Origin of the sequence: uncultured Roseivirga sp. (assembly GCF_963973945.1) — a bacterium.
Lineage (GTDB): Bacteria > Bacteroidota > Bacteroidia > Cytophagales > Cyclobacteriaceae > Roseivirga.
The window spans coordinates 229,225-286,895 of sequence record NZ_CAXBBV010000005.1 but is presented as its reverse complement, the minus strand read 5'-3'; the positions used below and the strand labels follow the sequence as shown (position 1 = coordinate 286,895).

62 protein-coding genes and 1 tRNA gene (2 of these 63 only partly in view) are annotated in these 57,671 nt (G+C 38.5%); 50 read left to right on the top strand and 13 right to left on the bottom strand.

Going from position 1 to position 57,671, the window contains the following annotated elements:
• The 6 genes from tnpA to AAC026_RS11200 all read left to right on the top strand — a co-directional run.
• Positions 1–427, top strand: partial view of an IS200/IS605 family transposase gene (tnpA, locus tag AAC026_RS11225; RefSeq protein WP_339697963.1) — the 3' portion only. The gene continues 47 nt to the left of window position 1, outside the view; 427 of the gene's 474 nt are visible here — the last part of the coding sequence; the start codon falls outside the window, past its left edge; it ends in the stop codon at positions 425–427.
• 206 nt (positions 428–633) lie between these two features.
• Entirely contained in the window at positions 634–1,419 is a 786-nt protein-coding gene (locus tag AAC026_RS11220) for a tRNA pseudouridine synthase A (RefSeq protein WP_339697960.1), read from the top strand.
• Between the two features lie 117 nt (positions 1,420–1,536).
• Positions 1,537–2,070, top strand: coding sequence for a hypothetical protein (locus AAC026_RS11215; RefSeq protein ID WP_339697957.1), 534 nt, complete (start codon positions 1,537–1,539; stop codon positions 2,068–2,070).
• 97 nt (positions 2,071–2,167) lie between these two features.
• Positions 2,168–4,573 (top strand): TonB-dependent receptor, encoded by a 2,406-nt coding sequence (locus tag AAC026_RS11210; protein WP_339697952.1) that lies wholly within the window; start codon positions 2,168–2,170, stop codon positions 4,571–4,573.
• Positions 4,574–4,653: 80 nt separating this feature from the next.
• Entirely contained in the window at positions 4,654–5,217 is a 564-nt protein-coding gene (locus tag AAC026_RS11205; protein ID WP_339697949.1) for a cyclic nucleotide-binding domain-containing protein, read from the top strand.
• A 77-nt stretch (positions 5,218–5,294) separates the two neighbouring features.
• Positions 5,295–5,627, top strand: coding sequence for a multidrug efflux SMR transporter (locus AAC026_RS11200; RefSeq protein ID WP_339697946.1), 333 nt, complete (start codon positions 5,295–5,297; stop codon positions 5,625–5,627).
• A 131-nt stretch (positions 5,628–5,758) separates the two neighbouring features.
• Here the strand turns inward: AAC026_RS11200 and AAC026_RS11195 are convergent, their stop codons facing one another.
• On the bottom strand, positions 5,759–6,628 hold the full coding sequence (locus AAC026_RS11195; RefSeq protein WP_339697943.1) for an SDR family oxidoreductase: 870 nt from the start codon (positions 6,626–6,628) through the stop codon (positions 5,759–5,761).
• A 130-nt stretch (positions 6,629–6,758) separates the two neighbouring features.
• On the opposite strand from AAC026_RS11195, the gene AAC026_RS11190 reads away from it, so the two are divergent.
• The 3 genes from AAC026_RS11190 to AAC026_RS11180 all read left to right on the top strand — a co-directional run bounded on the left by AAC026_RS11190 (position 6,759) and on the right by AAC026_RS11180 (position 11,256).
• The gene (locus tag AAC026_RS11190; RefSeq protein ID WP_339697940.1) at positions 6,759–7,709 is read left to right on the top strand and encodes an OmpA family protein; all 951 of its coding nucleotides are present in this window, start codon (positions 6,759–6,761) and stop codon (positions 7,707–7,709) included.
• Between the two features lie 30 nt (positions 7,710–7,739).
• Positions 7,740–7,997 (top strand): hypothetical protein, encoded by a 258-nt coding sequence (locus tag AAC026_RS11185; protein WP_339697937.1) that lies wholly within the window; start codon positions 7,740–7,742, stop codon positions 7,995–7,997.
• 124 nt (positions 7,998–8,121) lie between these two features.
• On the top strand, positions 8,122–11,256 hold the full coding sequence (locus AAC026_RS11180) for a DUF3427 domain-containing protein (RefSeq protein WP_339697934.1): 3,135 nt from the start codon (positions 8,122–8,124) through the stop codon (positions 11,254–11,256).
• Between the two features lie 7 nt (positions 11,257–11,263).
• Here the strand turns inward: AAC026_RS11180 and AAC026_RS11175 are convergent, their stop codons facing one another.
• Positions 11,264–12,517 (bottom strand): DUF819 family protein, encoded by a 1,254-nt coding sequence (locus AAC026_RS11175; RefSeq protein ID WP_339697931.1) that lies wholly within the window; start codon positions 12,515–12,517, stop codon positions 11,264–11,266.
• Positions 12,518–12,719: 202 nt separating this feature from the next.
• On the opposite strand from AAC026_RS11175, the gene AAC026_RS11170 reads away from it, so the two are divergent.
• The 6 genes from AAC026_RS11170 (at position 12,720) to AAC026_RS11145 (ending at position 18,305) form a co-directional block, all read left to right on the top strand.
• The gene (locus tag AAC026_RS11170; protein WP_339697929.1) at positions 12,720–14,111 is read left to right on the top strand and encodes a sodium-dependent transporter; all 1,392 of its coding nucleotides are present in this window, start codon (positions 12,720–12,722) and stop codon (positions 14,109–14,111) included.
• Positions 14,112–14,171: 60 nt separating this feature from the next.
• Positions 14,172–15,263 carry a carbohydrate-binding family 9-like protein gene (locus AAC026_RS11165; RefSeq protein ID WP_339697927.1) on the top strand — a complete coding sequence of 364 codons (1,092 nt, stop codon included), beginning with the start codon at positions 14,172–14,174 and terminating at the stop codon, positions 15,261–15,263.
• A complete protein-coding gene (locus tag AAC026_RS11160; protein WP_339697925.1) occupies positions 15,260–16,351 on the top strand; it encodes a putative glycoside hydrolase in 1,092 nt (363 codons plus the stop codon). Before AAC026_RS11165 ends, AAC026_RS11160 begins: the two co-directional genes overlap by 4 nt.
• Positions 16,352–16,565: 214 nt before the next feature.
• Complete coding sequence (locus tag AAC026_RS11155; protein WP_339697923.1) at positions 16,566–16,901, top strand: n-acetylglutamate synthase; 336 nt, start codon at positions 16,566–16,568, stop codon at positions 16,899–16,901.
• 23 nt (positions 16,902–16,924) lie between these two features.
• Positions 16,925–17,917, top strand: a complete 993-nt coding sequence (locus tag AAC026_RS11150; protein ID WP_339697920.1) for a hypothetical protein — start codon at positions 16,925–16,927, stop codon at positions 17,915–17,917.
• Between the two features lie 25 nt (positions 17,918–17,942).
• A complete protein-coding gene (locus tag AAC026_RS11145) occupies positions 17,943–18,305 on the top strand; it encodes a glyoxalase/bleomycin resistance/extradiol dioxygenase family protein (protein WP_339697917.1) in 363 nt (120 codons plus the stop codon).
• On the opposite strand, the gene AAC026_RS11140 is transcribed toward AAC026_RS11145, so the two are convergent.
• Complete coding sequence (locus tag AAC026_RS11140) at positions 18,302–18,967, bottom strand: outer membrane beta-barrel protein (RefSeq protein ID WP_339697914.1); 666 nt, start codon at positions 18,965–18,967, stop codon at positions 18,302–18,304. The genes AAC026_RS11145 and AAC026_RS11140 overlap by 4 nt on opposite strands.
• 53 nt (positions 18,968–19,020) lie before the next feature.
• On the opposite strand from AAC026_RS11140, the gene AAC026_RS11135 reads away from it, so the two are divergent.
• Positions 19,021–19,284 (top strand): acyl-CoA-binding protein, encoded by a 264-nt coding sequence (locus AAC026_RS11135; RefSeq protein WP_339607311.1) that lies wholly within the window; start codon positions 19,021–19,023, stop codon positions 19,282–19,284.
• A 107-nt stretch (positions 19,285–19,391) separates the two neighbouring features.
• A complete protein-coding gene (locus tag AAC026_RS11130) occupies positions 19,392–19,856 on the top strand; it encodes a hypothetical protein (protein ID WP_339607312.1) in 465 nt (154 codons plus the stop codon).
• A 132-nt stretch (positions 19,857–19,988) separates the two neighbouring features.
• Here AAC026_RS11130 and AAC026_RS11125 read toward each other — a convergent pair whose 3' ends face one another.
• Positions 19,989–21,185, bottom strand: coding sequence for a hypothetical protein (locus AAC026_RS11125; RefSeq protein ID WP_339697911.1), 1,197 nt, complete (start codon positions 21,183–21,185; stop codon positions 19,989–19,991).
• A 324-nt stretch (positions 21,186–21,509) separates the two neighbouring features.
• On the opposite strand from AAC026_RS11125, the gene purL reads away from it, so the two are divergent.
• Positions 21,510–25,205 (top strand): phosphoribosylformylglycinamidine synthase, encoded by a 3,696-nt coding sequence (gene purL, locus AAC026_RS11120; protein WP_339697908.1) that lies wholly within the window; start codon positions 21,510–21,512, stop codon positions 25,203–25,205.
• 216 nt (positions 25,206–25,421) lie between these two features.
• Entirely contained in the window at positions 25,422–25,880 is a 459-nt protein-coding gene (locus tag AAC026_RS11115) for a hypothetical protein (protein ID WP_339697905.1), read from the top strand.
• A 943-nt stretch (positions 25,881–26,823) separates the two neighbouring features.
• Here AAC026_RS11115 and AAC026_RS11110 read toward each other — a convergent pair.
• On the bottom strand, positions 26,824–27,195 hold the full coding sequence (locus AAC026_RS11110; RefSeq protein ID WP_339697902.1) for a DoxX family protein: 372 nt from the start codon (positions 27,193–27,195) through the stop codon (positions 26,824–26,826).
• 88 nt (positions 27,196–27,283) lie between these two features.
• Here AAC026_RS11110 and AAC026_RS11105 point away from each other — a divergent pair, with 88 nt between their 5' ends.
• The 30 genes from AAC026_RS11105 (at position 27,284) to AAC026_RS10960 (ending at position 50,780) form a co-directional block, all read left to right on the top strand.
• On the top strand, positions 27,284–27,634 hold the full coding sequence (locus tag AAC026_RS11105) for a winged helix-turn-helix transcriptional regulator (protein ID WP_339697900.1): 351 nt from the start codon (positions 27,284–27,286) through the stop codon (positions 27,632–27,634).
• A gap of 171 nt (positions 27,635–27,805) precedes the next feature.
• Positions 27,806–28,531, top strand: a complete 726-nt coding sequence (locus AAC026_RS11100) for a YafY family protein (protein WP_339697897.1) — start codon at positions 27,806–27,808, stop codon at positions 28,529–28,531.
• 40 nt (positions 28,532–28,571) lie between these two features.
• Positions 28,572–29,030: a GyrI-like domain-containing protein gene (locus AAC026_RS11095; protein ID WP_339697894.1), complete on the top strand. Its 459-nt coding sequence runs from the start codon at positions 28,572–28,574 to the stop codon at positions 29,028–29,030.
• A gap of 7 nt (positions 29,031–29,037) precedes the next feature.
• On the top strand, positions 29,038–29,181 hold the full coding sequence (locus AAC026_RS11090; RefSeq protein WP_339697891.1) for a hypothetical protein: 144 nt from the start codon (positions 29,038–29,040) through the stop codon (positions 29,179–29,181).
• A gap of 408 nt (positions 29,182–29,589) precedes the next feature.
• Positions 29,590–30,171, top strand: a complete 582-nt coding sequence (locus AAC026_RS11085; RefSeq protein WP_339697888.1) for a Crp/Fnr family transcriptional regulator — start codon at positions 29,590–29,592, stop codon at positions 30,169–30,171.
• Between the two features lie 56 nt (positions 30,172–30,227).
• Entirely contained in the window at positions 30,228–30,566 is a 339-nt protein-coding gene (locus AAC026_RS11080; protein ID WP_339697886.1) for a hypothetical protein, read from the top strand.
• A gap of 5 nt (positions 30,567–30,571) precedes the next feature.
• Complete coding sequence (locus AAC026_RS11075; RefSeq protein ID WP_339697883.1) at positions 30,572–31,150, top strand: NAD(P)H-dependent oxidoreductase; 579 nt, start codon at positions 30,572–30,574, stop codon at positions 31,148–31,150.
• Positions 31,151–31,397: 247 nt separating this feature from the next.
• Positions 31,398–31,637, top strand: a complete 240-nt coding sequence (locus tag AAC026_RS11070) for a hypothetical protein (RefSeq protein WP_339608474.1) — start codon at positions 31,398–31,400, stop codon at positions 31,635–31,637.
• Positions 31,622–31,918 (top strand): type II toxin-antitoxin system RelE/ParE family toxin, encoded by a 297-nt coding sequence (locus AAC026_RS11065; RefSeq protein WP_339608475.1) that lies wholly within the window; start codon positions 31,622–31,624, stop codon positions 31,916–31,918. The genes AAC026_RS11070 and AAC026_RS11065 overlap by 16 nt, the downstream gene beginning before the upstream one ends.
• A 207-nt stretch (positions 31,919–32,125) precedes the next feature.
• Positions 32,126–32,341, top strand: coding sequence for a PLD nuclease N-terminal domain-containing protein (locus AAC026_RS11060; protein ID WP_339697881.1), 216 nt, complete (start codon positions 32,126–32,128; stop codon positions 32,339–32,341).
• A gap of 589 nt (positions 32,342–32,930) precedes the next feature.
• Positions 32,931–34,430 (top strand): hypothetical protein, encoded by a 1,500-nt coding sequence (locus AAC026_RS11055; protein ID WP_339608477.1) that lies wholly within the window; start codon positions 32,931–32,933, stop codon positions 34,428–34,430.
• Between the two features lie 352 nt (positions 34,431–34,782).
• The gene (locus AAC026_RS11050; protein ID WP_339697878.1) at positions 34,783–35,655 is read left to right on the top strand and encodes a DUF808 domain-containing protein; all 873 of its coding nucleotides are present in this window, start codon (positions 34,783–34,785) and stop codon (positions 35,653–35,655) included.
• A gap of 200 nt (positions 35,656–35,855) precedes the next feature.
• Positions 35,856–36,692, top strand: coding sequence for a 5'/3'-nucleotidase SurE (gene surE / locus AAC026_RS11045; RefSeq protein WP_339697875.1), 837 nt, complete (start codon positions 35,856–35,858; stop codon positions 36,690–36,692).
• A 9-nt stretch (positions 36,693–36,701) separates the two neighbouring features.
• Positions 36,702–37,160: a tRNA (cytidine(34)-2'-O)-methyltransferase gene (locus AAC026_RS11040; protein WP_339697872.1), complete on the top strand. Its 459-nt coding sequence runs from the start codon at positions 36,702–36,704 to the stop codon at positions 37,158–37,160.
• Positions 37,161–37,311: 151 nt separating this feature from the next.
• Complete coding sequence (locus AAC026_RS11035; protein WP_339697869.1) at positions 37,312–37,746, top strand: DUF1801 domain-containing protein; 435 nt, start codon at positions 37,312–37,314, stop codon at positions 37,744–37,746.
• A 158-nt stretch (positions 37,747–37,904) separates the two neighbouring features.
• Entirely contained in the window at positions 37,905–38,453 is a 549-nt protein-coding gene (sigZ, locus tag AAC026_RS11030) for an RNA polymerase sigma factor SigZ (RefSeq protein WP_339608482.1), read from the top strand.
• A 108-nt stretch (positions 38,454–38,561) separates the two neighbouring features.
• Positions 38,562–40,022 (top strand): serine hydrolase, encoded by a 1,461-nt coding sequence (locus AAC026_RS11025; protein WP_339697866.1) that lies wholly within the window; start codon positions 38,562–38,564, stop codon positions 40,020–40,022.
• A gap of 41 nt (positions 40,023–40,063) precedes the next feature.
• Positions 40,064–40,450 (top strand): hypothetical protein, encoded by a 387-nt coding sequence (locus tag AAC026_RS11020; RefSeq protein ID WP_339697863.1) that lies wholly within the window; start codon positions 40,064–40,066, stop codon positions 40,448–40,450.
• A 117-nt stretch (positions 40,451–40,567) separates the two neighbouring features.
• A complete protein-coding gene (locus tag AAC026_RS11015) occupies positions 40,568–41,287 on the top strand; it encodes a PIG-L family deacetylase (protein WP_339697860.1) in 720 nt (239 codons plus the stop codon).
• Positions 41,288–41,298: 11 nt separating this feature from the next.
• On the top strand, positions 41,299–42,225 hold the full coding sequence (gene arsM, locus AAC026_RS11010) for an arsenite methyltransferase (protein ID WP_339697857.1): 927 nt from the start codon (positions 41,299–41,301) through the stop codon (positions 42,223–42,225).
• 249 nt (positions 42,226–42,474) lie between these two features.
• Positions 42,475–42,948, top strand: coding sequence for a GNAT family N-acetyltransferase (locus tag AAC026_RS11005; RefSeq protein WP_339697854.1), 474 nt, complete (start codon positions 42,475–42,477; stop codon positions 42,946–42,948).
• Between the two features lie 136 nt (positions 42,949–43,084).
• Positions 43,085–44,128, top strand: coding sequence for an AraC family transcriptional regulator (locus tag AAC026_RS11000; RefSeq protein ID WP_339697851.1), 1,044 nt, complete (start codon positions 43,085–43,087; stop codon positions 44,126–44,128).
• A gap of 82 nt (positions 44,129–44,210) precedes the next feature.
• Positions 44,211–44,564: a hypothetical protein gene (locus AAC026_RS10995; protein ID WP_339608489.1), complete on the top strand. Its 354-nt coding sequence runs from the start codon at positions 44,211–44,213 to the stop codon at positions 44,562–44,564.
• A 19-nt stretch (positions 44,565–44,583) separates the two neighbouring features.
• On the top strand, positions 44,584–44,949 hold the full coding sequence (locus tag AAC026_RS10990) for a hypothetical protein (RefSeq protein ID WP_339697848.1): 366 nt from the start codon (positions 44,584–44,586) through the stop codon (positions 44,947–44,949).
• A gap of 43 nt (positions 44,950–44,992) precedes the next feature.
• Complete coding sequence (locus AAC026_RS10985) at positions 44,993–45,463, top strand: YHS domain-containing (seleno)protein (protein WP_339697845.1); 471 nt, start codon at positions 44,993–44,995, stop codon at positions 45,461–45,463.
• 234 nt (positions 45,464–45,697) lie between these two features.
• Positions 45,698–46,540, top strand: coding sequence for a hypothetical protein (locus AAC026_RS10980; RefSeq protein WP_339697842.1), 843 nt, complete (start codon positions 45,698–45,700; stop codon positions 46,538–46,540).
• Positions 46,541–46,659: 119 nt separating this feature from the next.
• The gene (locus AAC026_RS10975; RefSeq protein WP_339697839.1) at positions 46,660–47,418 is read left to right on the top strand and encodes a hypothetical protein; all 759 of its coding nucleotides are present in this window, start codon (positions 46,660–46,662) and stop codon (positions 47,416–47,418) included.
• Positions 47,419–47,795: 377 nt separating this feature from the next.
• Entirely contained in the window at positions 47,796–49,250 is a 1,455-nt protein-coding gene (locus tag AAC026_RS10970; protein ID WP_339697836.1) for a hypothetical protein, read from the top strand.
• 178 nt (positions 49,251–49,428) lie between these two features.
• Positions 49,429–49,962: a hypothetical protein gene (locus AAC026_RS10965; RefSeq protein WP_339697833.1), complete on the top strand. Its 534-nt coding sequence runs from the start codon at positions 49,429–49,431 to the stop codon at positions 49,960–49,962.
• Between the two features lie 269 nt (positions 49,963–50,231).
• Complete coding sequence (locus AAC026_RS10960; protein WP_339697832.1) at positions 50,232–50,780, top strand: hypothetical protein; 549 nt, start codon at positions 50,232–50,234, stop codon at positions 50,778–50,780.
• A 423-nt stretch (positions 50,781–51,203) separates the two neighbouring features.
• Here AAC026_RS10960 and AAC026_RS10955 read toward each other — a convergent pair.
• The 8 genes from AAC026_RS10955 to tsaD all read right to left on the bottom strand — a co-directional run bounded on the left by AAC026_RS10955 (position 51,204) and on the right by tsaD (position 57,089).
• A tRNA-Cys gene (locus AAC026_RS10955) sits at positions 51,204–51,274 on the bottom strand.
• A 133-nt stretch (positions 51,275–51,407) separates the two neighbouring features.
• A complete protein-coding gene (gene rpsA / locus AAC026_RS10950; RefSeq protein WP_339697830.1) occupies positions 51,408–53,444 on the bottom strand; it encodes a 30S ribosomal protein S1 in 2,037 nt (678 codons plus the stop codon).
• Positions 53,445–53,601: 157 nt separating this feature from the next.
• Complete coding sequence (locus AAC026_RS10945; RefSeq protein WP_339608851.1) at positions 53,602–54,099, bottom strand: HNH endonuclease; 498 nt, start codon at positions 54,097–54,099, stop codon at positions 53,602–53,604.
• A 1-nt stretch (position 54,100) separates the two neighbouring features.
• Complete coding sequence (locus AAC026_RS10940; protein WP_339697827.1) at positions 54,101–54,895, bottom strand: C40 family peptidase; 795 nt, start codon at positions 54,893–54,895, stop codon at positions 54,101–54,103.
• Positions 54,895–55,362, bottom strand: coding sequence for an SsrA-binding protein SmpB (gene smpB, locus AAC026_RS10935; protein WP_339608853.1), 468 nt, complete (start codon positions 55,360–55,362; stop codon positions 54,895–54,897). Before smpB ends, AAC026_RS10940 begins: the two co-directional genes overlap by 1 nt.
• The gene (locus tag AAC026_RS10930) at positions 55,363–55,758 is read right to left on the bottom strand and encodes a hypothetical protein (protein ID WP_339697824.1); all 396 of its coding nucleotides are present in this window, start codon (positions 55,756–55,758) and stop codon (positions 55,363–55,365) included. It lies immediately after the preceding gene.
• Entirely contained in the window at positions 55,748–56,068 is a 321-nt protein-coding gene (locus AAC026_RS10925; RefSeq protein ID WP_339697821.1) for a hypothetical protein, read from the bottom strand. The genes AAC026_RS10930 and AAC026_RS10925 overlap by 11 nt, the downstream gene beginning before the upstream one ends.
• Positions 56,069–56,075: 7 nt before the next feature.
• Positions 56,076–57,089, bottom strand: coding sequence for a tRNA (adenosine(37)-N6)-threonylcarbamoyltransferase complex transferase subunit TsaD (gene tsaD, locus AAC026_RS10920; RefSeq protein ID WP_339697818.1), 1,014 nt, complete (start codon positions 57,087–57,089; stop codon positions 56,076–56,078).
• 134 nt (positions 57,090–57,223) lie between these two features.
• Here tsaD and AAC026_RS10915 point away from each other — a divergent pair, with 134 nt between their 5' ends.
• Positions 57,224–57,671 carry the beginning of a translocation/assembly module TamB domain-containing protein gene (locus tag AAC026_RS10915; RefSeq protein WP_339697815.1) on the top strand. The gene runs 3,974 nt beyond the window's last position, so only the first 448 of its 4,422 coding nucleotides appear in the window; it begins with the start codon at positions 57,224–57,226; the stop codon falls past the right edge of the window.

Here is a 57,671-nt window from a genome sequence, read left to right as displayed (position 1 = left end):
TGTTAGTGGTCGCCAAAACCTGATTCTGAGGACTTGGGAGAATGATTTATATAAATACATCACCGGGATTGTTCAGAATAAGGAGCAAAAGATGCTTGCCATTAATGGAATGCCCGACCACATTCATTTTTTGATAGGAATGAGACCAACCTGTTGTTTGTCAGATTTAGTGAGAGAAGTCAAAAAAGCCTCTAACAAATGGATCAACGAACATGGACATGTAAAAGGGAAGTTTGAATGGCAAAGCGGATTTGGTGCATTCTCTTATAGCCACTCTGCCCTTGATAAGGTAATCGTCTATATCATGAACCAAAAAGACCATCATCGAAAAAAGACCTTCAAAGAAGAATACATTGAATTTTTGAATAAATATAAAATCGAATTCAAAGATGAATACCTATTCGATTGGCTGGACGAATTAGAATAGGTTCAACCCTTTCAGGGTTGCTGGCTTGTTCAAACATCTCTTTGCTATAAATGTGGCATCCCGATGGGATGCTCAGCAGGATTTATTCGTAATAACCGACCCCAGCGGGGTCATATCTTTATAGAAAAACCACAATGCAATATCATCTCCCGACCCCAGCAGGGTCGTACCCAATACCATCCACGAAATTATCTTAATTTCGCGACATGAAGGCTCAATACTTTTACCTCATTCGCATTCAATATTTAGGGTTTAGGTTTCATGGCTGGGCCAAGCAACTAGAGGTGAAAACAGTGCACTATATGATAGATCGTACTTTGGCTTTTGTGCTCGGGCATCGTGATTTTAAAACCATGGGCACCAGCCGAACAGACTCTAAAGTTTCAGCCCTAGATCATTCTTTTGAGCTTTTTCTGAATGAACCGATCGCTGATGAAATCGAATTCCTACATCGAACAAACATCAATTTACCTCCTGATATTAAAGCTATTGGCATAGAGAAAATAAGTGCTGATTTTAACATTATTCAGTCTCCAAAAACCAAAGAATACATTTACCTCTTTGCTTTTGGAGAAAAGGCGCATCCATTTAGTGCTCCATTTATTACCACTGTTCCAGAACAGTTAGACATCGACTTGATGAAGGAGGGCGCCAAACTCTTTGAAGGCTTTCATGAGTTCAAGGCCTATTGTAAAAGACCCAAGGAAGATACCATTACCCAGAGAGAAGTGATCTTTTCAGGTATTGAAGAGAACACTGAATTTAAAGCCAACTTCTTTCCTTCCAAAAGCTACATATACAGGGTAAGAGCCAATGGTTTCTTAAGACATCAAATTAGAATGATGGTTGGGCAGTTACTGCTTTTGGGCAAAAAAGAAACAAGTTTAGAAGAAATTAGCCTTTCACTAAAGGGACAACACACAAAAGAAATCTTCCAAGTAGCCCCTGGGTCGGGTCTAATTTTGAATAAGGTAGAGTACAGCAAAGAGTAAAAAATAGCTTTTCCCAGTTATCCATATTTTGAACCAAGCCTATAACAAGCATGCATTTCATACAAAAATTCTAAAATTTGAATTTAGGAAGGTTACATTTATGAATCCGTTAATCCGTTGAAAACCTCTATTGCTACCATATTGCTCGCTTTACTTACCCTCCCGTTCGGAGGTACCTATCTATTCTTGGAAATGGAGAAGGCAAAAGCAAAGCGTCATGCGGCCTTAGTAATAGCGGGTGAAGAAAACCCTGTAGAAATGGTTCATCTGGCTTTTACAGAAGCCCAAATGAAAACAGACTTACGTTGGGAACATGACCGCGAGTTTGAATATAGAGGCCAAATGTATGACATCATTTCTAGTGAGGTAAAAGGAGATACCACTTACTTTTACGCCTATTGGGATAAGTTGGAGTCCATTATCAATCATAAGCTCAACGAACTTATTACGCTTCACCTTGGCGGTGAAGCTGACGAAAAGGATGAAAGTCAACTGGTAGTCTCACTACTCAAAGCACTTTACATTCATCCAAATCAAGATTCTGCAAAGATTTTAGAAAAAATAGATCCTGTCAAATTCCTTGAGATTAAAGCAATTTATAACTCCACTCTGCAAGGAATAGACGGCCCTCCCCCACGCGTGAATGCATAAACTCTGCTTTATATATAAAGCACAATGGAAATCCTTTCCATGTATTATGAGTCTTTCGGGCTCAAAAAAAGTTTATACATCATTTTCTATTTTACCTATGAAGAAATATTTATTCATATGGTGCTTTGTGCTATGTGCCCTCCAGGGAATGGCACAAACCGTTACCATAGTTGATAAAAACACCAAAGAACCGCTGGAGTTGGCTACACTGAGTAGCGCATCGCCAAGAGCCTTTGCGGTTACAAATATTAAAGGGCAAGCCGACATTAGTGCTTTTGAAAGTGGTGAGATTATCGAAATCCGAATGTTGGGTTATGAAAAAGCAATGGTGAGTTATGCTATTCTTTCTCAAACAAACTATATGGTTGAACTAGTTGCTTCCAAGCTGTCTATGGACGATGTGGTGGTTTCAGCCAACCGTTGGCACCAAGACCGTCAAGACGTTCCTAATAAAATCACGACAATAACCCCATCAGACATTCAACTTCAAAACTCTCAAACTGCTGCCGATTTATTGGGCAGTACTGGAGATGTTTTCATTCAGAAAAGTCAGTTGGGTGGTGGTAGCCCTATGATTAGAGGTTTTTCTACCAATAGACTTTTAATTACGGTTGATGGCGTAAGAATGAACACTGCGATTTTCAGAAGCGGAAACTTACAAAACGTAATTTCTCTCGATGCTTTTGCAACAGAAAGCGCTGAGATTCTATTTGGCCCAGGTTCTGTAATGTATGGCAGCGATGCCATTGGTGGGGTAATGAGTTTCAGAACTTTAAATCCACAGTTTTCTCATTCAAGCGAAACTTTGGTAAAAGGGTCGGCCGTGGCAAGGTACTCTTCTTCCAATAGCGAGAAAACCACTCACTTCGACATTAATGTGGGCTGGAATAAGTGGGCTTCTGTAACCAGTTTTTCTAACTCCAACTTCGGAGATTTGAGAATGGGAACAAATGGACCGGACGACTATTTAAGACCATTTTATGTAGAACGTCAAAATGGTGCAGATGTAATGGTGACCAATGACGACCCGTTAGTTCAAAGGCCTACTGGCTATGAACAAACCAATTTGATGCAGAAAATTAGATTCGCCCCTAACGCAAACTGGGATTTGGTTTATGGTTTGCACTACTCTACCACTTCAAATTATTCTCGCTACGACAGATTAATTAGAACCCGAGGCGGTTTACCAAGAAGTGCTGAATGGGAATACGGGCCGCAAGTTTGGTTAATGAATAACCTTACTGCTACCCACCAAGGGAAAAGCCGATTGTACGATCAAATGACTGTTCGCTTAGCACATCAATTCTTTGAAGAAAGTAGAATTGACAGAGACTTTAATGGAACAAATAGAGCATCGCGCGTGGAAAAAGTAAATGCATATTCTCTCAACCTAGATTTTGATAAATCTCTAAGAACTGGCACTGAGTTATTTTATGGTTTCGAGGCAGTGTATGATGATGTAAATTCTACGGGTACTGATGAGGACATAACCACTGGCGATGTTGTAGATGGCCCAGCACGTTACCCACAATCTTCTTGGGCATCTTATGCGTTGTATGCTTCATTGCAACACCGCATTTCCCCAAAACTATTGTTACAAGCTGGAACACGCTACAACTACTTTAAACTAGACGCTACCTTCGATACTCGCTTCTTCCCTTTCCCTTTTGAAACTGCCGAAATATCAAATGGTGCAGTTACAGGAAGTTTAGGTTTGGTGTACAACCCAGAAACGGACATGACAATATCTACCAACCTATCCACTGGTTTTAGGTCGCCAAATATCGATGATGCCGGAAAGGTGTTCGATTCAGAGCCAGGTTCTGTAGTAGTTCCTAACCCAGAGTTAGGGCCAGAATATGCTTACAATGCCGAACTCGGAATTGCCAAAGTCTTTAACTCATCCATAAGAATAGATGTAACAGGTTTCTATACCAGATTAGAAAACGCTTTGGTAAGAAGAGATTTTACACTAAACGGACAAGATGAAATAATGTATGATGGTGAATTAAGCCAAGTTCAGGCGGTTCAGAACGCTGCATACACAGAAGTTTATGGTCTTCAAGCAGGCATTGAGTTCAAATTCGACTCTGGTTTTGGCTTCTCTACCCGTTACAACTTTCAGCATGGAGAAGAAGAACTGGATGATAATTCTGTAAGCCCATCTAGACATGCTGCTCCTTCTTTTGGTGTAACCAAGGTTACTTATAGCCAGCAAAACCTAAAAATGGATTTCTATGCGATGTATAGTGGCCAAGTCAATTTTAATGACCTCCCAGAAGAAGAGAAGGGAAAAGACTATATGTATGCGGCCGATAGCAATGGTAATCCTTATTCACCAAGCTGGTATACGCTTAATTTCAAAGCACTTTATAAACTATCCAACGGCATGACCATTAGCGGTGGGGTAGAAAACATTACTGATCAGCGTTATCGCCCGTACAGTTCGGGAATTACTGCTGCCGGAAGAAACATCATCCTTTCTTTGAAGGTTGATTTATAGTGGTTGTTTTGTTCATGGCGCGTTCTGTGTATGCAGGGCGCGCCTATTTTTTTGTCGTTATTCCCTACTTTTGATGGCAAATGCAGATTGAACAAATCATTGACAATATTTACCCTATCTCTCCTATTTCTAGGGCTAAACTTCTCACCCTATTTAAAGAGGTTAAATTACCCAAGCAGTCCGTTGTTTTAAGAGCCAATCGGGTTGAATCCAAATTATTATTCATTAAAAAAGGAATTGTAAGGGCCTTTGTACAGCAAACCGAAGAAGAAGTTACCTTTTGGTTTGGAAAAGAAGGAGATGTAGTGCTTTCTATGAAAAGCTATGTAGAAGGATTACCTGCATACGAGAGTGTAGAGTTGCTAGAAGACTCAGAACTACTAGAAGTACACTCTGAGAGTTTACAAAAACTGTTTACTCAAGATGTTGAGATTGCAAACTGGGGAAGAAAATTAGCGGAACAGGAGTTAATAAAAACTGAAGAAAGATTAATTTCTATTCAGTTTAAAACAGCATCAGAAAGATATATTGAACTTCTGAATGACAACCCAGATCTGCTTCAAAGGGTACAGTTAAAACACATCGCATCCTACTTGGGCATCACACAAGTGAGCCTAAGCAGAATTAGATCAGCCATCCGATAACTCCTTTCTTTTTTATCATTTGTATAGCCGTTAACGCTTCAGTTTACTGAAATTTGCCTCCATAAAATTTCAGAATTATGAATTGGATTCTATTGATTATCGCAGGACTGTTTGAAGTTGTCTTCGCTTCATGTTTAGGAAAAGCCAAAGAGGCAACAGGAAATGAAGTGTATTGGTGGTATACTGGCTTTTTTGTGGCTTTAGCCATAAGCATGAGTTTGTTAATTAAAGCTACTCAAACACTTCCTATTGGTACTGCTTATGCGGTTTGGACGGGAATAGGCGCAGTAGGCACCGTTTTGGTAGGCATCTTATTCTTTAAAGACCCTGCTAGTTTTTGGCGCGTCTTTTTCTTGATCACCCTTATTGGCTCAATAGTAGGTTTAAAAGCTGTTTCGCAAGCGGCATAGCAAAAAGAAAGAGTGACCAAAAATCTTAGTCACTCTTTAAATATCTTAAGAGCCATAAAAAGACATCAGCTACAACTCAATATCTTTAATTTTACGCTTGGCTTTCCAGTAGCCCCAAAGTAGCTTGGGGCTTATTGCTTTTTTCCTCGTTGAGCTTCAAGCATGTCCCACATTTCTTGTGGTATTTTCTCTAAATGGCTGAATTCGCCAGCGCCTTGTAGCCACTCACCGCCATCAATGGTGACCACTTCGCCATTTACATAAGCCGAGTAATCGGACATTAAATAAGCCGCTAGGTTGGCCAATTCTTGATGTTCTCCTACCCTGCCAACTGGAACAAGCTTGGCTGGATCAAATTTCTTTACCAAATCACCTGGCAACAAACGACTCCATGCACCTTCTGTAGGGAATGGCCCTGGTGCAATGGCATTCATTCTAATTTTATACTTAGCCCACTCCACCGCCAATGAGCGTGTCATGGCCAAAACACCTGCTTTCGCGCAGGCGGATGGCACAACATAGCCAGAGCCTGTCCAAGCATAAGTAGTTACTATGTTCAGTACGGTTCCTGCTTGCTTATTGGCTATCCATTTTTTACCCAAAGCCAAGGTGAAATTGGTAGTACCTTTTAATACAATATCTATTACGGTGTCGAAAGCGCGGTTAGATAGGCGCTCGGTAGGACTAATAAAATTTCCAGCAGCATTGTTCAAAAGCGCGTGAATTTGACCAAAACGCTCTTCGGTTACTTTCAATACATTTTCTACTTGTTCATAATCACGAACATCACATTGAACCGCTAAAACTTTTCCACCTGTTTGGGCTTCCATTTCTTTGGCTGTTTGTTCCAGTACGTCAATCTTACGACTGGTGATTACCAAATTGGCTCCCAACTCTAAGAAATAAGTACCCATTGCACGGCCAAGGCCAGTGCCTCCACCTGTTACAATTATGGTTTGATCTTTTAGCGCTCCTTCTTTGAGCATTCCGTCTGTTCTCATAGTCTCTTTTGCTTCGCTTACCAAGATAGAAATTATTAGGCATGCAGCACAATTTTTTAAGACCGTCTATCGCTAACCTCCGTGACTTTCTGATTCAGATTATTCATATTTGTGCAATAAATTCTGCCTTATGAAACAGCTCCTTTCTTATTTCTCTCTCGCTATTGCTCTTTCCTTATCTTCATGTGTAGCCAAAAAAGATTTTGACGCATTGATGTCAGAGAAAAATGGCCTAGTAACAGAGAAATCACAATTAGAAAATGAGCTTTCTGTAGCCAAAGAAAAAATCAACCGATTAGAAGTTCAACTCAATGATTTAACCACTGAAAAAAATGCCCTCCAAAGTGATTTCGATGTGATTGATAAGGAATTAAAAACCTTGAGAGCGGAACACGGAAGAATTAAAGGGTTATATGAAAACCTATTGACCAATAGTGGTCAGTTGAACCAAGATTTGGCGCGTCAGCAAAAACGATTACTGGCCATGGAAGAAGATTTAGGGGTTCAGAAAAAAAGAAATGAAGAGCTAGCAGAAGACCTAACTAAACGTGAAGCCCGAGTAGCCGAACTGGAAAAGCTAATTTCTGACAAAGAAGCAGCTGTACAAGCCCTTAAAAATAAGGTAACCAATGCGCTACTCAACTTTAATGAAGACGATTTAAAAGTAGAAGTAAGAAACGGTAAGGTGTATGTTTCTTTGGCCGAGCAATTATTATTCGGAACTGGAAGCATAACCGTTGACCAAAAGGGTGTAAGTGCTTTACAGCAATTGGCCAATGCAATTAAAACCAATCCAGACATTAATATTATGGTGGAAGGCCATACAGACAATGTTCCTTTTTCTAGAAAAACACAATACATGAGCGACAACTGGGATTTGAGCGTGCTTCGGGCTACTTCTATTGTGAGGATCTTAGTAGAAGGCGGTGTAACGCCCATGTCAATTATAGCTTCCGGCAGAGGTGAAAGCACACCTGTAGCTGCAAACGACAGCCCAGAAAACAAGGCCAAAAACCGAAGAACAGAAATTATTCTAACTCCAAAACTGGACGAACTCTTTCAAATTTTAGAGAACTACTAAACCATTTTCATCAGCATTTGATCTACTGTTATGTCTACACAAAATGAGTTTTCGAAATACACTTTAGAAGAGCTAGAGAAAAAGAAAAAGCACTTTAAAAGGCTTCAAATCATGATGTTAGTCTTAACTGCTATCTCCGCGATTATACTAGTCGTTACTGCATTGGTAAAACATAACCCGCAAGCCTATCAGTTGATCCCTTTTCTAATTATTGCAGGTATAGTATTCCCATTCTTGGTATTTAAACCCATCCGTAAGAAGATACAGACGGAGATTGAGAGTAGGTAGGGTTAATTTCAGTGTTTACCTATACCAAAGGCGTTTCACCAATCAATCACAATACTTATCATTCTTTTCATCATGTTTTACTAAATGGATTTGGTAGATTGAGCCTATCTTAAAAGATAGAGTAATGAACCAAGGCATATACGAAGAATTAGTCACTCAGCTCATTTCAACCAAATTAAACGAGCTCGATAAAGACAATTTTATATATAAACTTTCGAATCTAGATAAGGCTGAGGCTGCTACATTCCTATCAAAACATATTGCTGCTACAGTACACAAGGCACTTAATCTAATCAATGGTGAATATGCCATAGAGCAACAAATAAACATTGCTAACAAAATCATTCTGTTCCTTAAAGAGGAGTTGAAAAATGAAGACTTCAATGATAACCTGATTGACACTGAAGGGAAAATATTAAAAGCTGTCTTTTCAAGAATTGATGCCCATTTTTCAGATTTAGAATTACACCTGAAAGAGATAACTCCTTACACCCGATTAACCCATAGCGAATTATTCACCGGAGGAAATACAGGTTTATCTTTAGAAAGCGAATTGAAGAAAGAAATTCTCTCTGCCAATAGAGTAGACCTTTTGGTTTCTTTTATAAAGTGGAAAGGTGTTATCATTCTCAAAAGGGAATTTGATGAATTTATAAAAAGAGGTGGTCAGTTACGTGTCATTACTACCACATACATGGGAGCCTCAGATCTAAAAGCAATTCAGCTACTCGCAAGCTTAGATAATACAGAGGTTAAAATCTCGTATAATACTGGAAATGAACGACTGCATGCTAAAGCGTATCTATTTTTCAGAAACACTGGGTTTCATACTGGGTATATAGGTTCCTCAAACTTCTCAAGAACGGCATTAACTGATGGTTTAGAATGGAATCTAAAAGTAACGTCTAAAGAAGTAGGTCACATCATAGACAAGTTTCAAAAAACTTTCGAGTCCTATTGGCAGAATCCTGAATTTGAAACTTTTGATGACTCCAAACACAGAGTGAAATTAAATGAGGCTCTAAATCACGGGAAGTCAATAGGTCAACCCAATATTTCATTTTTTGACTTAAAGCCCTACCCTTTTCAAAAAGAAATTCTCGAAAAATTAGAAGTAGAGCGATCTGTTCATGATAGATCTAAAAATTTATTGGTTGCGGCAACAGGAACCGGAAAAACCGTTATTTCTGCTTTCGACTTTAAACGATTTATCGAAAATAGACCAAAGGCCAGGCTTCTATATGTAGCACATCGAAAAGAAATTCTGACTCAGGCGCTAGGTACTTTTAGAGGGGTTTTAAAGAATAATAATTTTGGCGAATTATGGGTTGATGGTCTTGAGCCTACTAACAACGAGCATGTTTTTGCCTCAGTTCAAACTCTCAATAATCAGATTAGCACTCTAACATTAAGCTCATCATATTATGATTTCATTATTATTGACGAGGTTCATCACATTTCAGCATCCAGTTACCGCCCAATCGTAAATCATTTCGAACCCGAAATTTTACTTGGTCTTACCGCTACCCCTGAAAGGATGGATGGTTCAAACATTCTTTCAGATTTCTCCGGCCGTATAGCTGCAGAAATAAGGTTACCCGAAGCATTGAACAGGAAACTTCTTTGCCCTTTTCAGTATTTTGGAATTACAGACAGTGTCGATCTAGGTAGCGTTAAATGGGAAAAAGGGAAATATGTAATTAGCGAACTCAGTGATCTATATACAGCCAACGATAGACGAGTAAGAGAAATAATACACAATTTAGAGAAGTATACTAAAGATATAAGTGACGTACGAGCAATTGGATTCTGTATATCTATAGACCATGCTAAATTCATGGCAGAAAAGTTTACACTGGCAGGGTTCAAGGCCGCTCATATTTCAAGTAAGCACAACAAGGGCAGAGAACAAATCAAACAAAAACTTCAACGGAAGGAGATTAACTATTTGTTCGTTGTTGATATTTTCAATGAGGGTGTAGACATTCCTGAAATCGACACAGTTCTATTTTTAAGACCAACAGAAAGCCTTACCATTTTTCTACAACAATTAGGGCGCGGCTTGAGGTTAGCAGATAACAAAGACTGCTTAACTGTTCTTGATTTTGTTGCCAACGCTAGACCGGAATATAATTTTGAAGGTAAATTTAGAGCACTTATAGGTAAAACAAATTCATCTGTAAAAAAGGAAGTCGAAGATAACTTTCCGCATCTTCCTTTAGGTTGTTCCATAATTCTAGAGAAAAAGGCAAAGGAGTATATTCTTGATAATATCAGAAATGCTACCTCGCTAAATAGAAATCAAATCATACAACGAATTGCCAATTTTGAACATCAGAGCGATCTAGATCTAACGCTTAAAAATTTCATAGAAATCACACATATACCAATTGAGGCTATTTATAAAAAGGACTGTTGGAGCAGGCTCTGCCAATTGGCAGGTAAACTACCAGATTTTTCATCTGGAATAGAAAAAAACATACTGACTGCAATTAGAAACAAATGGCTCTCCACCAACTCTAATTCCTACTTTAGATTTCTTCTCCAAATTGCAAAATCCGAATTCAAAATTTCAATCTTGGATTTCAATGAAGTCGAGCAGAAAATGCTTTTAATGCTACACTATGACGTATGGCAGAAGGCAGCTGGATTCGCAGACCTAGAAACTAGTATCAATTCGATTGGTGAAAGTCCTATTTTAGTAAATGAAATAATTGAGGTACTCGAATTATTATTAGATAAAATAGATTTTAGCGAAACAGCAATTAATCTGCCTTTCAAGCAACCTTTAAAAATTCATGCTAGGTATACTCGAGATCAAATTTTAACTGCCTTTGAGTTAAATACTTTCTATAAGCAGTCATCCAACCGTGAAGGTGTAGCAGAAAACAAAGAACTTAATACCGAAATACTGTTTGTTGACCTCATAAAATCAGAAGAAGATTTTTCACCAACAACCATGTATGATGACTACGCAATCAGTGACTCCTTATTTCATTGGCAATCACAAAATCAAACTCGGGCTGACTCAGGAAAAGGCGTGACCTACATTAAGCATAAGAGTTTAGATAAAACCATTCTATTGTTTGTTCGTGAAAAAGCTAAAAATGAACATAAAACAACAATGGGTTATATCTTTATAGGTAAAGTAAACTATGTAAATCATTATGGTTCAAAACCTATGAGTATAAGATGGGAGCTCGAAGAGCCCATCCCTAATTACTTATGGAAGGATGTTGTCAAACTCGCTATTGGCTAATTGATACTCATGGCGAAACCCATTCCATTAACTGAGCGCAAAGAATAGCACCATAAGTACCAAGTGCATAACCCAGCACGGCAAGCAATACTCCTACTGGCGCTAAAGCTGGGCTAAATGCCGAAGCCACCACTGGAGCCGAAGCGGCTCCGCCTACATTGGCTTGGCTACCTACCGCCACAAAGAAGAATGGCGCTTTAATAATCTTCGCTACTACAATCATAATGATCACATGAACGAGCATCCAGCTGATGCCAATGGCAAACAGTCCTGGGTTATCAAACACTTCGCGAATGTTCATTTGCATGCCAATAGTAGCCACCAGAATAAAGATAAATACAGAGCCTAAACGACTAGCGCCCGCACCTTCTAGTTTTCTAGCTTTAGTAAATGACAAACCAACCCCAATGGTAGTAGCAATAACGACCAACCAAAAGAAGTCTGAATTGAGTGATGTCAAATTGTACTTATTCAAAAAGTCAATATTTCTTTCCATCACGGGCTGAATAGAATCAGCGCCCCAACGGGCCAAGGCAGTAGCTCCAAAAGCTACAGCCAAAATGGTCATTACTTCGGTGAGGGTAGGTACTTTGGCAATACTCGCTTGATAATCCTCTACCCTTTTCTTTAAGTCATCAATGGCCGTTGTATCCGATTTCAACCAACGGTCTACCCTTTTGGCCTGATTGGCTCCATAAAGTAAAAAACCTGTCCATATATTAGCACAGATTACATCGATCACAATCATTTGAGAAAAGAGCTCATCGCTTACTTCATAAATCTCTTTCATGGATGCTTGGTTGGCTCCTCCACCAATCCAGCTACCCGCTACAGTGGTTAAACCTCTCCATACTTCTTCTGTTCCCCCAACATCCAAAACGCTTGGTGCTATGGCCGACATGGCCAGAATGGCAATTGGCCCTCCTATAACAATACCAATGGTAGCTGCAAAAAACATAATTAAGGCTTTTGGCCCTAGATTAATAATACCTTTTAAATCGATGCTTAAGCAAAGCAAAACCAAACTGGCAGGTAATAAATAGCGCGAAGCAACAAAGTATAGATTGGATGTTTCTCCAGAAATTAAGCCCAAGGGCCAATTAAGCAAGGCGGGCAAAAAGTAACAAAGCAGAATACTTGGTATAATGGTGTAAAACTTCTTCCAAAAAGGTTTTGCCGAATGTGAGGTATGAAATACTGCTGCGATTACAACTAACAGTAAACCGAGCACTACGGCATCATTGGTAAAAAATGGTTCCATGTTTATTTGGTTTTCGAACCCTAAAAAAAGGGATTTTAATCGTAATTATAACCTTCTCCCCCATCTTCTTCTAACTAATCACTCAAAGACAGCACAAATCAAGCGGTGAACTACCAGTAAGGGAATTTCTGAAAGATTTTATGACCAATGGGGGGCACGGATTAATTTAAACACATATATTCGGGTTTTAAACTATTCAAATATGGCTACAAGAGGAGGTTTTTCAAGTCGGTTGGGTTTCATCATGGCGGCTGCCGGATCGGCAGTAGGATTAGGTAACATTTGGGGTTTCCCCTATGAAGTAGGACAAGGAGGAGGTGCAGCTTTTGTGGTGATGTACCTTATTTTTTGCTTTGTGCTGTGTTATCCGGTAATGGTTACGGAAATCGCTATAGGTAGAAAAACCGAAAAAAACCCTGTTGGAGCTTTCAACGCTTTGGGGTATAAAAAATGGAACTTTGTAGGGAAAATGGGAATCTTCAGTGGCTTCCTGATCCTTTCTTTCTATAACGTAATTGCAGGCTGGGCTTTTGGTTATGTGTACGAAATGGCGATAGGTAACTTTGATATTGCCACACATTTCAGTGAGTTTACACAAGATGTATTTAAGGTGGGCGCTTACGGAATGGTATTTATGGCAACTACGGCTTACGTGGTATCCAAAGGTATTTCAGGCGGAATCGAAAAGGCGGCTAAGTTTTTAATGCCTTCGCTTTTGATCATGATTCTCCTTATTGTGGGTTACGCTTTAACCTTACCCAACGCTATGGACGGTTTGAGATTCTACCTAGTTCCTGATTTTTCTGAAATCAATACTCAAGTAGTAATCAACGCTTTAGGACAAGCTTTCTTCTCTCTTTCTCTAGGAATGGGTGCCCTAATTACCTACGGTTCTTATGTGAATAAAAAAGAAAACATTGTTTCTGCTGCAGCTTTTATTACGCTTGCCGATGTGGGTATTGCTGTTTTGGCGGGTATGATGATCTTCCCTTTAATTGGCTTTATGAGTGGTGGCGCAATGGACAATGTAGGCAGTGGGCCTGGGTTAATTTTCGAAACCTTGCCAGAAATTTTCGGAACCATTGGAGGAACTCTTGGAGCAGTGGCCGGAACATTATTCTTCGTGTTACTCTGTTTCGCAGCCCTTACATCAACAGTATCTCTACTTGAAGTGCCTGTCGCTTATGTAGTGGACGAAAAAAATGTTAGAAGAAGTAGAGCAGTTTGGTTGGTAGCAGGTGCTATCTTCTTAATCGGTATTCCTTCTTTATTAGGAAACGGATATTCTGAATTCTTCTCGAAATTCATTACTTACCCTGGTTCTGAAACCGCTACCGATTTCTTGAGTTTTATTGCAAACGTAGCCAATGATACGCTTTTACCTTTGGGTGGCTGTTTAATTGTTTTCTTTGCAGCACATATTTGGAAGAAGCACAATTTGGATGAAGAGCTTTCTCACGGTGCACCTAATTACAAAGGCTCTTTCCTTCAGAAGTACTTGAACTTTGCAGTAGGCTATTTAGCGCCTGCCGTACTAGGATTTATTTTCGTAATGACTGTGTTGAAGACCTACTTTGGTATAAGCATTTTTTAATTACTGATCAGAATTTATGATATTGAACCTCTTCCCGAAACGGAAGAGGTTTTTTTATTTATGAAGTTGAAACATCTCCTATTTTTCGTAATCTTTTTTGGCCATTGCATTACAGCCCAAGCCCAATTTCAGTTTATCGAAGGGCGATCTTATCTAAGTCATAAAACAAGCACTCCTCTTAAAATTGATGGCTTAGGGAATGAAGCCGCTTGGCAGGCAGCGCCATGGACGGATACTTTTATAGATATTGAGGGAAACAAGAAACCCAAGCCTTACTTCGATACCCGAATGAAAATGCTCTGGGATAACGACTACTTCTATTTTTATGCTGAAATGGAAGAACCGCATGTTTGGGCAACACTCACCGAACGCGATGCCGTGATCTTTTACGACAATGATTTCGAAATTTTCATCGACCCAGATGGCGACACTCACGGTTATTACGAGTATGAAGTAAATGCACTCAATACCGTATGGGATTTGCTGCTCACCCGCCCCTATCGCAATGGTGGCCACGCCATTGACCATTGGGATATCCATGATTTAAAATCGGCTGTGCATGTAAACGGAACCTTAAACGACCCTAGCGATAAAGATAAAGGTTGGTCAGTTGAAGTGGCCATTCCTTGGGATGCCCTCAGCGAAGCTACTAGTATGAAAACTCCTCCCAACAATGGCGACCAATGGCGTTTGAATTTCTCACGCGTGCAATGGAAAACCGAAGTGGTAGATGGAAAGTATGTAAAGCAGAAAGATCCTAAAACAGGCAAAAACCTTCCAGAACACAATTGGGTATGGTCGCCACAAAGGGCCATTGCCATGCACGAACCTGAGTTTTGGGGCATTGTTCAGTTTTCAGAATCAGATGTACTCAATGCTGGCTTTAGCGCTATAAAAATCAACAAAGCCAATGAAGAACTTAGGCAAATACTTTACTATTTTCATCGGGCTCAAATTGATTTCAGAAGAGAACATAAAACATTTGATCAATCACTCAAAAGTTTCAACTTACCAAACCAAGTAGATGGATCAAAGGCTGTAACCTACAGCTTGAACACTACGGAACAGACCTATTTATTAAAAGCACAAACTGCAGGTACTACTTGGTTCATTAATGAAACAGGTAGAATCTGGAAAGAAATAAAACCATGAAAAAACGCGACTTTATAAAAAACATTGGCCTTGGTTCAGCAGCCTTTATGCTGGCACCTGCCCTACTTACTTCTTGCGGAACCACAACTTCTACAGACGAGGATTTTAAATACTGGGTGTGGGTAGATGGCAACAATGAAAAAACCATAGCCGACTGGAAAACAGAATTAACTGGGCTTCGCGAAGTAGGAATTACTGGCTTAATCATTGGCGGTGGACGACAAATGCTAGAGAAGCTAATTCCTATTGCACAAGAGCTTGGGCAAGAAGTACATGCTTGGCTTTGGACCATGAACCGCCCGGGCGACACCGAAGCACAGGCGCATCCAGAATGGTATGCCGTGAGTCGAAACGGAGAGTCAAGCCTTGAAGTCAATCCTTATGTAGGCTATTACCAATGGCTTTGCCCTTCTAAACCAGAAGTGCAGGAATATGTAAAGAATTTCATGGTGTCGCATTGCGATATTGAAGGGCTTTCGGCCATTCATTTAGACTATGTGCGCTATTGCGATGTCATTCTTCCCAAAGGGCTTTGGGCTAAATACGACTTAGTACAAGACCACGAAATGCCAGAGTATGACTTCTGCTATTGTGAAACTTGCCAAGGTAATTTCGAAGCAGAAAATGGATACAGACCCGACAGCTTAGAAGATCCGAGCCAAGATGAAAAGTGGAGAAAATACAGATGGGACAGCATCACTAAACTGGTGAATCAAGTTTCGGCTGCGGTACATGCAAAAGGCAAGAAAATGTCGGCAGCAGTATTCCCTTACCCTGAATTGGCCAGAAAACTTGTGCGTCAATCATGGAACGAATGGGATTTGGACATTGTGTTCCCAATGATTTACCACAACTTCTATGAAGAAGATATTCCTTGGATTGAATATGCTACACAACGAGGCGTAAACGACCTGAATGGTAAATTCCCACTACATACAGGTGTGTATTTGCCAGAAATGAAACCAGAAGAAATTTCTCAAGCCATAGCTGCTGCCAAAGCAGGTGGAGCCAAGGGCATGTCTTTCTTTTCTAATGGGGCTTTAAAAGACGAAAGGCTTAAGGCATTTGCGGCTGTGAAAAAATCTTGACGCAAAACACTATTTTCAAAATACAGAAGGAGCAAATCAATATGGTTTGCTTCTTCTCTTTTATAACCCCCATAAACCTCTAAATACTTTGTTCGCATTGACTGCCAGCATCAAACCCTAGGTTAAGTTTCTTTTACCATTCTTTTATCCAGCGCTACATCTTAAAAAATTTTCATTAATTGTAATCCTAATTTAACCCATACCTATTTTTCCGATGAACTACCATAACCGAAAATTCAGATCTGTAAGTAATACAGCCAATGGTGAAACATCAGTTGACACTATATTTGAATACAAGCAAGAAGGGAACATTCTTACCGCCCTATATCAAGGCGGACAAATTGTAAAAGGTCATTTAATGGGCTCGGTAGACGACCAAGGGTACATCGACATGAGATATCACCAAGTAAACCGAAAAGGTGAATTAATGACTGGTAAGTGCCACTCCAGACCCGAAGTCTTGTCAAACGGAAAAATCAGACTTCATGAAATATGGGAATGGACCTCAGGAGATTTCTCAAAAGGAAATTCTATATTGGAAGAGCTTTAGGCAGCATAAACTCAAAATACAACATGCGTCATACTTTCCTTCTGATTGGCCTTATATGGCTAGTGTCATCTTGCGCCTCAGTAATTAATGGTCGTTACTCACAAATAAATATCAAGTCTGATGAAGCCGTTAATTACATTTATAATGGTGATACTGTAATCAACAAATTAAATGAGCCCATTGCCTTTGTTGCCAAAAACAGCAGAGAGCCTTTGGCTGTATCTGTTTTCACCGAAGAAAAGTCTAAACAAGTTTATATTCTACCCAGAAAAGCAAGTGTATACTGGCTAAACGCTCTTAGCCCCTATTTTTCTGGTTTTTTGGTAGATGAGATTACAGGTAAAAAATGGGAGTACCCTAGAAAGGTGTTCATCAATATGGATTTACCTGGTAATTCGTACACACCATACTTCCCTATGGACAGCACGTTGTTGTATCGAAAAAATAAAATTGGTTTCAATCCGTTTTCGTTAGCAATGGGGTATCACCCAGGTATTGAAGTGGCTTATGAAAGGCTGCACGGAGATAAGTGGGCTACACAATTTTCCTACAGTCATTTCTTAAGTAGAGACAACGACTTTGCGCGGAACAGCAAAGGGTATAAAATAATACTAGAGGAAAAGTACTTTTTCAGGAATAAAGAAAAAATGCGCTGGTATGTAGGTTTGGCCGCAGAATACTTTTATAAAAAACACGATGCCGATATCAGATACTACACCATTCCCAAGCCCGGTGAGCGATTTTATTTTAAAGAAAGAACCAGAATTCGTAAAGAGTTTACTTCCATTACGCCCCATATCGGGTTCCAACATTATTTAACTCGAGCGTTTGTAATTGAAACCTATTTTGGTGTAGGGTTAAGGTACAGAAAAACAACCCACCCTTTAATAGCTGAAAATTATATCCAACAACCTGGTTTTTGGGAATGGTTTGACTTAAGTTATGATTCAAACAAAATGGAATCAACCTTATCAACAAACCTCGACTTCAACCTAAGACTCAATTGGGTATTTTAGAAATTCACTGTTAAACCCCTAAGCCATGAAAACCGAAATACTTCAAGTTGTATCTGTGCTGCCTTCTGTAAATATTGAAAGAGATGTAAAATGGCATGCTGAAAAAACTGGATTTCACTGGATTTCTGGAGATCACATGTATGCAGTACTCAAACGTGAAAATATTTATCTCCATTTACAGTGGCATGCCGACACGGAAGATGATCCGTTGAATGGAGGGTCGGTAATTAAAGTTTTCGTAAAAAACCTTCAGCCCATATTTGATGAATTTGTAAGCAGAGGAACAGTAACCAAAGAAAAACTTCGACTTAACACGGCTTGGGGCACAAATGAATTCGGCTTTTACGACTTAAATAACAACGCGATATTCATTGTGGAAGACAATTAATCTCTAAGAATAGAATAGGCAATACTAAATACCAACTGACTCTGACGAGGCACCAACTCCCTCTCGATCAATCGCGCTAAACTTTCTTCGGTTTTACTCAAGCCAAATTCATACTTAAAATCGAGCAGCAAGTTATTTATATCTACACCAAGACCCAGTCGCCATAAAATAGTCACCTGATTATATTCTTGAGTTACGTTAATCTTCTCGTTCAAAAAATACTCGTTCCCAGAAAGCATCAAACTAAAACCAGGGCCAGTATCTAGCCTCAAATTGCCAATATTTACGCCAATGGAAACTGGAATTTCAAGTGTGGTAAACTCAAAATCAGCACTAGGATTGAACCCATTTACACCATTATAATTCAAGAAGTCAAGCCGGTTTTGAGCAGTAGCTATTAGTAGCTCGGGCTGAAAGTAAACATTGTTTACTCTGATTTTAGTAAACAGGCCAAACTGATAGCCAATCTCATTCCCTTCTTCTGGAATACGTACGTATTCGCTATCAATTCTAATTTTTGGACTCACAATTTTAAAAACCGGCCCCACCTTGTAACTTACATCATAAATATCTTGACCAGAGCAAAGCGAAAACGAACCTATCAGAAGAGCAATAACTACCCAACCTCTAAAAATGATTTTCTTCAATTTTCTCAATTGCATATCTCTCAATATTCAATAATTTTAGCTTTCAAATTTAGATAAAATACATAGAAATGGAATCAACTGAAGCGTTTCAAAACGCATTAAAAACTGTCGATACTTTAACCCAACGTCCGTCCAACGAGCAACTCCTTAAACTATATGCCCTATACAAACAATCAACCCATGGCGACAACGACACCGACAGGCCAGGAGGTTTTGATTTTAAGGCAGCAGCCAAGTATAATGCTTGGGAAAACATAAAAGGCCAAAGTAAGGAAGAAGCAATGAAAGCCTATATCGACCTTGTAAACGAATTAAAATCCGCTGAAAATTAATTTTGCAATAGCAGTAACCAGAAGTCGTTTTAGCCTAAGCGACAGCAATTAATAACATATTTCTTCGCATATTGCGAACGGTTAAATCAAAATTCAAAAAAACAACAATGGGATTATTTAGTTTCGGAAAGAAAAAGAAGAAACCTGCTAGATCATGTGATTTAGAAGGCTCACTATTAGAGTTCGGTGAAGGCTATCTTCTAACATCCGCACAGATTATTAAATCAAAACGCTTTTGGGATAACAAAATGATAGAGCCTGAAACATTGGCTTATTCAAAAGCTCATTTTCAAAGAAATGATGAAATGGGTACCAAAATGCGCACAATGATTTTTCAAAAGTACAGCAGTCAAGAAAAACCTTGGTTATTGGGAGACGGTCAGGTCAATCAATTTGAAATCGATAAGGAACAAGCCAAAGAATATGCCCGTCAATGGTGGGAATCGAGCTTTAGTTTTGCACCTCCTTCGGCAGGCGCTGCAGATAAAAACATGGATGCAGAAGAATATGAAAAATGGCGTGATTACGCCATTAATAAAGCCGGAGAAGAGCAATTGAGCAAAATGAAGTAATCGCCTAAGGCATACAAATAATTAATCATCCGTTAGTTCAGATTCTTTTAGATCATGAACTGACGGATTTTATTTTTTCAAGAAACTTCTATTTATACCTACTCACGTTTGGAGATGGTGATAGTCATAAAACTAATTTCCCACCACAAACTTGAACTTTTGGCGCTGACCAGCTTTATCAAGAATAATTAAATGATAAACCCCAGTTGACAAATCAGCTATTGAGAAAGTGCTTACTTGATCAACCCTTGTCACTGGTTTTCTAGAAGTCATATTTCCATAACTACTAATAACCCACGCCTCTTCAATAAGAGTGGCACTCATTACATTAAACACATTACTAGCTGGGTTTGGGAAAACTTTCATTTCGGTTTCATTGGTTTTGAACCATACCGATATAATTTCAAAAAATTCAAACTCACCATTGTAATCAGTTTGCTTTAATCGATAATACCACCTCCCCGAATAAGGCGGTGTATCGCTAATTGAATAAAAAGAAAGCCCGTTAGTAGTCCCCTTTCCAGATATCATTCTTATTTCATTCCACTCTCTCCCGTTAGAAGATCGAAATATTGTGAAATGACTATTGTTTTCTTCAGAAGCCGTTTCCCATACTACTTCTACATGATTTCCATTTTGACGACAGGTAAAACTCAAAAGCGTTACGGGTAGAGCGTTTACGTTATCTGGAGCACAACTAGGGTAGTTACTATAAATTGCACCAGCACCTCCCCCATCATTCCAAGTCACATAGTCTCCATCAGAATCTGTTGCCCAATTATCTGAATAGGAAAAATCTGTTTGAGTGCCATTTATAGTGGAACGAAAAAGTCGATCTGATCCTGGAGAGTTAGCAAATCTGCCAGTCGATGGCCAACTGGTATCATCAGAAAACAAAACGTAAATGTTCCCCAAGTTCTGGCCACAAAAAGCACTGAAATCAATAGTATCTAATACATCATCATTCAAGACCAGAATATGGCTTCCAGCTGCTATTGAGGTAGACCCTGGAATAACATTGATAAACGAAAAATCGCAACCAACCAATTGAGTATTAAGGTTAGAAACATAGGTAGAGTTTCCTCCAGCCACAAAAGAGTCGGTGACAGTAACTAAACTAGCAATGTCGGTTGAGGAATATTGAACATTAATGTTAGTTGAATTGGCTGTAAAAGAGCTGCCGCCACTGTAGATTATCAGGTATTCGCTAGCTCCTTCAGAAGGGCCACAGCCATTTATTAAGGCTGTAACGAGTTGAGCACTTTGTTCGGCATAAGCGCATAGCGACATATGGAGCAAACACACGGCTGCCAACAGACGTTTGGACATGGTACAATTTAGCTTTGGTTGAGGTATCTCAATAATTGAGATACTCAAAGTACAGCTATCACGATCATAAAAAACATACCCTCTTTAGGGTATATTGACACAGTTAGACAATCTTGATTTACTTAAAAAATCAGTCTCCTTTTTTAAAAGTAATCAAGTTTGTGTTTGAATAAAGTAAATCATCTAGCCGTTAAAATGGAATCGATAACCCTCGCGTCTAATTTTAAAAAATCACCTTACTCAATCTCCATGTTTTAATTCCCAAAGCCGAATCTTTTACTAATTTTGCAAACCTAAATCTACACTCCTTAAAACCTCGTTCTAATGATTCAGTTTTTCGATGCAGGAAACGACAAAATTTACGCTCTAGGCCTTACTCAACCCCTTCAAGATCAAGACATACCAAAGCTTTCATGGCTTTTTGGTAATGCCACTTTGATTAAAAGCGAAAAGCTAGAAGGCACTTTTGTTGGCCCCAGAAAAGAAATGATTACGCCTTGGAGTACCAATGCTGTAGAAATTACCCAAAATATGGGCGTTGCAGGAATCGAGCGTATCGAAGAATTTGACAAAGTAGATTTAAGCAATACCGCTTTCGACCCCATGTTGCAAGCGGCCTATAAAGGTTTAGATCAGCAGGTTTATAGCATTGATGTAAAGCCAGAGCCTGTGCTTTATATCGAAGACATTGCGGCTTATAACCAAAAAGAAGGTTTGGCGCTGAACCAAGAAGAGATTGATTACCTCAACGGAGTTAGCGAGCAATTGGGTAGAAAACTTACTGATGGAGAAGTATTCGGGTTTTCACAAGTAAACTCAGAGCATTGCCGACACAAAATCTTTAATGGCGTATTCATTATCGATGGCCAAGAAATGCCTACTTCTCTCTTCAAGCTTATTCGTAAAACTTCAGAAGCACACCCGGGTAGATTGGTGTCTGCTTATAAAGATAACGTAGCATTTGTGGAAGGCCCTCGTGTAGAGCAATTCGCACAGAAAACCCAAGACAAAGCCGACTGGTTCGAAACCAAAGATTTTGATTCGGTAATTTCATTAAAAGCCGAAACGCACAACTTCCCTACTACCGTAGAGCCCTTCAACGGAGCGGCAACTGGCGCAGGGGGAGAAATTAGAGATAGAATGGCGGGCGGAAAAGGTTCTATGCCTTTGGCGGGAACTGCCGTATACATGACCTCCTATTCTCGTTTAGAAAACGACAGAAACTGGGAAGCCAACATGCCCGAAAGAAAATGGCTTTATCAAACTCCAATGGACATTCTAATCAAAGCTTCGAACGGAGCTTCTGATTTCGGAAACAAATTCGGTCAACCGCTAATTGCAGGTTCGGTACTTACCTTTGAACACCAAGAAGCTGACAAAAAATACGGTTTCGATAAGGTGATTATGCTGGCCGGTGGCGTGGGTTACGGAAAGAAAAAAGATGCCTTGAAAGAGTCTCCTGCGGCAGGCGATAAAATCGTGGTGATGGGTGGCGACAACTACCGCATTGGTATGGGCGGAAGTGCCGTATCATCGGTAGATACAGGTGAATTTTCTAGCGGTATTGAGTTAAACGCCATTCAGCGTTCGAACCCAGAAATGCAAAAGCGTGTGTACAATGCGGTGCGTGCCATGGCCGAAATGGATGACAACCCAATCGTTTCTATTCACGACCACGGAGCAGGCGGCCATTTGAACTGCCTTTCGGAACTGGTAGAAGAAACAGGCGGCACCATTGACGTGAAGAAACTGCCCGTAGGCGATCCTACCCTTTCCGACAAAGAGATTATCGGCAACGAATCTCAAGAGCGAATGGGCTTGGTAATGAAGCAAAAAGACATTGAATTGATGGAGCGTGTGGCCAAAAGAGAAAGGGCTCCTTTCTATGTGGTGGGTGAAACCACTGGCGACCAGCACTTCAAATTCGAGAATAAAGTATCGGGTGAAAACCCAATCGATTGGAACCTCTCGCACATGTTTGGTTCTTCTCCAAAAACCATTTTGGAAGACAAAACCGTAGCCAACAAGTTTACGGACTTGGCTTACGACAACGCTAAAATTGAAGACTATTTAAAAGCAGTGCTTCAGTTAGAGGCTGTAGCTTGTAAAGATTGGCTCACCAACAAAGTAGACCGTTGTGTTACGGGGCGTGTGGCCAAGCAACAAACGGCAGGGCCAATTCAGTTGCCTTTGAACAATGTGGGCGTAATGGCGCTCGATTACCGAGGCATTAAAGGAATTGCCACTTCTATCGGTCATGCACCAGTGTCGGCTTTGGTTGATCCCGTGGCAGGTTCTCAGCTTTCGATTGCCGAGGCTTTGACCAACATTATTTGGGCACCGATTGAAGGCGGCATCAAAAACGTATCGTTGAGCGCCAACTGGATGTGGCCAGCGAAAAACGAAGGCGAAAACGCTCGTTTATACAAAGCGGTAGAAGGCGTAAGTCAGTTTGCCATCGAATTAGGCATCAATATTCCTACGGGGAAAGATTCCATGTCGATGACACAGAAATATAAGAACGATGTGGTGTACTCTCCGGGCACTGTGATTATTTCTGCCGTAGGCGAAGTAACCGACCTGAAGAAAGTAGTGGAGCCTGTGCTTCAACCGATTGTTAATTCTTCTTTATTGTACATCGACCTTTCTGAAGATGATTTTAAATTGGGCGGAAGTTCATTTGCGCAAATCATTGGCAAAGTGGGCACTTCGGCACCAATGGTGAAGGACAGCGCCAAATTCGCCAAAACCTTCGATTTGATTCAAGCCCTAATTGAAGAAGAGCACATTTTGGCCGGACACGATATTTCTGCGGGAGGTATGGTAACCGCCTTATTGGAAATGTGTTTTGCTCAAGAAGAATTTGGTTTGGAAGTAGACATTTCTGGCATCAAGGCTGGAGACGATGCGCAATTGCTTTTCTCTGAAAAACCAGGTTTGATTATTCAAATTGGAAACGAAAACAACGTTTCGGTAAAAGACAGACTGAAAGCATTGGGCGTTACTTACCATGAAATTGCCGTACCAAAATCGGAAGACAAACTATCGATTAAAACAGCCAACGCTGATTACAACTTCGATATATTGGAAATGAGAGACCTGTGGTACAAAACCTCTTTCTTATTAGACCAAAAACAAAGCGGTGCCGAACTGGCCAAAACCCGTTTTGAAAACTATAAAAAACAACCTTTAGAATTTACTTTCCCACAAGGCTTCGAAGGTCAATATGCTGCTTTGGGCTTAAATCCCGACCGCAAAGAGAAAACGGGAATTAAGGGAGCGATTATCCGTGAAAAAGGCGTGAATGGCGACAGAGAAATGGCTTATGCTATGCATTTGGCTGGTTTCGATGTGAAAGACATTCACATGACCGACCTTATTTCTGGTGCCGAAGACCTGAGCGATGTTAACTTTATTGCCTTTGTAGGTGGCTTCTCCAATTCCGATGTATTGGGTTCTGCCAAAGGCTGGGCTGGTGCTTTCTTGTACAACGAAAAAGCAAAAGCTGCCCTCGACAATTTCTATGCCCGTGAAGACACCATTTCACTGGGAATTTGTAACGGTTGTCAGTTGATGGGCGAACTTGGTTTGCTTTACCCAGAACACGAAACGCATCCTAAATTAAAGCACAACATTGCAGGCAAATTTGAGTCGGGTTTTGTGAATGTAACCATTCCAGAAAATGACTCGGTGATGCTAGGCTCGCTTTCGGGTGCAAGGCTCGGTATTTGGGTGGCGCACGGTGAAGGCCGTTTTGCTTTACCAGAGAAAGAATCGGCTTACAATGTAATTGCAAAATACTCTTATGAGGCCTACCCTGCTTCGCCAAACGGTTCTGACTACCATGTAGCAGGTTTGGCCAGTAAAGACGGCAGACACTTGGCCATTATGCCACATTTCGAGCGTTCTATCTTCCCTTGGAACTGGGCGCACTATCCAATAGAGCAGCGTAAAGACATCCTCAGCCCCTGGATCAAAGCCTTTATGAATGCTAAGGAATGGGTGGCGAACCGAGCGTAGCTCGGTAATATGTATTGAGTATTGAGCCGCTAAGGCTTATAAAGTATCAAAACCCACTTCGGAAGGAGTGGGTTTTTTGTTGGGAGATTGGATGAGAGTTAAAAAAATGACTTTTATGAATACTGCATAATTTATATAAGTATATTAACAGCTATACGGCACATTCGCGCCTGATATAAATCATTAGCAAGCATAAAAACAAAACAAACAATAAAGATGAACTCAAAACTTTTAACATTAGGATTAATCTTAATTCTATCAAGTTTCAACCTAAAAGGGCAGAGTGAACCAGAGATTATCATTCATGACTTTTTCAAAAACTATGAAGCAAAAGGAGCAAGCATAGCACTTGATAGTTTATATGCCACTAATCCTTGGACTACTCGCATTCAAGACGCTATTAACAATGTAAAAACGCAATTTGAACGATTCAACGAAGACTTAGTTGGTAAATATCATGGTTATGAAAAACTCACCGCAAAAAAACTAGGTGAGTCATATGCTCTTTATTCATATTTCATAAAGTTCGATAGACAATTTTTACGACTCACTTTTCAGTTTTATAAACCTCAAAATGAATGGAGGTTGGCAAGTTTTAAGTTTGACGACAGTTTTGATGAGGAAATTGAAGAAGCTGCAAAACTTTACTATTTAGACTTGAACGAAAAAAAATAACATTTACTAATAATACCCAACTCATCCTCGATTGCATCGAGGATGTAAGCTAAGTCGGTTTTTAACCGATGGGTATACTCAAGAGAAACCTTTCCATTTCAAAACCTTGCAATCTCACAGGGTTTAGCAAACGGATCCTGAGACAAGTTCAGGATGACGGTTCAATCAGGCCCATTCGGAGCGTCATAATAACTATAGTTCTGAAAAAGACCCTTACAGGGTGACTGTTAAGCAAGCTTCTCCGATATAGCATACTATTAGCACAAACATCAAAGCTAAGTCATGCTGTAAGCATCTTTTCACATTGTTAAAACATTGTATCTCCCAACCCAATTTCGATTGCCCACCTCATACTCGATTGTATCGAGGAGGTAAGACAAATCGGTTTGTAACCGATGGGTAAGACAAAAGCTTCTATTAGAATTACTACCAACATTGAGGTTTTAGACCCTTCGTTCCTCAGGGAAAGAAAAGAGAAATCATCGAACAATTAATCTTTCACAGGTCAGAGAGCTTTAGATCATTGTCGTATAACTAATTTACCCTTTGCGCTACTCAGCGCTCTTTGCGGTAAAATAAGTTTCCAACTCATCCTCGATTGTATCGAGGATGTAAGATAAATCGGTCCCTTCGGATCAAAGCCTTTATAAATGCTCAGGAATAGATGGCTACTAAAGGTTAGATGATAGACTTTAGATACTAGAAGCTAGACAAAAAGGTATATTACTAAAAACCCGCTCCATCCGACACTTCAGATGGAGCGGTTTTTTTGCTGGTCTGTCTAATTCTGAACTAGCGTTACGTATGGGTAACATTATGAATGAATAAAACAACTCAAAGCATGCTAGGCGCGATTAACATCATTATGGTTATCCTTTAAAATTGAGTATGGTAAATGAAGTGCAAAACGGTCATTCATTTAACATTTCTGAGTTTAAACTACTTACAATATTAGTTTGAAATTCTTATCTAGGGTAAGCGCAGTAACGCAAGCTATGCAACAATACAAAGCCTCGTAGAAGTGCACATAATCATTATGTGCAAAATGGACCATTAAGGCGCCAACTGCGAAGAAGAACAACCATATAGTTGATAGATTCTTAACTTGATGTAGCCAAAACCCAACTATTAATCCAATTACACCCAACAATTCGCTGTAACCAATAAATAATGTCCATACTTTTCCGAAACCAAAATTGCTCATATTTTCCATCATACTTTGCTTTTGAAAAACCTTAAAAAGGCTTGCATAACCCATTACATAAATTAAATATCCATATGCAATCCAATGAGCTACTGATTTTATTTTTTTCATATCCTTTGTGTTTTTTTCAAAACTAAGGCTTACATTCACTATCTGTATGTACCTACAAAATTGTATGATACTGATAAAAAAGTAAGAAATGAGAAAAACAACCTCAACTAACACAATAAATAAAGAACAATTAGAAGCCAATTGTGGTATTGCTTATACAAACTCAATCTTAAATGGTCGATGGAAGCTTAGTATTCTGGCATTTTTATTAGATGAAAAAACATTAAGGTATAGCGAATTAAAAAATAGGCTAACAGGCATATCGGAAAGAATGCTTATAACTAAGCTTAAAGAATTACAAATGGATAATTTGATAAATCGAATTTCTTACCCTGAGGTTCCTCCAAGAGTAGAGTATGAACTTTCTGAAAAGGGTAAGTCATTGAAAAACATCTTGATTCAAATGGCTGAATGGGGAACAAAGAATTCAACCGTATAGTCTAATGAATGTCAAGGGTTGGGTTGCTTCTAGAGGTTAAACATCATATGATCAACAAAAAATAGAATTGAGAAAAATCGCTTCACCCGACACTTCCGAGAGAGTATTTTTTTATGGCTATACATCACTTTTGTAACTGACACATAACGTTAGCCACAAGCTAAAAAACTGATGGACAAAGAAAAACCCAGACTTGCAAGATTGACAGCAATCCTAACCCAACTACAATCGAAACCGCTTGTAACCGCAAAGGATATTGCCGAAATACATAATATAAGCATCAGAACGGTTTATCGAGACATACGAACTCTTGAGAAGTCGGGAGTTCCAATCTTAACAGAAGAAGGAAAAGGCTATTCCCTCGTAGAAGGCTATAAACTTCCACCAGTAATGTTTACTCAAGAAGAGGCTAACTCATTAATAACAGCGGAACGACTAATTAGAAATAATAAAGACCAGTCCTTGGCTGAACAATACGAGAGTGCGGTTACAAAAATTAAATCGATCTTAAAGTACGACCAAAAGGAAAAAGCCGAATTGCTAACAAACAGAATACAAGTACGTAATAACCGTGAAAATGAAAAAACAAGCAGCTTTCTAATACAGCTTCAGTCTACAATATCAAATTATCAAACGATAAAAATTGATTACCTGTCATTAGAAACCAAGCAAAGTCAAAGAGAAATCGAGCCATTTGCACTTTACACTACACAAGATAATTGGATACTTATCGCCTTTTGCAAATCACGAAATGATTTTAGGGCTTTCCGTCTTGATTGCATTCAAAAAATAGAAATTTTGAAAAATCATTTTGACCCTCATAAAATGACTTTGCAACAATATCTCGAAAAATGTAGTGAAAAATATCACAGCACCCCTGACATACCTATGGCATAAGGTCACTCTACTTTTGCAGTAAATCATAAAATTTAAAAAGATGCAAACAGTAGAAATTGAACCTTTCAACATTATTGGAATCTCGATCAGAACAACAAACGAGAATGGACAGGCAAGCAAAGAGATTGCAGAGCTTTGGAGGAAGTTTATGTCCGAGAACATTCTAACAAAAATTCCAAACAAAGTTAATAATGATATTTACTCACTTTATACAGACTATGAAAGTGACCATACAAGTCACTACACTGCTATATTGGGTTGTAAAGTTGAATACTTGAAAGACATTCCTAACGGAATGGTTGGTAAATCAATTAATGGCGGAGCGTACACTAAGACAACTGCAAAAGGAGATTTGATGCAAGGCCTAATCGTCAATCATTGGTCAAAAATATTTGAAATGCAATTAGATAGAGTCTATGATACCGATTTTGAGGTTTTCGGAGAAAAAGCACAAAATACTTCTGATGCCGAAGTAGATTTTTATGTAGGTATAAAATGAGATATGAATGGGTAAGTTGACATTAAAAACAACCCAAAGAGTAGATACAGTTTTGGTGAATTATCCCGACTTTGTTCGGGATAAAGCCCACTGTGACCGCTATTCATCAAGGATTCCGTCCTTGGCAAACTACATTTCTCAATACCATTAAAGTTTTAGACCCTTCGCAAATTCAGAGAAAGAAAAGAGACAGCATCGAGCAATTAATCTTTCACATGTCAGTAGACGCTAAATCATTATCACTAAAATAATTTACCCTTTGCGCTACTTAGCACTCTTTGCGGTTAAATAAGTAAACCAGCAACCCAATTAAAATGGTTAAAACCATTCCCTAAAGTTATGAATTCAAATAGTTATATATAGCCCACGGTTTAAACCGTGGGCTATATATAACAAAACCTACTTCAACCGTTTCAACGGTTTGCTCCAATTCACCCCCTCTGGACAAACGCCATAGGAGACTCTACCTCCATTATCTATATTTGCTCATACTAAAGGCGCTTTATATAAAGCTCAAAGAGAAAAGTTATACGTAAACCATTGGAGCTAATTTGAAAAAATGGATAGTGAGAAAATATTGGATGAAATTGGAGAAATATACGCTCCGCTATCAAAGGAATGTAAACAAGAATTCATCGCTTGTTCAAAAATTAGCACCTTCAAAAGAGGCGAAGTAGTGGTTCGTGAAAAGCAGTTTTCTAAAAAAGCCTATTTGATTATGGAAGGCTGTGCAAGGGCTTATTACTTAAAAGATGGCAAGGATATTTCGGATTGGTTTACCTTCGAAAATCAGTTTATGGCATCGATTGTCAGCTTTTTTAGCGAAGAACCAAGCCCTCACTATATCGAGTTTGTTGAAGATTCAGTTGTTCTGGAATTTTCAAAAGATACTGTTGAAAAGCTCTCCAGCAAACATCATGATTTTGAACGCTTTATTAGTAAAGTGGTAACAGAAACCATGCTTGGCCTGTGCGAAAGATTGTATACCATTCAATTCAATAAAGCAGAAGATAGGTACAAACACCTCATCAATATTTATCCCTATATAACTCAGAGAATTCCTCTCACCCATATTGCCTCCTATTTAGGCATTACCCTTGAAACTTTAAGCAGAATAAGAGGTCTTAAAAACCCAATTTGATCTATATCAAATTCCTACTCTTCCATTAGGGTGACTTTTGTTGAAAAGAACAAACAATGGAAGAAAATAACAGACAACTTAAATCAATTTGGGGAAAGTGGTGGGAACCCGTTAGAAAATGGTTCTACCCTGCTTGGTTGGGCTACGAAACTTCAATTCGCTTTTACGATTACTCACTATCAGTTCATCAGTATTTTATAAAGCAGAAGGATGGTATTGCATCATACATTGGGGAAACTGGCACGCAAGCTTTAGATATTCTCTCTAGTGTAGGCACTTTCGTTGTCTGCACGCTTTTCTTAACTGTGCCCGCCTGCTTTGTGCTCTATAAATTCTTCAAAATTGAAAATTTGACGAGCTCTCCATTTGAGTCAAAACTGAAACCTATTTTCTAGTGGTAATGAAGAAAACACTCATTATAAACGGTCATCCTGACGCAGAAAGCTTCAGTTTTGGAATTTCAGAAGCATATAAGAAAGGCGCAAAAAAATCGAATGTCGAAATAAAAGAAATTAATATTCGAGATTTGAATTTCAACCCAAACCTTCAGTTTGGTTATCGGAAACGAACTGAACTGGAACCAGATTTACTCGATGCTCAAAGCAAATTAGAATGGGCTGATCATCTAGTTTGGGTTTACCCAGTTTGGTGGAGTTCTGTACCAGCAATAATGAAAGGTTTTTTAGACCGAGTACTACTTCCTGGGTTTGCCTTTAGCAAAAGAGAAAAGTCATTGCTTTGCTCCCCTCGTTTGAGTGGAAAAACAGCAAGAATAATCTGTACAATGGATCAGCCGACTTGGTACTATAGATTAATTTATCGCGGACCAAGCCATAATGCCATGAAAAGAGGAACCTTGAAGTTTATTGGTGTAAAAAAAGTGAAGATCACCGCCATTGGGCCAATAAGGCTATCTAAAGAAGATTTTAGGCTAAAGTGGTTGAGGGAAATTGAAAAAATGGGCCAAATGAACAAGTGATAATTATTTACATCCTTAGTTGTTGGTGGGCTAAAAGCCCAATTAAAATGGTTAAAATTCCCTAAAACCATACATTAATATAGCCCAAGGTTTAAACCGTGGACTATAATGTAAAATGTTTTCATCTACTGTTTCAACGGTTTGATCTAGCCCATCTTGGATGTAAAGTAAGAAGTTTAGCTAACCCTGCCCCCCCTTTTTAGGTTAGACAGAATATAAGTAAATTGACAATCCAAATGATTACACGATGAGAACAAAAGAAGACTTTCATAAGTTGATCGAAAAGATTGAAGACGAAGAGGTTCTTAAAGGATATTTTAAACTAATTCAGCGGCTTAACAACAACCAGACAGGTGAACTTTGGGACGGCCTAAGCCGAGCTGAAAAGGAAGAACTCTTACTTTCCTATGATGAAAGCTTTGACCCAAATAACTTAGTCAGCCATGAAGAGGTGAAAAACCAGCATAATAAATGGCTAGAAAAGTAATCTGGACAAAGAGAGCCATTCATAAATTCAACAAAATCGTTGACTATTTAGAACGAGATTGGGGAGATAATGTGACCCGAAATTTCGTAATCAAGACCTACGACATCATTGAATTGATTTCAGATCAGTCAGAATTAGGTACATTAGAAAACCAAGAGAAGCAAATTAGAGGTTTTGTACTCACTAAACATAACCGACTCTTCTATAGGGTGACAAAGGAAGATATAATTATCTTGAATTTTTTCGATACACGATCAGACCCTAAGCGAAAGCGAGATTAGCTAGATCCTCAATTGTATTAAGCATACCAGACTAGCCCATTTAAAATTTCGTCTATTTTTAAATAAATTGATCTAGCGCTCCTCGATTGTATCGGAGGTTCAAGATAAACCTATTTTATATACGTCTTTAAAATCAGTATATTCATGTCTATACTTTGTGTTTGTGACTGATGAAAAGGTTGCATTTCATTCTAAAAAAGAAAAAATATGGATTTAATATCACCGGGTATTGGTTTGATTTTGTATCAATCTGTCATATTGCTTGCGGTACTCTTGCCGATTCTATGTCTGGTGAGCATTTTGAAGCATCAGTTTAACGGCAACGACAAACTTGTATGGGTTCTTGTCGTGATTTTTGTGCCCATACTGGGACCGATCCTTTACCTAACGATGGGGCGTAAAAAGAGATTAGAAGGTAAATAGACTTTACATTTGTGAAGACCAACCCACCCCTACTCATCCTCGATTGTATCAAGGATGCAAGACAAATTGGTTTCAAACCGATAGACATACTAATCAAAACCTTTAAATTTCAAAGCCTTGCAATCTTAGCGAATAGCAAACGGATCCTGAAACTTCCAAGACTACAAAATCAGGGTGACGGTTCAATGAGGTCCGTTCGGAGCGTCATGCCGCCCGCGAAGCTTCGGGGTGTTTCGGTATCTATCAAATTCACCTCTGCGTTTCCCACCCTGATGTGTTCTTCAACAACAAGCTTCCAGCAACTTGTGTTTCTAAAAAAGACCCTTACAGGGCGACTGTAAAGCAGGCTTGTCCGATATATCATACTATTAGCACAAACACCAAAGCTAAGTCATGCTGTAAGCATCTTTTCACGTTGTTAAAGTATTCAATTACCAATATTTATTTAAAGCATTTACGAACACTAGAGTGTGAATGATTTAAAGATTGAGTGAATACAACTGACTTTTAAATGCTTAAAAGCCCATCTATAAAAATTATAAGTAGAGGTTTGATTTAGTCTCTATTTTTGATTTAAAATTATTTTAAAATGAAAAAAGTAGCTTACCTCTTACTCATATTTATAGTTGCATGCGGAGAATCTGCACCAACACCAGAACCTATAGTTATCTCGGCCTCTGACTTTACAGTATCGATTAGTGAAAACCCTAGCCAAGACCAAATAATAGGTACAATAAGCGCAACTACTAACGGAGATAATTTAACTTTTTCAATCGTCTCTCAAACTCCTGCTGATGCCTTCACCATTAATCAAGCAACAGGGCAGCTGTCTGTATCTAGTATTGAAGCTTTTGATTTTGAAGTGAATCAAATCATTACAGGAGAGGTAAGGATTTCCAATAGCGAAGCATCTGAAAATGTAAACATAACAATCACCGTAAATGATGAAAACGAGGATGTAATATTCAATGGAAATGTATCCTTAAAAAGTCAAGAAGAAGTAGAGGAATTTGGTGCAGAAGGATATACCCATGTGACTGGTATTTTAGCAATAAACGGTGAATATCAAATCTCTAAGCTCAATTCACTCAATTCACTTAAAAGTGTAGGCAGTCTGGAATTGAGAGGAAACTACAATATAACCGACTTGTCTGGGTTGGAAAATCTAACAACAATTTCTAAGGACTTGATTATAATCTTCTCACATAACTTAGTCAATATTGATGCCTTATCACAGATTAAATCTGTATCTGGAGATGCGAGAGTATTTGCGAACAGGAGTTTGGAAAATATTGATGGCTTAGCAAACCTTACGTCTGCGGGGGGTGTTTTAAGAATCAGTAGTAATAATGCTCTTACGAATATAGATCCATTAGAAAGCATCATCAGTGTTGGAGGTGAACTAGATATATCTAGCAACGCATTGATCGGCTCACTTAGTGCCCTTAAGAATGTAACATCGATTGGTGGTAACTTAAAAGTAACACAAAACCCTCTTCTTGTCAATTTAGATGGCTTGACAAATATTAGCTCAGTAGGCGGGTTTGTAATGATCCGCAACAACGATTTGTTAGAAAATATAGAAGCATTATCAGGTTTAACTTCTATTGAAAACTATCTATTAATCAATAACAACCCAAAGCTTAAAGAGCTTCAAGGTTTGAACAATCTTAAAAATATTGGTGGAGAACTACAAATTTCAGACAATCAAATTTTAGAAAACCTAGACGGTCTGGGGGATAGCGAGGGCTTATCTTTGGGCTCTAGTCCTACTGGACGCCTTGGAGATATCACAATAGAAAACAACCCACTACTACTTAATGTAGATGCACTTTCAAAGGTTTCATCTCTTGGCTCTAGTGGTGGCTCTTTATCTATCAGAAATAATGAATCTCTTGTAAACTTAAATGGGCTATCCAGTATCCCACAAGCTAATAGTGTTACTATTAGTAAGAACATTGAATTAATTGATTTTTGTGGACTAAAAGACTTACTGCAAAACAACAATCTACGAGGTGAATATAGTGTCACTCAAAATGCTTACAACCCTTCAAAACAAGATATAATAGACGGTAACTGTAAGAACTAATACTTGGGTCAAACAATTACCCTACTCATCCTCGATTGTATCAAGGATGCAAGACAAATTGGTTTCAAACCGATAGACATACTAATCAAAACCTTTAAATTTCAAAGCCTTGCAATCTTAGCGAATAGCAAACGGATCCTGAAACTCCCAAGACTACGAAATCAGGATGACGGTTCAATGAGGTCCGTTCGGAGCGTCATGCCGAGCTTGTCTCGGTATCCGTCAAACAACCTGATTTAAATACATCAACATAGCAAAACTGAAAGTTGTAGCCGTTGTACAGTTTCACTAGTTTTATCTCACATTACCAAAGTAGTGGAATTCACCCTATTCAAAATAGATAAAACATAATATGGCTTCAGGATTTTTTGCGCTATTAGATGACATTGCAGTGCTCATGGATGACGTAGCGGTTATGACCAAAGTTGCCTCCAAGAAGACAGCAGGTCTTCTAGCTGATGATTTGGCCGTAAATGCGGAAAAAGCCTCTGGCTTTGTTTCTTCAAGAGAATTGCCCGTTTTATGGAAAATAACCAAAGGTTCTTTCCTTAATAAGCTCATTATATTACCAGTTGCTTTTTTATTGAGTGCTTATCTCCCCGCAGCCATTGTTCCCATTCTGTTAGTGGGTGGTATGTACTTGGCTTTTGAAGGTGCTGAAAAAGTATACCACTACCTTTTTCATAGAAAACATACCAAGCAAGTGGTTAATCTCACAAAACTATCAAAGGCTGAAGTACTTGAGCGTGAGAAGAAAAAGATCAAATCTGCCATTATTGTAGACTTCATCCTATCAGTAGAAATAGTCATTATAGCACTGGGTTCTGTGATTGAAGAACCTATTAAGATCCAAATTATAGTAGTAACGCTTATAGCTATAGTAGCCACCATTGGCGTTTACGGACTTGTAGCACTGTTAGTGAGAATGGACGATTTAGGTTATAAGCTTATTGCTGCAAGCGACAATAAAGCAAGTGCATCAAAAACTATTGGTACTGGTTTGGTAAAAACATTACCTGTTTTAATAAGGATTCTAGCCGTAGTCGGAACGATAGCAATGATTTTAGTTGGGGGCGGAATATTTGTACATAACATCCATTATATACATGAGCTTGTACATGCCCTGCCAACACTGCTGGGCGAGTTTATTGTTGGCCTAGTTGTAGGAATTGTATGTCTGTTTATTTACAAAGCTCTACTGAAAATTTTCAAAAAGAAGAAATAGGTCAATTAAGACAACCCGCGAAGCCCTTACTTTTCTGGATTTTTTATTCAACTATCTCCTTTTTCACTTCCAATTCAGGCATTAGGTTTACTATATAACAAACGCGATGACAAAAGCCCAAAGAGTAAAGGTCATAATACCTGTTCATTGGGGAAAATTACTTAGTTTATCATTCAGAAAATAACGGGTAACCAAAGACTATGAAATACTTGAAAAGAATCTTTCCTACACTAGTTCTGCTACTTTGCTTAACGAAATTGAGTGTCGCCCAAACCTATCGCATACTTATTTCCAATGACGATGGAATTGAATCACCGCTGATCAGTACTTTGAAAACCGAGATTTCAAAACTCCCCAATGTTGAAGTTGTTATCTCCGCACCTGCCGAAAACCAATCTGGCAGCAGCCAATCTACCAATAGCGGTCCTTTAGAAGTTGAAAAAGTATTCAAAGGCGATCAGTTTCTTGGCTATGCAGTAAGCGGAAAACCTGCCGATGCCGTCAGGTTTGGTATTCGGGTATTGGGCAAAGAAAAACCATTCGACCTTGTTATCTCTGGTATTAACCGAGGTTCCAATGTAGGTAACGTTTCCCATCTCTCTGGCACAATAGGTGCCGCCATGGAAGGGCTTTATCATGGTATTCCTGCCATTGCAGTGTCGCAAGAAAGTCGCGGAGTAAACACTGAAGCCACCTCTCGCTTCATTGCTCAACTGGTAGCTAAATATCAAAAAGATGGCGCACCAAAAGGAATCATGCTCTCCGTTAACATTCCTGCAGGAGAACTTAAAGGCATTGCCGTAAGGGCCATGGGGGACGCTTATTTGGATATGGGGAATTATGAACTGAAAAGCGAAACGGATAACAAGATGGTGTATAACCAAAAAATAGGGTTTGCACAGTCAAAGAACGATCAAACAGATACCTTTGCCTATCAAGCAGGCTACGTTACCATCACCCCTCTTAAGTTTGATTGGACAGCATTTGAGCTGATAGAATCCATTACTAATTGGGATCTGAAACTGGAAAAAGAATAAACATAAACAATGGGATTTAATATTGTATTGGTTGAGCCAGAAATACCAATGAACACGGGTAATATTGGCAGGCTAAGTTTGGCCTCTGGGTCAAAGTTACATTTGGTAAAACCCTTTGGTTTTGAGTTAGATGACAAAAGGGTAAAAAGAGCTGGATTAGACTATTGGAAGCATGTTTCTCTCTTTATTTATGACAGCATTGATGACTTCTATGCAAAGAATAAAGGCGGAAATTTCGCGTATTTTTCAAGCCACGGAACTCAGGATTATTGCGCTATCGATTACCAAGACGAAATGTTTCTGGTGTTCGGAAAAGAGTCGGTTGGTTTACCCAAAAACATTGTAGCAGAAAATGCCGACATGGTTTATAACATTCCTATTTACAGTCCTCATATCCGAAGCTTAAACTTAGCCAATGCTGTAAGCATAGTGGTTTATGAAGGTATACGAAGTTTAAAAATGCAGTAGAATTCGTCCATGTCCTTAATAGTACTTTAGTACCTTAAAGAAAGAAAAGGGACAGTTTCAGTGAAAATATTTTTACCTTCTACTTTTATAGGTTTCAGGTTCCGCCAGAAACCTTGAGGTATTTGAAAAAGACAGCTTAACAAGCATAAACATGGCAAAGAATAAAACAGCTGAAACGGAAGTTCGAGTCATTGACTTCGTTAACTCATATGTTGAAAATGAGCAAAAGAAAGCAGATAGTTTCCAACTTATTGAACTGATGAGTAAATGGTCTGGGTTTGAGCCTAAAATGTGGGGACCGACAATTATTGGTTTTGGAAGTTACCATTATAAATATGCAAGCGGGCATGAGGGTGATGCTCCCATGATTGGTTTTTCGCCTCGCAAAGCTGCCTTCTCTTTATATGTCTACTCTCCTACCGAAGAAAACAAGTACCTACTAGATGAGCTCGGCAAATTCAAAATGGGCAAGGCCTGTATTTATGTGAAAAAGCTTTCCGACATCGACATTACCACCTTAGAGAAAATGTGCAACGACTCTATTGCATACCTGAACGAACACCATGAATGTGCTTGTAGAAATTAATCGTACACATTTAATACGGACCTCAGTGACCGAGATTAGGTAAAAAAACCACTGCATATTGAGCGCAAGACAAACTGGCTTATAAGTAGAAAACAAAATTTTGCGTCTTTTTTAAAACCTTCCCGTCTAACCATGGAATCTAATCTTGCGAACAAACAATGAATGATATCATTAAAAAAATATGGACAGATTTCAATCACGAGCTCAGGGCATTTATTCTAAACAAAGTCAAGGATGAAAGCATCGCAGATGATATTCTACAAGAGGTATACTTGAAAATAATTGAAAACTTAGAAAAGGTATCTGCGGCAAAGAATATGCGACAATACATTTATGGTATTGCTCGAAATACAACAATCGATCATTTTCGGAACGTAAACAGACAAACTGAGCCAGAGGAGCAAGCTCTTTCATTTTCAGAAGAAGAAACTCAATCATTAAATGCCACTATCGCAGATTGCTGCATAAAGCCATTCATTAATCAACTGCCAGAGAAGTACCAAGAGGCGCTAATCAAAAGTGAACTAGAAAATATTTCTCAAAAAGATTTGGCCAAGGAGCTTAACATTTCCTACTCAGGAGCAAAATCTAGGGTTCAAAGAGGAAAAGAAAAGTTGAAAGAACTCATTTTGGTTTGTTGTAACTTTCCAAGCGATAGCTATGGAAATTTGATGAATGTTGAAGATAAAGATTGTAGTTGTTCCTGATATGCCTTCCTTTAAGGAGTAAACTCACTCCCCCTATTTCAAAACCCAATTCACACCTAAAAAATTAAACCTCAGCCATTTTTGAGGTCAACGATTCAAAACAAACTAATGACTACAACCAAACTAACGCTACTTCTCTCAAGCCTACTTTTCATCTTTTCCTGTGAAGGAAATCGAAAAGAAAATGACTTCAAAAAAGAAATAGAAACCTACCTACAGGAGCAAATACAAATGCAGCAAATCCCAGGCTTAGCATTAGGTGTAATTAAAAATGGCAAAGTTGTGTATGAAGAATATTTTGGAAAGTCTGATTTAGAAACTAATGCTACTGTAAGCGAAAACACCCTTTTCCCTGTGTATTCCATTACTAAGCTAATGGTTAGTACAGGGGTTTTTCAACTTATTGAACAACACAAAATCTCTCTAGAAGATGATATTTCTAAACATCTTGAAAATTTACCTGAACACTGGAAGCATATAAAAATCAAGAATTTACTTACCCATTCTTCGGGTTTACCTGATTTTTATGTCACTGAAGGAAATACATCAGATGCTGATATTTGGTCGCGACTAACCAATGAAGAAATGCATTTTGAAACAGGAAATCAGTTTGAGTACAACCAAACCAATTACTGGCTTCTAGCTCAAATCATTGAAAAAGTGACTGGTACCTCACTTGATGAATTCATTATCAACAACCAGTTTCAGAAGGGTACAGCCGATATTATCTTCTCGTCAGACCTTAGCGACAATTCATTTAACCGCGCCAGTCGCCATGAGTTTGACAATGAAAAAGGCGGGTACAATATCTCTAAAATTTATGGTGGCAAGAGGTACCATGCAGCAAATGGGGTGAATATAACATTGAGAGAATTGATTGAGTGGAATAGTCGATTAGATAAAAACAAACTGCTCAGCGATGAGCAAAAAAATAACATGTGGACTCCTTTTGAGTTTGGCAATAAAAGAGATGCCTTTCTCCACGGATGGCACACCTATTCATTGAAAGGGGGCAATGCCTATGGTTTTACTGGAGGCTCACAAACTGGGTTCAGAAAATTTGTGCAGAACGATTTAACCATCATAATTTTCACAAATGGATATAAGTACTTCTCTCCGCATAATGACATTATAAATAGAGTTGCAGGTATAATTGATGAAAATTTAAGAGATGAAAAGGCAATAATTCAGCATGAAATATTGGCTGCATTTCTAACAAACAACATAGAAGAAGCCATTGAGAAATATCACCTCATAAAAGCCAACAACCCAGAAGCTGAGACGCAAATAGAGGGGCGGTCTTCTCTTTCTTATGAAAGCACACTCAATGCGCTCGGTTACCTTGTATTACAAAAGAACAAGGTTAAAGATGCCATTAAAATACTCGAGTTAAATGCTGCTGAAAATCCAAAGTCGGCAAATTGCTTCGACAGCCTTGGAGAAGCGTATTACGCTGACAACCAATTGTCGCTTTCTAAACAAACTTTTGAAAAGTCGTTGGCTTTAAACCCCGAAAACAACAATGCTAAAAGAATGATTGATCTTATTGAACAGCAAACAAATAACTAGTGTAAACTCACTGTTAGTTGTTATCTACCAACACAAACCTCATGAAAGCATTAAACAACACCTTTCTGCTTCGCTTTGCGATTGCCATTATATTACTGACCCACAGTATTCCTAGCTTACTTAGTAATGGTGTAAATGACTTCGGGAATTTATACCTCAATCAAATCGGTTTTGCTCCATTTGGGCTTGTCATTGCTTGGGCAATCAAATTATCACATCTGGCTGCTGCCGTTTGCTTACTGTTCAATAAGTATGTTAAATGGGCTTCCATTATAACCATTTTCGTATTTGTAATGGGAATAGTGTTAATCCATTTTAAAGAAGGTTGGTATGTAGTAGGTGACGGACGAAATGGGGTTGAGTTCAATTTTCTTTTAATTTTCGCACTCCTATCCGTAATGTTTCCGAATGGGTTTAAGAAAAAATAACCAAGCCGTAACGCGACACACTACATTTCAAAAACCCTTAAATAGTTAAGTTCCAATCCCTCCTATTGCGTCCTTCCCCATTCTTCTTCGTGTTTAGGCAAACACAAAAAGAAAAGAATGAAAATCATGTACATTTTTCCTCACCCCGATGACGAATCTTTTGGGCCAGCTGGGGTAATCAACAAACAAATTGAAGAAGGAAACGAAGTTATTCTGCTTACACTTACAAAAGGTGGTGCTACTAAAGTAAGGCATCAACTGGGTCTCTCCATTGAAGAAATGGGAGCTGTAAGAGAGAAAGAAATGCTAAGAGTTCAGCAAACTTTGGCCATTTCTCAAATGACAATTCTTGACTATGAGGATGGCGGACTTGCAAAGGTCAACCCAATCTTATTAGAGAAAGAACTCACAAAGTGGATTGAGAAATATAACCCTACAGTGGTAATTACATATCCCGTTCATGGGGGTAGCGGGCATCACGATCACATCGCTTTGCATCATAGTATTAAGCATTTATTCTATCACAAACCCAACGCATTGTCCTCATGGAAAAGGCTAGCTTATTTCACAGTAATCGATACTGGCCTACCTATGTTTTTGGAGGGTGGAATTCCTCGGGTAACTCAAACAAAAAAAGAAAATGTTGCGGTTACGCTTCAATTAAGTGAATCGAACATTGGCGCCATGAAAAAAGCACTGCTCTGCTACGACACCTACCAAGAAATGGTGAAAACCACCAATGTAATAGATAGAATCGGAAGCTACACTCACTTTGAATTAGAGAACGAAAAGCACTCAAAAGTACTCTCATCAATTACGGAATTAATCACAATTTAAATTTTGTCCATATGAAAACGGAAACGATAAAAACCGAAATTAAAAAAGCCTATGGTGATATTGCCAAAGGAAATCCCCAAGCAGGCTGCTGCTCAACAAACGCTGGCTGCTGTAGTACAGATGAGTTGAGTAGTTCTATGACGGAAGACTACTCAGGTGTTGATGGTTATCAAAAAGAAGCTGACTTCTCACTTGGCTGTGGGTTACCTACAGAAATTGCCAATATTAGCGAAGGCGATACAGTGATTGACCTTGGTTCAGGAGCTGGAAACGATGCTTTTATAGCGCGTAGAATTGTAGGCGAAACAGGTAAAGTAATAGGAATTGACATGACACCAGAAATGGTAATTAAAGCTTTACAGAACAACCATAAATTAGGTTATCAGAATGTTGAGTTTGTATTGGGTGAGCTTGAGGAAATGAAAAGCATTGATAATGCGGTAGCAGATGTGGTTATAAGCAACTGCGTGATGAACCTAGTGCCAAACAAACAAAAGGCATTCATGGAAGTATCTAGAGTTCTAAAAGTAGGCGGACACTTCAGTATTTCAGACATTGTTTATGTGGGCTCACTTCCCAATGGGATTTTGGAAGCCGCAGAACTTTATTCAGGTTGTGTAGCGGGCGCTAGCGAAAAAGGAGAATACTTGGGCATCATCAAATCAGCTGGGTTCAAAAATATTCAGATTAAAAAAGAGCGAAAAATAGATTTACCAGACGATTTATTATTGAGGCACCTCAGTTTTCAAGAACTAGAAAACTTCCAACAATCAGGTTCAGGAATTTATAGTGTAACCATTTATGCCGATAAATTAGAAGAAGGCAGTTGTTGCGAAACAAGCGATAGCGGATGTTGCGGTAGCGAAAATGAAAGTGCTACATCAGAGAAAGCTAGTTGCTGTGGAACAGAGTCAAGTGGCGGGAATAGCTGTTGTTAATGGCCTTTCCATCTAAATCACTAGTGGCAGTACAAGGTTCAAATAATCAAAGAGTCCATTCGTCAGACTCTGTTAGCCTGATGATAGAATTAAGGTTAGGTACTTGAACTGCCACTTTAAAAATCTGGTTAATATTGACTATAAAGTCAGCAAAACGGCATTTAACAAAACATACATTTATACGAGTAATGAAGTGTTTTATACTTTTATATAGAGATTCTATTGTGACCAAACTGAACATCAATAAAAATGGATATTGAATTTAAGCTACTTGGTGAGGTTCAAAAGTCTGACATCATTGATTTAATGAATAATCAATTGGTAAGAAGACAAATGCCACTGTTGACTGGGAAATTCGATGAAAATACTTGTAGCAAATTTATTGAAGCCAAAGAAACCCTTTGGCAAAATCATGGTTATGGCCCTTGGGCATTCATTGTAAAGGGCCAATTTGCTGGCTGGGGCGGACTACAAATGGAAAACGGTGAAGCGGATATGGCCTTAGTGTTGCACCCCAATTACTGGGGTATTGGTAAACTATTGTTCAAAAAAGTAATAAACAAAGCATTTGGTGAAATGGGACTAACCTCAATAACAGTCTTGTTTCCTCCTACCAGAACTCGAATTCAAGGAATATTACGACTTGGCTTTATTAAAGAAGGTAAGCATCAGGTTGGTAATGAAGAGTTCATACGGTATAGACTGAACAAACCCGTTAAATGACATGGAGTAATAAAAACAATAATCTAACACCTAACAAATGAACAAAAGATGGCTCCAATAATATTCTTATTAAATAGGTCTTAATAGGGCAAAAAGAGAGCAGTCTACAGAAAAGGCAATCCAATCGTTATACACTATGGTCACTAAATTAACACCAAAGCTTAACGAAGTGTATTTTATCAAAAAATACACCATTCTGCATATCCTAAAAGGTACTGGAGCAATTCAAGTCGATTTTAAAAATTACTTTAATTGGGAAGATAAAATCATTTTTCTCGAAAAGGGTCAATACATTAAATTTCTATCCGAAGACTTTATTGTTCGTCAAATTTACATTGACGATGAAGTGATCTTCAAGAATAAAGAGGTTCGTGTATTGTTTAAACACCTTGTTTCATTAGGGTACATAAATTTTCTTGAATGTGAAGACTGTCAAAAATATCTAAGCGAAACCGTTCTTACCGCTCCAAAAGACATTATTGATATTTCTGCTCGACATTGGTATTGGCAAAACCCCTTCAATGCAAATACAGATGAGTACCATATCATATTTGACACTAAAGACATTATAGATAAACAATACAAAAATCATCTCTCCAATGTAGATCTGTCAAACCTAATTAAGCATGAGAAAATTAACCCACAAGCGCTAATCAAAGGGAAAATTGGCATCACCATTAAAAACCTAATCGGTAATAAAAGACTAACAGAATCTAAAAAGGCGATTGCCTTTTCTGATAACAGTATAAAGGAAATTGCTTACGAATTTGGGTATAAAGACCCTGCGTATTTCAATAGAGTATTCAAACAAAACACAGGCACAACCCCGTCAGCATTTAGAAATACTATAGATTTTGAACAGCAAGACCGATTTATTCAAGATCTCTACGAGTTGCTACAAGACTTCCATTCTACTAAAAGAAATGTGAGCTTTTATGCTCAAAAATTTCACCTTTCAGAAAAGGCATTCTCTAAAAAGGTTAAAGACCGATTCCACATTTCCATTGGACAACTTATAAGACAACAGCTTATTAAATCGGCAAAAAAAGACTTACAACAAGGCTATCAAGTTCACGAAATATCTACCCGTCTAGGTTTTGAAGAGCCAAATCACTTTTCGACCTTCTTTAAACATAACACAGGCATTACGCCTACAGATTACCAAAAGTACAATCAATAGGCCATTTTTCGTACCAAAGAGAGCTCTCACACACTCCATCTTTGCATTGTAAATAATTCAAAATCATTAAAACAATGTGAAAATGGACATTAAAAATCGAGTAAAGGAGATGGATGCTTTAGTATCGCAAGGCGATATAGTAAACGCAGTCAAAAGCTTTTTTGCTGAAAACGCAAGCACATCCGATTATGGTACAGTAACTACCTCTAATAAACTACAAATGGTTGGTAAAATGGAAGGTTTTCTCAATGCAATTAAGAATGTAAATGGTATTACCCACCATCATTCTATAGTCGATGGAAACGTTTCGGCCTCTGAATTCACTTTCAATTTTGATATGAAGGATGGTAGCAAAATCTATTGGCATGAGATCATTCGAAGAATTTGGAATGAAGAAGGCAAAGTAGTTGGAGAAACATACTTTAACGCCCAGTGATTAAATCTTAAAAGCTTGAATGATGAAATTCATAACAAAAAAGATTCATGCTTATTTAGATTACCCTGTGGCTATTGCCCTTATGATCCTCCCACTTATACTGGATTTAGGTAGCTCAAATGTAATAGCTTATCAACTATCTGTAGTCACAGGAGTTGCTGCATTTATTTTGACACTCTTAACGGATCATCAACTTGGACTCTATCGTGTGGTACCCTATAAGTATCATTTGATTGTAGACTTTACAGTTGGGCTAATCTTCGTCTTAGCACCGTTTATCTTCTCTCTTAAAGGCATAGACGCTACTTATTACTGGGTTAATGGAATAGCAGTTTTAACAGTAGTGAGCTTACACAAACCTGAAAACGAGGTTAGATTATTTTAACATCGAAACAACAAATTCAACAGACATTTAAAAATTTAATATCATGAAAACTTTGAGATCAATATTCACACTATCAGCACTACTAGTATCTTTCTCTTTAGCCGCTCAAGATAAAATGGCCAATAATATTGATAACAGTAATATAGCGCTACAAGGCTATAGTGCTGTTTCGTATTTGGATTTAGGCCTAGCTCAAAAGGGGCTTAAGGAATACAAATCAGAATATCAAAAAGTGATTTACTACTTCACTTCTGCCGAACAGAAAAAAGCATTTGACGGTAACCCTCAAAAATACCTTCCTCAATATGGTGGATATTGCGCTTTTGGGGTTTATGCAGGAGCTAAGTTTCGTCCCGACCCAAATAAGTTTATTACTAAAGATGGAAAGTACTTCCTATACCTCTATAATTTAGAATTGGATGCACAGCAACTTTGGCTGAAAGAGAACAACCATGCAGCGCTAGTAAAAAAGGCCAGTGAAAATTGGGGACGACTCTCTAAAACGCATAATTAATACAAAAATGTAATTGGGAGCCAATCTGAGTATGGCTTCCAATTATTCATAAAAGGCTAAATTCAAGTACTGAAAAATAAATGGTTTCAGCTACCGCAGTCATGCCCAATAAAAGCCTTTAGGTTAGATTTTTTTGCATGCAATAAACTGACACACATACGCCCCCTCCCTTCCAACCTTTTTTTTGCACCTAACGTCTAAATGGTTTTAAATTCAAAAAACAACGCTTAAGGCATGAAAAAACCATTTCTCACAAAACACTCACTATTAGTTATTTGTACAATTCTATTAATCAACGCCTGTAAAAATAATGATGACAGTAACCCCGATTTTGTAGACATTCCCGATGCACAATTCGAACAAAAACTGATTGACTTGGGAATTGATAGTGATAAAACAATCAACAAACGATTAAGTACAAATGATGCACTTGCTGTTACCATTTTGGACCTCTCAAATAACGATGAATCTACAGCCATTAACAGCTTAAGTGGCATTGAAGGTTTTCAGAATTTAACATCGCTTAAAGCCGACAACAATAAGCTTAAATCAATTGATCTTTCTGCCAATACTGAATTAACAGAGCTTAGTCTACATTTTAATGAGTTAACCGCTGTAAATGGGCTCAATGCTACCTCCAAACTTAAGAAACTCAATTTATCATGGAATTATCTAACCAATATAACACTAGAACTACCAGAACTTGAAGAGCTTAACATTGAAGAGAATGACCTTACTGTGCTTAATGTAAGCAAATGTCCCACGCTCGAATCTCTTTTAGCGAAAAGCAATGAGCTTAAAGACTTCAACCCATCACAAAACAAAGAGCTTTCTACTCTAATATTAAGTGACAATAAGCTTGAAGGTCTAGACTTAAACAATAATGATAAATTAGAACTCTTGTGGATTTCGGCCAATAACCTACAGGTGTTAGATGTAAGTTCCTTACCGAGTTTGCACAACCTCAGCATTATTAACAACCCAGATTTGTATTGTGTAACCATTGCCAAAGACCAAACCGTTGCTACTGTGAACAAATCGCAAACCCAAATGCTTTTTGAAGGCGGCTGTTGGTAAACTATACACTTATGAGCCATATTCAGAATATGGCTCATAAGTGTATATAAAAAGAAAAGCTCAACATAACAGCTAAATACACACGTTGAAAAGTATGACTAGCGCTCACTACAAAAGCTATGTCAAAAAAAGGTTTTGCATCGGAAGATTTTTTTATTGAATTTGATGATCAATCGATCATTATGAAACCCATTTTTTTCAGCTTGTTCCTTATACTAGGTATAACACAGGGTTACGCACAGTTTTTTGTTCAAAAACTTTCTCAAAGTGAAATTTATAAAGCTGACGAGGCTTATGTTGTACTCACAAGCGGAGACACAATTCGTGGAAGTGTAGGCACAGTAACATTGAACGATGGTACTTTGGACAAAATCAACATTCGAGAGAATGACGAACGCTTTGCCATTAATATAGAAGACATTGTAACGCTAGCTGTTTTGCCTAGCAGCAGTACTAGGTTTGACGATATGGCATTATTGCCAATCATCAGAAACCTTAAAAACAAAGAATTCATAGAAGTACTTCCTGAGGGTGGATGGGTCTTTTTTGAGAAAATTCAACTACCTGGAAAGCAAGAAAGATATCAGCTCTCTCAACTAATGAACCCGGGGTTTGACTCGAAAATTAAAGTTTATGCCCATCCTGAAGCCGAAAGTACAGGGCATACTAAAGTAAGCGCTATTACACTTGAAGGCTTAAGGGATAACACCTACTTTATTTCCGTAAATGGAGAAAGGGTTTTTCAGATTTCAGATTTTCAATACAGAAAAAGAGGTTTTGAGAAGCTGTTCACTAATTGTCCTGCGCTAAAGGATAAAAAGTTAAAGTGGAAAGAGTTTCCAGAGGATGTCTTTCTGCACCACCAAAAATGCCTCTGAACGAAATCAGATGGCATATTTTGATAGACGTAAGGCAAAAAATGTGATTTCCTAACTGTAGATATATTCGTGGATGCTTTTCATTAAAAAATTGAGAAATGTATCCCTCAGTGCAAAAGCACACTAACCTTCTCGATCCAAGCATGGGCCATTTCAGAAGTATTTTACCTATGCAACACCACTTTGTAGGTATCAATCATTCTCACCCTTAGGAGGTAACTGAGCCTCACCACTAACCACCATATTTGAATTACTCTTTAATGAGATGGTTATTCCATAAGGCTGTTCCCTTTCTGCTAAAGTGATAACCACTGTTATTTTTCGGACGAAAGAATGGGGAACAGACTGACTTAATTTTTTAACTAAAATCCCAACCAATGCAAAATTCACAAAATCAGCAAAACGCAACTTCAGAAATCCCAATGAGCGAGTTGCTCAATTACCACAAACAAATTGCGGAGCAGTACAAAGATGTAGACCCAGTTCAGGTAACAACCAGTCCTGACCTATTGGCATTAATGGCCTTCAATGGCTACTACGCCATGACCAATACACCTGGCGCTTTCTTTACTGTAGACACTAACATTCATATTCAAAACGGATCTTCCACCCCTATTTATGATCTAGCCCTGATCATATGCATGGATGGAAAAACCTCTTACCGCGTCCCCTTCACTGGAACCTTTGATGGCACTCATTTAAAACAGACAGGAACAGCAGCCAACACTTTTGATGTTACTCTAACATTTACTCACAGTGGTCAGCTCAATGGAACTATCGCTTCCTTTACAGGAACCATTACTCCTTTTGGAGGTACAGCCACAACGGTGTCAGGTTCTACCTACAATAACCCAATTCATTATGATCAATACATTGGCGAGTATTACGAAACGGTTCCTCTTCACATCAGTCCTAGTAACACAAAAAAGACTTCGGTCAAAGTGATGAAAATTGAAGACAACTATCAAATCTCATATGACAGCACAGGCAACGGAACATTAACCACCGTAGATTCTTTTTCATACAATCTCAATATGTATTTCTTTTCATTTACAGAAGGAAATAACTCTATTAGTCTAATTATGGGTACTGCTTCCGCAGGTGGTTTTGCCTGTAACAACATGACCGTAGATAACACAAGCCATACCGTTGTTTCAAGGTCGTTACAAACCATCTCATTTCCAGTAATGGCATCGAATGAAATACCAAACCTTACACCAGATTCGGCCAAGGATTTAGCTCAATTCAGTGGATATTATTCGCTTCCGTCCATTGCCCCTCTTGCATTTATATCAATTCAAGCGCAATATATAAATGAGCTAGGAGATGATTATGTGGTAATGATTGGCTTGTCATTAGACGGAGTTACTTCTCAAGGTTTCTACTTTGACACTACCATGAATTTCTCTGAAAATAAGCTGACCATCCCCAACCCAGCCATCACGCTTACTTTTACTAAAGCATATGATGCCACAAACAAATCTCTCGCATCGGTTACGGGAACAGTGATGGGGAACAATAATGTAACAGGCTATACGCTGTTTAATCCAGTTCCCTTATCTGCTTTCGGTGGTTTACCAATGACCAATAAACAGGGCGTTAAACTGACTGTGGTAAACGACAATGAAGTGATTTATGCTGGCACTCAAATTACTACCCCAATGAAGAGTATTCTGTATGTACCCATTATGTACATATTGGCCTATCCATCTACAAATCCAACTACAGTAATGTCGTTTGGAACAGATGGTAAAAGAGGGAATACCTGTATTATCACCGACAATAATGGCATTTATGTGACCTATGCCATACCAGACGAATCAGCGAATTAGAAAGTAGTGTATTCAAATTGAAATGGCTTCCAGATAAACCTGGAAGCCATTTTCTTTAACCGTTTCAACCCATTTATAACAACATTCATTATCTTCAACACGAAATAAAAGAGCAAATAACTTAATACATAGAGGTTGTATTTTCTAACCTATTCTAAATGTTGTGGATCATTAACTAATGAAAATAGATTTATCGAAACATTGTCAACTTTGCGACAATCAAATTTATGATATTCAGAGCGGTACAAAATGTGGGCTCACTAACAAGAGGCCTAACTTCACCTCTAAATGTCCAGACATTAAATTCGAGACCAACTATGAAGAAAGGATTAAAGAAATCAATACTGAACTCGAATTAGTTAAACGAACAAAGTCATTATCAATAGCTAACTTCATTTTTTTCATAGTTATTAGCTTAGCCATAGTCTTAGGAGGTTATCTTTTAGGTACTTATGCTTTCGACAAAGGAGTTATCTCAACTATACCACTTACAATTATGGGAGTCGGGATCTTAATTCTGCCACTTGCATCTGGACCACTTAACAAGTATAGACAGAAGATAAAAATAACCCAGAAGAGAAAGTTAGAACTTGACGAGCTGCTTTTAAAGTACAATATTGAATACACCATTGACTTAACTTTCCATAAGGACCTTCATGGTAACCTTGATATTACTACAATCTTGAATTTCCAACGCAAACATTACCGATAATACCACTGTCGCAGGTTCTCCTAACCTGTGACAACTTATGAATCCTAGGACTCTGTCTGTACCAGACTACTGAATCAACCATACCAAACGAATCAGCCAATTAACAAAACCAAGTTCAAATTGAAATAGCTTCCAGATTTGCCTGAAAGCCATTTTTCATATAACCCATCTCGGAAGCATTATTAATTCAACACTGGAACTTGCTAAATCAAGACTATTTAGGCTACTTTTATTCTAGTAACAGCTCTCCGAAAACCTGTATTCGCAACATGAAGTCGATTTTCTCACTCTTCATTCTACTATTTTCGTTTGTCAATGCTTTTGCACAGCATTGTCCTTTCGACAACTCTGGGATTTTAGTGGTTAGCATCGTTGACGCCAAAACAAAAAAACCTATTACGCACATTCAGCCATATTTAACAATAAAGTCTGATTCATACAGTAAAAAAGAAACCAAAATTCAAGTCTCAGTTTATCCTTTTTCTCAAGGCGATTCTCTATTTGTTCTTAATCCAAAACACACTGACAAAAAGTGGACTGACGGGTACCAACTACAAAAGATCAACTACCAATTTGCAATGGGTTATTTTATTCGACCTATATCTATGGACTTGCAAGATATTGACAACTTAAATATTGGAGCCTTTGATAAAAATGGAGAAGACTTAGGTATCTACTATACTGTAACTGCTCAAGATTTCTATGACTTACATTCCAATTTTGGGCATAATTGGTTCGAAATCTCTAAGCTCAAAAGTACTCCGACCCCTTCTAAACCTTTCAATAAGTTAATTGTAATTGAAATCAATCAAAATTAAGCCACTGTCACAGGTTCTCCGAACCTGTGACAACTTATGAATTCGAGGACTCTGTCCGTGCTTAGTAGCTAGACAAGCACTAAACACATTTTAGTTCTCTTGTTTAATTCTTTAGACCATTCGTAACCCTGCCTGCGGCAGGCAGGCTCAGTGAAGGAAAATAGGCGGTTTCGCTTTAAAGAATGATTTATGATGAAGTAAACATGACCAATATCAGCCACAATTCTCTGTATTCTCACACACATTTCGGTTTCGATATTCTTATCGTGAAAATGGTTAAAACCATTGCCTATTGAAGCTCATGACATAGCTCACGGTTTAAACCGCGGGCTATGTCATATAATACAAACATTAACCGTTTCAACGGTTTTATACCATACAAAACAAAAAAGCATCAACCATTTCTGATTGATGCTTTACTTGAGGCGTTGAGCGGATTCGAACCGCTGTACGAGCTTTTGCAGAGCTCTGCCTAGCCACTCGGCCACAACGCCCTTTCGAGAGCGCAAAGATATCAATTAATGATTATGTGCCCAATGTTTGTTTGAATTTTAAGCTCCTAAAAACAAAAAAAGACACCTTATTGCTAAGGTGCCTTCTTTATATGTATTTGAATAAGCGTTTACCTTATTTCTCCTCTTCAGAAGAAGCTTCGTCAGTTGCAGGTGCTTCTTCGGCACTTGCTTCTTTCTTAGCTTTTGGGGCTGCTTTTTCTTTCTTTACCTCTGCTGCTTTTTTAGCTGCGTTAGCCTTTTTCGTGTTGTCTTCCATTTCGGCTTTCAATGCAGAAAGTGCATCAAGATCACCTAAAGTAGAAACATCCTCGTTATTAGACTTGTTCGCTGCTTTAGCTTTAGCTGGTTTGCTTGCTTTAGCTGGTTTTTCAGAAGGAGCTGGCTTAGTATGAGTGTTTGTATGTGACAATACAATTCTCTTATCATCTTTAGAGAATTCAACCACAACAAAATCAATAGTTTCGCCTACTTCAACTTCAGAACCATCTTCTTTCTTCAAATGCTTGTGAGTAGCAAGACCTTCTAAACCGTAAGGTAATTCTAGAGTTGCTCCTTTATCATTTTTAGAAATCACAGTACACTTATGAGTAGAACCTTGCTTGAATACAGATTGGAAAGTATCCCAAGGGTTTTCTTCCAATTGCTTATGGCCTAGGGCCAATCTTCTGTTTTCAATATCAAGCTCTAATACTTGTACTTCAAGCTCTTCGCCTACTTTAACAAACTCAGATGGATGCTTGATTTTCTTAGTCCAAGAAAGGTCAGAAACGTGTACTAAACCATCGATACCTTCTTCTAGCTCGATGAACAAGCCGAAGTTAGTTAGGTTACGAACAATACCTTTGTGGTTTGTACCCACACCGTATTTCGTTAATACATCACTCTTAGTCCAAGGATCTTCAGTCAATTGCTTGATACCCAATGACATTTTTCTTTCTTCTCTATCTAGGGTCAACACAACCGCATCAAGTTTATCACCAATGTTGATGAAGTCTTGTGGGTTTCTTAAGTGCTGCGACCAAGACATTTCTGAAACGTGAATCAAACCTTCAACGCCAGGGAATAGCTCAAGGAATGCACCGTAATCGGCAACATTTACAATTGAACCAGAAACTTTAGAACCGATTTCGATTCCAGCATCCAATTTATCCCAAGGGTGCTCAGTCAATTGCTTCATACCAAGAGAGATTCTCTTCTTGTCATCGTCAAAATCAAGAACAACCACGTTTACTTTTTCGTCAAGGCTCAACACCTCAGCTGGATCGTTGATACGTCCCCAAGAAATATCTGTGATATGCAATAGACCATCAACACCACCAAGATCGATGAATACACCGAAGTTAGTCATGTTCTTGATCACACCTTCGAGTACTTGACCTTTCTCAAGGTTTTCAAGAATCTTAGCTTTTTGCTTCTCAAGATCTTTCTCGATAAGTATTTTGTGAGATACTACTACGTTATCGTTAGTGTAGTTGATTTTCACAACTTTCACTTCCATTTTCTTACCTACAAAAACATCAAAGTCTCTGATTGGCTTCACATCGATTTGAGAACCTGGTAGGAAAGACTCGATTCCGAATACGTCTACGATCAAACCACCTTTGGTTCTTCTCTTCACCATACCCTCGATCACTTTGTCGTTCTCGTAACCATCTTGGATCAATTCCCAAGCCTTAACGATCTTAGCTTTTCTTCTAGAAAGCACTAATTGACCTAAAGCGTTTTCTTGCTCTTCGATGTAAACCTCTACTTGGTCACCTACTTTTAATCCTGGAGTGTCTCTGAATTCAGAAGCACCAACTAATCCATCAGATTTGAAACCAATGTTCAAAACCAAATCTCTATCGTTGATAGAAACGATGGTAGCCGATACAACCTTCTTCTCTTCTACAGTAGTAAGGGTGTTTTCGTAGATTGAAGCTAGTTCTTCTCTCTTCTTACGAGAGTAACCTTCTCCAAATCCTTTTTTCTCGAATTCTTCCCAATCGAAAGCATCGTCACCCTCAGCTACTTTTGCAGCAGGAGCTTCTTTGATTGATTTTTCTTTTTTGGGAGCTTTCTCAGTAGAAGGGGCTTCTACTGGTGTTTCAACTTCAGCAGCAGGAGTTTTCACTTCTTCTACTTCGTTTGTCTTATTTTCTTCTGACATAAAAAAACTCTGTGTATTACTCCATCCGGAAACCAGAGCGAAAACCGGAGGATTTTATTTTAGAATAACCTCTCGTAATTAACGAAAAGCCCGCCTTACTCAAAACGGACTGCAAAGGTATGAAAATCCATTAAAAATCAAGAATAGAAATAGAGAATTAATTAAGACTCAAGTATTTGAGCCATTGCTCTGAAGTTAAACCACTGAAGTTTCTTACAAACATGATATAAGACGGTTTGAAAGGGCGGTTTTTAAGCAGCATACCTGCTTCTTCTGGTGTTTTATCGCCTTTTACTGAGTTACATTTATTACAGGCTGCTACCAAGTTTTGCCAAGAAGACTTCCCTCCTCTTGATTTAGGTATTACATGATCTAAGGTTAAACTTTTGGCACTTCCGCAATACTGGCATTTCTGTCCATCTCTTTTAAAAATATTCTGACGTGAAAGTACCACACTTTTAAATGGCGAATAAATATACTTCTGAAGTCTGATTACGGAAGGCATCGGAAATTGGGCACTTACGGTTCTCAATACTTTGTCAGGAACATCGTGTACCATGTCGGCTTTGCTTAGAAATAAAAGCAGAAAAGCCCTTTCAACAGAGCAAACTGTTAACGGGCTATAATCCTGATTTAAAACTAAAACGCGCTTCATGTCATGTGTAATCTCTCAATATTCTCTTGATTTTAAATAAGTGGTGAGAGTAATTATTTTGTTCTACAGAGAAAATCCCTTGGTCATCCAGCTTATCGATTCTTACTTTACCTGAAGCGTGAATAACTTCTGTTGGACTAAGCACCAAACCTACATGGTTCATTTTACCTTCTTTGTTGGTGAAAAAGGCCAAATCGCCCGGCATTATATTTTCAAATGTTACTTCTTTTCCCTTGGTAATCTGATCTTTAGAATCGCGAGGCAAACGATAACCGGCTACTCTTAATACCATTTGAGTAAACCCAGAACAGTCTATTCCAAAAGGGGTTGTACCACCCCATAGGTAAGGCGAGTTCAAATATTTTTTTGCTAATTCTAAAGTCAAATCAACACTCCATCTTTGATGTATACTTTTGGCTTCGCCATTAAAAGCAAAACGCTCTTGATCCATAAACAACGAATTGTTCAAAATAGGGAGCACAGCTCCTAAAGTAATATGGATCACACTTTTACCATATAAAATTTGCGAGGTTAAATCGGTACAGATTTTATACTCAGAGTTATTGATTTGCTCAAAATATTCTTGGCTAATTCGATAGTGCTGTTTGGCGTCTATCCAACCTTCATAGCTATCGAAAGCATTTTGTATGCGCAACCATTGCTTGTTTTTAGACAGTTCTAAAACAGCATAGTGTTCTCCAAACAATAATTGAGAGATCATTTCAGAGGCATCTGACCCCTTTGATCTGATAGGCACAATGCTCAAACGTGAGATTCCGTAATCAATAAGCTCCATTAGTATTTTACACGTTCTAAATCCCGTTTAATGTCTTTGTCTTTAATAGAATCTCGTTTGTCAAAAAGTTTTTTACCCTTGCCAAGTGCTATTTCTGTTTTGGCAAAGCCCCTATCGGTAATGAATAACCTTAGGGGTACAATAGACAACCCTTTTTCGTCAAGTTTGGATTCTAGCTTAGACAGTTCTCTTTTTGTCAGAAGTAGTTTTCGTTCTCTATCCGTTACATGGTTATTGTAGCTTCCTTCAGAAAACTGAGCAATATGCATTTGTTTAATATACAGTTCGCCATTTTTGAAATAGCAATAGGCATCTTGCAACTGTACTTTACCTTCTCTTATAGACTTAATTTCTGTGCCTTGTAATTGCATACCTGCCACAAACTTGTCTATGAATTCAAACTCATAGCTCGCTCTTCTATTTTTAATATTAATATTATTCGAAAACCTATTTTTATCCTTCGCCATCTATCTTTCTAAACTAGTAAAAATTTGGTTCAACTTATCTTTCTTTAAAATTTTCTGTCCGGTACGACCTGTTGCAATCAACCTCTCTCCTGCTAAAACTCTAATTTCGCAGATCAATTCGTTTTTCTGAACTGCTACCAATTTGGCTTCAAAGTTAAGTTCAGTATTAAAAAGTGCTGGAGCCTGATGCTGTATTTCAAGCATAGTGCCAATTCCCTCTTCATCTGCTTCTTTCATTTCTAAAGCAAATAAGCGTGACGACCACTCCATCTCTCTTGCAAGCGCAAAAGTGCTCATTACTTGATGCACTTCGCCAGCATTGAAAGCCGCGGCATCAGTAGCTTTTACTTTGTACTGATGAGTTCTAATAGCACCTAAACCCACACTATTTACCATTGGCCAAACCCAATTTAGCTTTAATCAATTCTGCTCTAAGTTGTTCAGTAAGCTTTCTGCAATCCCGTAACTTATTCGCACAAGATTCTATACTCTCCTTTTGTTGCCTCACATAAAGATCTGCTTTAATCTGGATTTTCTCTTTAGGCGTCATCTTCTCTTTTATCTCTTTTTCAGCTTTAAGTGAAGCCTCCAGCTTTTTACGCATTTTAAACTGGCTTTCTACCTCAGCTTTTAATGCTTTATTTTCCTTCTCAAGCGCAGCAATATAATTCTTAGCAACTATTAGTTGTTCAAAGTCTGATTTCATAATTCAGTTAAAATTTCATTCTTGGTAAAGCGCTTACTTCCTGAGAAGTGAATTCCCCTGCCAAGTATTTATAATGTGCTGCCATTCCTATCATTGCTGCATTATCTGTGCAATACTCAAAAGCGGGCACAAACACTTTCCATCCTTCCTTCTGCGCCATAGCCTCAAGTCCATTTCTCAAACCACTATTGGCCGATACACCACCTGCCAAAGCAATGTTCTTGATTTTAAACTCTCTGGCTGCTTTTCTCAGTTTCTGCAAAAGCATTTCTACTAAAGTATGCTGAATACTTGCACAGATATCGTTGAGGTTTTCATCAATAAAATTCTCATTCTTCTTTAGCTCGTCTCTTAAGAAGTAAAGGATTCCTGTTTTAATTCCGCTAAAAGAATACTCTAAACCAGGCATTTCGGTTTGTGGGAGCGGAAAACGATGCGGGTCGCCCAACTGCGCATATTTATCAATTAATGGGCCACCAGGGTAATTTAAACCCAAAAGTTTAGCCGATTTATCAAACGCTTCGCCCACTGCATCATCACGGGTTTCTCCTACAATCTCCATTTCCAAATGGCCTTTCACCAGCACAATTTGAGTATGACCTCCACTTACGGTTAAGCATAAAAATGGAAACTCTGGTTTTGGGTCGTCAATAAAATGGGCCAAAATATGGGCTTGCATATGGTTCACTTCTATTAAAGGAATATTCAAAGCCAAAGCCATAGATTTCGCAAAGGAAGTTCCAACCAAAAGCGCCCCTAAAAGGCCTGGCCCTCGTGTAAACGCTATGGCCGACAAACTGGATTTATCTATGGCCGCATTTTTGAGTGCTTGATCTACCACAGGCACAATATTCTGCTGATGAGCGCGTGATGCTAACTCGGGCACAACTCCTCCATAATTTCCATGGACAGATTGCGTTGCGATTATATTATTGAGTACTTTGCCGTTATCTACAATAGCTGCAGAAGTTTCATCGCAAGAAGATTCAAGGGCCAGTATTTTGATATCGGAGGTGGGCATTGACAGAGAAAATTAAAAGATCGCAAGTTATTAAAAAACGGATAGTCAAATCAATAGTATGGCTGTGCCTTTCGCCAATCATTCTATTATTTATCATTATTGGTTTAATTCACCTACCTCCCGTTCAAAATTACTTGGTAGACAAGGCTACAAACTACCTAACTGAAAATACAGGTTATCGTTCCGAAATTGGTTATGCAAATATTCGTTGGTTCAATTCTGTATCTATTGACGAACTGACCATATATGATCAGAATGATGTAAAAATGATTGATGTAAACGAAGTGGTAATTTCGTTTAAACTGAAAGAACTTATCGGGGGGAAAGACATTTCGATCAACGAAGCTTGGTTAAATAAGGCCTCGGTAAACCTACGAAACGAGGGCAACAATGGATTAAGTATTGACAACTGGGTAGCTAAAATCACAGATTTAACCTCAGTTCCTGGCCCAGCCCCTACAGACCCAAGTGTGTTTTCTATTGACAAAGTCACACTCGTTAACTCAGAGTTTAGTCTTTCGGATGCTCGAAAAGATTCAATTTCTGATGGTTTTGACTACAATCATTTTACACTTAAAAATT

Coding starts and splice junctions, on each gene's coding strand:
- tsaD (WP_339697818.1), bottom strand. CDS start 57,089: ATGCCCACCTCCGATATCAAAATACTGGCCCTTGAATCTTCTTGCGAT.
- AAC026_RS11210 (WP_339697952.1), top strand. CDS start 2,168: ATGAAGAAATATTTATTCATATGGTGCTTTGTGCTATGTGCCCTCCAG.
- AAC026_RS11090 (WP_339697891.1), top strand. CDS start 29,038: ATGGGTAAGTTGACATTAAAAACAACCCAAAGAGTAGATACAGTTTTG.
- AAC026_RS11155 (WP_339697923.1), top strand. CDS start 16,566: ATGAACTACCATAACCGAAAATTCAGATCTGTAAGTAATACAGCCAAT.
- surE (WP_339697875.1), top strand. CDS start 35,856: ATGAAATACTTGAAAAGAATCTTTCCTACACTAGTTCTGCTACTTTGC.
- AAC026_RS11075 (WP_339697883.1), top strand. CDS start 30,572: ATGAAGAAAACACTCATTATAAACGGTCATCCTGACGCAGAAAGCTTC.
- AAC026_RS11220 (WP_339697960.1), top strand. CDS start 634: ATGAAGGCTCAATACTTTTACCTCATTCGCATTCAATATTTAGGGTTT.
- AAC026_RS11025 (WP_339697866.1), top strand. CDS start 38,562: ATGACTACAACCAAACTAACGCTACTTCTCTCAAGCCTACTTTTCATC.
- AAC026_RS11105 (WP_339697900.1), top strand. CDS start 27,284: ATGAGAAAAACAACCTCAACTAACACAATAAATAAAGAACAATTAGAA.
- AAC026_RS11070 (WP_339608474.1), top strand. CDS start 31,398: ATGAGAACAAAAGAAGACTTTCATAAGTTGATCGAAAAGATTGAAGAC.
- AAC026_RS11170 (WP_339697929.1), top strand. CDS start 12,720: ATGGCTACAAGAGGAGGTTTTTCAAGTCGGTTGGGTTTCATCATGGCG.
- AAC026_RS11020 (WP_339697863.1), top strand. CDS start 40,064: ATGAAAGCATTAAACAACACCTTTCTGCTTCGCTTTGCGATTGCCATT.
- AAC026_RS11100 (WP_339697897.1), top strand. CDS start 27,806: ATGGACAAAGAAAAACCCAGACTTGCAAGATTGACAGCAATCCTAACC.
- AAC026_RS11065 (WP_339608475.1), top strand. CDS start 31,622: ATGGCTAGAAAAGTAATCTGGACAAAGAGAGCCATTCATAAATTCAAC.
- AAC026_RS10975 (WP_339697839.1), top strand. CDS start 46,660: ATGTCAAAAAAAGGTTTTGCATCGGAAGATTTTTTTATTGAATTTGAT.
- AAC026_RS10940 (WP_339697827.1), bottom strand. CDS start 54,895: ATGGAGCTTATTGATTACGGAATCTCACGTTTGAGCATTGTGCCTATC.
- AAC026_RS11085 (WP_339697888.1), top strand. CDS start 29,590: ATGGATAGTGAGAAAATATTGGATGAAATTGGAGAAATATACGCTCCG.
- AAC026_RS11185 (WP_339697937.1), top strand. CDS start 7,740: ATGTCTACACAAAATGAGTTTTCGAAATACACTTTAGAAGAGCTAGAG.
- AAC026_RS11050 (WP_339697878.1), top strand. CDS start 34,783: ATGGCTTCAGGATTTTTTGCGCTATTAGATGACATTGCAGTGCTCATG.
- AAC026_RS11110 (WP_339697902.1), bottom strand. CDS start 27,195: ATGAAAAAAATAAAATCAGTAGCTCATTGGATTGCATATGGATATTTA.
- AAC026_RS11190 (WP_339697940.1), top strand. CDS start 6,759: ATGAAACAGCTCCTTTCTTATTTCTCTCTCGCTATTGCTCTTTCCTTA.
- arsM (WP_339697857.1), top strand. CDS start 41,299: ATGAAAACGGAAACGATAAAAACCGAAATTAAAAAAGCCTATGGTGAT.
- AAC026_RS10925 (WP_339697821.1), bottom strand. CDS start 56,068: ATGAAATCAGACTTTGAACAACTAATAGTTGCTAAGAATTATATTGCT.
- AAC026_RS11055 (WP_339608477.1), top strand. CDS start 32,931: ATGAAAAAAGTAGCTTACCTCTTACTCATATTTATAGTTGCATGCGGA.
- AAC026_RS10960 (WP_339697832.1), top strand. CDS start 50,232: ATGAAGTCGATTTTCTCACTCTTCATTCTACTATTTTCGTTTGTCAAT.
- AAC026_RS11180 (WP_339697934.1), top strand. CDS start 8,122: ATGAACCAAGGCATATACGAAGAATTAGTCACTCAGCTCATTTCAACC.
- AAC026_RS10965 (WP_339697833.1), top strand. CDS start 49,429: ATGAAAATAGATTTATCGAAACATTGTCAACTTTGCGACAATCAAATT.
- AAC026_RS11040 (WP_339697872.1), top strand. CDS start 36,702: ATGGGATTTAATATTGTATTGGTTGAGCCAGAAATACCAATGAACACG.
- AAC026_RS11145 (WP_339697917.1), top strand. CDS start 17,943: ATGAAAACCGAAATACTTCAAGTTGTATCTGTGCTGCCTTCTGTAAAT.
- AAC026_RS10990 (WP_339697848.1), top strand. CDS start 44,584: ATGATGAAATTCATAACAAAAAAGATTCATGCTTATTTAGATTACCCT.
- AAC026_RS11160 (WP_339697925.1), top strand. CDS start 15,260: ATGAAAAAACGCGACTTTATAAAAAACATTGGCCTTGGTTCAGCAGCC.
- AAC026_RS10980 (WP_339697842.1), top strand. CDS start 45,698: ATGAAAAAACCATTTCTCACAAAACACTCACTATTAGTTATTTGTACA.
- AAC026_RS11095 (WP_339697894.1), top strand. CDS start 28,572: ATGCAAACAGTAGAAATTGAACCTTTCAACATTATTGGAATCTCGATC.
- AAC026_RS10995 (WP_339608489.1), top strand. CDS start 44,211: ATGGACATTAAAAATCGAGTAAAGGAGATGGATGCTTTAGTATCGCAA.
- AAC026_RS11200 (WP_339697946.1), top strand. CDS start 5,295: ATGAATTGGATTCTATTGATTATCGCAGGACTGTTTGAAGTTGTCTTC.
- AAC026_RS11175 (WP_339697931.1), bottom strand. CDS start 12,517: ATGGAACCATTTTTTACCAATGATGCCGTAGTGCTCGGTTTACTGTTA.
- AAC026_RS11015 (WP_339697860.1), top strand. CDS start 40,568: ATGAAAATCATGTACATTTTTCCTCACCCCGATGACGAATCTTTTGGG.
- AAC026_RS11140 (WP_339697914.1), bottom strand. CDS start 18,967: ATGCAATTGAGAAAATTGAAGAAAATCATTTTTAGAGGTTGGGTAGTT.
- AAC026_RS11035 (WP_339697869.1), top strand. CDS start 37,312: ATGGCAAAGAATAAAACAGCTGAAACGGAAGTTCGAGTCATTGACTTC.
- AAC026_RS10945 (WP_339608851.1), bottom strand. CDS start 54,099: ATGAAGCGCGTTTTAGTTTTAAATCAGGATTATAGCCCGTTAACAGTT.
- AAC026_RS11000 (WP_339697851.1), top strand. CDS start 43,085: ATGGTCACTAAATTAACACCAAAGCTTAACGAAGTGTATTTTATCAAA.
- AAC026_RS11005 (WP_339697854.1), top strand. CDS start 42,475: ATGGATATTGAATTTAAGCTACTTGGTGAGGTTCAAAAGTCTGACATC.
- AAC026_RS10970 (WP_339697836.1), top strand. CDS start 47,796: ATGCAAAATTCACAAAATCAGCAAAACGCAACTTCAGAAATCCCAATG.
- purL (WP_339697908.1), top strand. CDS start 21,510: ATGATTCAGTTTTTCGATGCAGGAAACGACAAAATTTACGCTCTAGGC.
- AAC026_RS11115 (WP_339697905.1), top strand. CDS start 25,422: ATGAACTCAAAACTTTTAACATTAGGATTAATCTTAATTCTATCAAGT.
- AAC026_RS11125 (WP_339697911.1), bottom strand. CDS start 21,185: ATGTCCAAACGTCTGTTGGCAGCCGTGTGTTTGCTCCATATGTCGCTA.
- AAC026_RS11150 (WP_339697920.1), top strand. CDS start 16,925: ATGCGTCATACTTTCCTTCTGATTGGCCTTATATGGCTAGTGTCATCT.
- AAC026_RS11165 (WP_339697927.1), top strand. CDS start 14,172: ATGAAGTTGAAACATCTCCTATTTTTCGTAATCTTTTTTGGCCATTGC.
- AAC026_RS10985 (WP_339697845.1), top strand. CDS start 44,993: ATGAAAACTTTGAGATCAATATTCACACTATCAGCACTACTAGTATCT.
- sigZ (WP_339608482.1), top strand. CDS start 37,905: ATGAATGATATCATTAAAAAAATATGGACAGATTTCAATCACGAGCTC.
- AAC026_RS11135 (WP_339607311.1), top strand. CDS start 19,021: ATGGAATCAACTGAAGCGTTTCAAAACGCATTAAAAACTGTCGATACT.
- AAC026_RS11205 (WP_339697949.1), top strand. CDS start 4,654: ATGCAGATTGAACAAATCATTGACAATATTTACCCTATCTCTCCTATT.
- rpsA (WP_339697830.1), bottom strand. CDS start 53,444: ATGTCAGAAGAAAATAAGACAAACGAAGTAGAAGAAGTGAAAACTCCT.
- AAC026_RS11130 (WP_339607312.1), top strand. CDS start 19,392: ATGGGATTATTTAGTTTCGGAAAGAAAAAGAAGAAACCTGCTAGATCA.
- AAC026_RS11080 (WP_339697886.1), top strand. CDS start 30,228: ATGGAAGAAAATAACAGACAACTTAAATCAATTTGGGGAAAGTGGTGG.
- AAC026_RS10930 (WP_339697824.1), bottom strand. CDS start 55,758: ATGGTAAATAGTGTGGGTTTAGGTGCTATTAGAACTCATCAGTACAAA.
- AAC026_RS11195 (WP_339697943.1), bottom strand. CDS start 6,628: ATGAGAACAGACGGAATGCTCAAAGAAGGAGCGCTAAAAGATCAAACC.
- smpB (WP_339608853.1), bottom strand. CDS start 55,362: ATGGCGAAGGATAAAAATAGGTTTTCGAATAATATTAATATTAAAAAT.
- AAC026_RS11060 (WP_339697881.1), top strand. CDS start 32,126: ATGGATTTAATATCACCGGGTATTGGTTTGATTTTGTATCAATCTGTC.